At 71.8% G+C, this 56365-nt stretch carries 56 protein-coding genes (1 of these 56 running past the window's edge); 39 read left to right on the top strand and 17 right to left on the bottom strand.

Annotation, left to right across the window (positions count from 1 at the left end; genetic code table 11):
* Window positions 1-60: 60 nt before the first annotated feature.
* Window positions 61-579: an SEFIR domain-containing protein gene (locus BLV96_RS21095; protein ID WP_244180357.1), complete on the top strand. Its 519-nt coding sequence runs from the start codon at window positions 61-63 to the stop codon at window positions 577-579.
* An 8-nt stretch (window positions 580-587) separates the two neighbouring features.
* Here BLV96_RS21095 and BLV96_RS21100 read toward each other — a convergent pair whose 3' ends face one another.
* The gene (locus BLV96_RS21100) at window positions 588-929 is read right to left on the bottom strand and encodes a hypothetical protein (protein WP_086674515.1); all 342 of its coding nucleotides are present in this window, start codon (window positions 927-929) and stop codon (window positions 588-590) included.
* Window positions 930-1235: 306 nt separating this feature from the next.
* Between BLV96_RS21100 and BLV96_RS21105 the strand changes: the two genes are divergently transcribed.
* The 8 genes from BLV96_RS21105 to BLV96_RS21140 all read left to right on the top strand — a co-directional run bounded on the left by BLV96_RS21105 (window position 1236) and on the right by BLV96_RS21140 (window position 8740).
* Window positions 1236-1952, top strand: coding sequence for a hypothetical protein (locus tag BLV96_RS21105; protein ID WP_086674516.1), 717 nt, complete (start codon window positions 1236-1238; stop codon window positions 1950-1952).
* A 64-nt stretch (window positions 1953-2016) separates the two neighbouring features.
* Entirely contained in the window at window positions 2017-2676 is a 660-nt protein-coding gene (locus BLV96_RS21110; protein ID WP_143051004.1) for a hypothetical protein, read from the top strand.
* Between the two features lie 175 nt (window positions 2677-2851).
* The gene (locus BLV96_RS21115; protein ID WP_086674518.1) at window positions 2852-3673 is read left to right on the top strand and encodes a CPBP family intramembrane glutamic endopeptidase; all 822 of its coding nucleotides are present in this window, start codon (window positions 2852-2854) and stop codon (window positions 3671-3673) included.
* Window positions 3670-4833, top strand: coding sequence for a sensor histidine kinase (locus BLV96_RS21120; protein WP_086674519.1), 1164 nt, complete (start codon window positions 3670-3672; stop codon window positions 4831-4833). Before BLV96_RS21115 ends, BLV96_RS21120 begins: the two co-directional genes overlap by 4 nt.
* Window positions 4833-5477: a response regulator gene (locus BLV96_RS21125; protein WP_086674520.1), complete on the top strand. Its 645-nt coding sequence runs from the start codon at window positions 4833-4835 to the stop codon at window positions 5475-5477. The genes BLV96_RS21120 and BLV96_RS21125 overlap by 1 nt, the downstream gene beginning before the upstream one ends.
* Window positions 5478-5749: 272 nt before the next feature.
* Window positions 5750-6601, top strand: coding sequence for an alpha/beta fold hydrolase (locus BLV96_RS21130; RefSeq protein WP_086674521.1), 852 nt, complete (start codon window positions 5750-5752; stop codon window positions 6599-6601).
* A 103-nt stretch (window positions 6602-6704) separates the two neighbouring features.
* The gene (locus BLV96_RS21135; RefSeq protein WP_086674522.1) at window positions 6705-8108 is read left to right on the top strand and encodes an MFS transporter; all 1404 of its coding nucleotides are present in this window, start codon (window positions 6705-6707) and stop codon (window positions 8106-8108) included.
* Window positions 8109-8122: 14 nt separating this feature from the next.
* Window positions 8123-8740 (top strand): TetR/AcrR family transcriptional regulator, encoded by a 618-nt coding sequence (locus BLV96_RS21140; protein ID WP_086674523.1) that lies wholly within the window; start codon window positions 8123-8125, stop codon window positions 8738-8740.
* 2 nt (window positions 8741-8742) lie between these two features.
* On the opposite strand, the gene BLV96_RS49920 is transcribed toward BLV96_RS21140, so the two are convergent.
* Together BLV96_RS49920 and BLV96_RS21145 are read right to left on the bottom strand one after the other, a co-directional pair.
* Window positions 8743-8901 (bottom strand): hypothetical protein, encoded by a 159-nt coding sequence (locus BLV96_RS49920; protein ID WP_158104105.1) that lies wholly within the window; start codon window positions 8899-8901, stop codon window positions 8743-8745.
* Between the two features lie 277 nt (window positions 8902-9178).
* Window positions 9179-11374, bottom strand: a complete 2196-nt coding sequence (locus BLV96_RS21145; protein ID WP_086674524.1) for a helix-turn-helix domain-containing protein — start codon at window positions 11372-11374, stop codon at window positions 9179-9181.
* Between the two features lie 368 nt (window positions 11375-11742).
* Here BLV96_RS21145 and BLV96_RS21150 point away from each other — a divergent pair, with 368 nt between their 5' ends.
* From BLV96_RS21150 to BLV96_RS21160, 3 genes are all read left to right on the top strand, one after another.
* On the top strand, window positions 11743-12723 hold the full coding sequence (locus BLV96_RS21150; RefSeq protein WP_086674525.1) for a hypothetical protein: 981 nt from the start codon (window positions 11743-11745) through the stop codon (window positions 12721-12723).
* A gap of 259 nt (window positions 12724-12982) precedes the next feature.
* Entirely contained in the window at window positions 12983-14368 is a 1386-nt protein-coding gene (locus BLV96_RS21155; RefSeq protein WP_086674526.1) for a tetratricopeptide repeat protein, read from the top strand.
* Window positions 14343-15197, top strand: a complete 855-nt coding sequence (locus BLV96_RS21160; protein ID WP_086674527.1) for an ion transporter — start codon at window positions 14343-14345, stop codon at window positions 15195-15197. The genes BLV96_RS21155 and BLV96_RS21160 overlap by 26 nt, the downstream gene beginning before the upstream one ends.
* Here the strand turns inward: BLV96_RS21160 and BLV96_RS21165 are convergent.
* Window positions 15186-15884 (bottom strand): TioE family transcriptional regulator, encoded by a 699-nt coding sequence (locus tag BLV96_RS21165; RefSeq protein WP_086674528.1) that lies wholly within the window; start codon window positions 15882-15884, stop codon window positions 15186-15188. The two genes, BLV96_RS21160 and BLV96_RS21165, sit on opposite strands and share 12 nt — an antisense overlap.
* 17 nt (window positions 15885-15901) lie before the next feature.
* Between BLV96_RS21165 and BLV96_RS21170 the strand changes: the two genes are divergently transcribed.
* Complete coding sequence (locus BLV96_RS21170) at window positions 15902-16867, top strand: erythromycin esterase family protein (RefSeq protein ID WP_086674529.1); 966 nt, start codon at window positions 15902-15904, stop codon at window positions 16865-16867.
* 54 nt (window positions 16868-16921) lie between these two features.
* On the opposite strand, the gene BLV96_RS21175 is transcribed toward BLV96_RS21170, so the two are convergent.
* Window positions 16922-19246 carry a chitobiase/beta-hexosaminidase C-terminal domain-containing protein gene (locus tag BLV96_RS21175; protein WP_086674530.1) on the bottom strand — a complete coding sequence of 775 codons (2325 nt, stop codon included), beginning with the start codon at window positions 19244-19246 and terminating at the stop codon, window positions 16922-16924.
* 268 nt (window positions 19247-19514) lie between these two features.
* On the opposite strand from BLV96_RS21175, the gene BLV96_RS21180 reads away from it, so the two are divergent.
* Window positions 19515-20744 (top strand): S53 family peptidase, encoded by a 1230-nt coding sequence (locus BLV96_RS21180; RefSeq protein WP_086674531.1) that lies wholly within the window; start codon window positions 19515-19517, stop codon window positions 20742-20744.
* On the opposite strand, the gene BLV96_RS21185 is transcribed toward BLV96_RS21180, so the two are convergent.
* Window positions 20733-21863 (bottom strand): DUF2716 domain-containing protein, encoded by a 1131-nt coding sequence (locus BLV96_RS21185; protein ID WP_244180361.1) that lies wholly within the window; start codon window positions 21861-21863, stop codon window positions 20733-20735. The genes BLV96_RS21180 and BLV96_RS21185 overlap by 12 nt on opposite strands.
* A 77-nt stretch (window positions 21864-21940) precedes the next feature.
* On the opposite strand from BLV96_RS21185, the gene BLV96_RS21190 reads away from it, so the two are divergent.
* Window positions 21941-22564 (top strand): hypothetical protein, encoded by a 624-nt coding sequence (locus BLV96_RS21190; RefSeq protein WP_086674533.1) that lies wholly within the window; start codon window positions 21941-21943, stop codon window positions 22562-22564.
* On the opposite strand, the gene BLV96_RS21195 is transcribed toward BLV96_RS21190, so the two are convergent.
* Window positions 22553-25357 carry an alpha-L-fucosidase gene (locus BLV96_RS21195; protein WP_086674534.1) on the bottom strand — a complete coding sequence of 935 codons (2805 nt, stop codon included), beginning with the start codon at window positions 25355-25357 and terminating at the stop codon, window positions 22553-22555. The genes BLV96_RS21190 and BLV96_RS21195 overlap by 12 nt on opposite strands.
* Before the next feature lie 153 nt (window positions 25358-25510).
* Between BLV96_RS21195 and BLV96_RS21200 the strand changes: the two genes are divergently transcribed.
* The gene (locus BLV96_RS21200; RefSeq protein ID WP_086674535.1) at window positions 25511-26389 is read left to right on the top strand and encodes a sigma-70 family RNA polymerase sigma factor; all 879 of its coding nucleotides are present in this window, start codon (window positions 25511-25513) and stop codon (window positions 26387-26389) included.
* Window positions 26390-26441: 52 nt separating this feature from the next.
* Here the strand turns inward: BLV96_RS21200 and BLV96_RS21205 are convergent, their stop codons facing one another.
* Window positions 26442-29576 carry a SpvB/TcaC N-terminal domain-containing protein gene (locus BLV96_RS21205; protein ID WP_143051005.1) on the bottom strand — a complete coding sequence of 1045 codons (3135 nt, stop codon included), beginning with the start codon at window positions 29574-29576 and terminating at the stop codon, window positions 26442-26444.
* A gap of 182 nt (window positions 29577-29758) precedes the next feature.
* On the opposite strand from BLV96_RS21205, the gene BLV96_RS21210 reads away from it, so the two are divergent.
* The 6 genes from BLV96_RS21210 to BLV96_RS21235 all read left to right on the top strand — a co-directional run bounded on the left by BLV96_RS21210 (window position 29759) and on the right by BLV96_RS21235 (window position 36365).
* Entirely contained in the window at window positions 29759-31381 is a 1623-nt protein-coding gene (locus BLV96_RS21210) for a S8 family serine peptidase (RefSeq protein ID WP_086674536.1), read from the top strand.
* Window positions 31378-31953 carry an RNA polymerase sigma factor gene (locus BLV96_RS21215; RefSeq protein WP_086674537.1) on the top strand — a complete coding sequence of 192 codons (576 nt, stop codon included), beginning with the start codon at window positions 31378-31380 and terminating at the stop codon, window positions 31951-31953. The genes BLV96_RS21210 and BLV96_RS21215 overlap by 4 nt, the downstream gene beginning before the upstream one ends.
* A complete protein-coding gene (locus BLV96_RS21220; protein ID WP_086674538.1) occupies window positions 31950-32435 on the top strand; it encodes a hypothetical protein in 486 nt (161 codons plus the stop codon). The genes BLV96_RS21215 and BLV96_RS21220 overlap by 4 nt, the downstream gene beginning before the upstream one ends.
* Window positions 32436-32608: 173 nt before the next feature.
* Window positions 32609-35125: a CHAT domain-containing protein gene (locus BLV96_RS21225; RefSeq protein ID WP_244180365.1), complete on the top strand. Its 2517-nt coding sequence runs from the start codon at window positions 32609-32611 to the stop codon at window positions 35123-35125.
* A 131-nt stretch (window positions 35126-35256) separates the two neighbouring features.
* Window positions 35257-35748, top strand: coding sequence for a DUF4232 domain-containing protein (locus tag BLV96_RS21230; RefSeq protein WP_086674585.1), 492 nt, complete (start codon window positions 35257-35259; stop codon window positions 35746-35748).
* Window positions 35749-35768: 20 nt separating this feature from the next.
* Window positions 35769-36365: a DUF4232 domain-containing protein gene (locus BLV96_RS21235; protein WP_208608285.1), complete on the top strand. Its 597-nt coding sequence runs from the start codon at window positions 35769-35771 to the stop codon at window positions 36363-36365.
* Window positions 36366-36496: 131 nt separating this feature from the next.
* Here BLV96_RS21235 and BLV96_RS21240 read toward each other — a convergent pair whose 3' ends face one another.
* Together BLV96_RS21240 and BLV96_RS21245 are read right to left on the bottom strand one after the other, a co-directional pair.
* On the bottom strand, window positions 36497-37804 hold the full coding sequence (locus BLV96_RS21240; protein ID WP_086674540.1) for a DUF2079 domain-containing protein: 1308 nt from the start codon (window positions 37802-37804) through the stop codon (window positions 36497-36499).
* 56 nt (window positions 37805-37860) lie between these two features.
* On the bottom strand, window positions 37861-39168 hold the full coding sequence (locus tag BLV96_RS21245) for a sensor histidine kinase (protein ID WP_086674541.1): 1308 nt from the start codon (window positions 39166-39168) through the stop codon (window positions 37861-37863).
* Between the two features lie 65 nt (window positions 39169-39233).
* Between BLV96_RS21245 and BLV96_RS21250 the strand changes: the two genes are divergently transcribed.
* Window positions 39234-40070, top strand: a complete 837-nt coding sequence (locus tag BLV96_RS21250) for a maleylpyruvate isomerase family mycothiol-dependent enzyme (protein WP_086674542.1) — start codon at window positions 39234-39236, stop codon at window positions 40068-40070.
* 12 nt (window positions 40071-40082) lie between these two features.
* On the opposite strand, the gene BLV96_RS21255 is transcribed toward BLV96_RS21250, so the two are convergent.
* Window positions 40083-41057 carry a small ribosomal subunit Rsm22 family protein gene (locus BLV96_RS21255; protein ID WP_086674543.1) on the bottom strand — a complete coding sequence of 325 codons (975 nt, stop codon included), beginning with the start codon at window positions 41055-41057 and terminating at the stop codon, window positions 40083-40085.
* Between the two features lie 147 nt (window positions 41058-41204).
* Here BLV96_RS21255 and BLV96_RS21260 point away from each other — a divergent pair, with 147 nt between their 5' ends.
* From BLV96_RS21260 to BLV96_RS21275, 4 genes are read left to right on the top strand one after another with little or no spacing between them, the layout of a single operon-like run.
* Window positions 41205-41630: a YciI family protein gene (locus BLV96_RS21260; RefSeq protein WP_086674544.1), complete on the top strand. Its 426-nt coding sequence runs from the start codon at window positions 41205-41207 to the stop codon at window positions 41628-41630.
* The gene (locus tag BLV96_RS21265; protein WP_086674545.1) at window positions 41630-41977 is read left to right on the top strand and encodes a YciI family protein; all 348 of its coding nucleotides are present in this window, start codon (window positions 41630-41632) and stop codon (window positions 41975-41977) included. Before BLV96_RS21260 ends, BLV96_RS21265 begins: the two co-directional genes overlap by 1 nt.
* Window positions 41978-42016: 39 nt before the next feature.
* The gene (locus BLV96_RS21270; RefSeq protein ID WP_086674546.1) at window positions 42017-43282 is read left to right on the top strand and encodes an RNA polymerase sigma factor; all 1266 of its coding nucleotides are present in this window, start codon (window positions 42017-42019) and stop codon (window positions 43280-43282) included.
* A gap of 4 nt (window positions 43283-43286) precedes the next feature.
* The gene (locus BLV96_RS21275) at window positions 43287-44057 is read left to right on the top strand and encodes a hypothetical protein (RefSeq protein ID WP_086674547.1); all 771 of its coding nucleotides are present in this window, start codon (window positions 43287-43289) and stop codon (window positions 44055-44057) included.
* On the opposite strand, the gene BLV96_RS21280 is transcribed toward BLV96_RS21275, so the two are convergent.
* Genes BLV96_RS21280 through BLV96_RS21290 form a run of 3 tightly spaced genes read right to left on the bottom strand, consistent with a single transcriptional unit; the run spans window position 44054 to window position 47083 of the window.
* A complete protein-coding gene (locus tag BLV96_RS21280) occupies window positions 44054-44608 on the bottom strand; it encodes an HD domain-containing protein (RefSeq protein ID WP_086674548.1) in 555 nt (184 codons plus the stop codon). The genes BLV96_RS21275 and BLV96_RS21280 overlap by 4 nt on opposite strands.
* Before the next feature lie 10 nt (window positions 44609-44618).
* Window positions 44619-46304 carry an L-lactate permease gene (locus tag BLV96_RS21285; RefSeq protein ID WP_086674549.1) on the bottom strand — a complete coding sequence of 562 codons (1686 nt, stop codon included), beginning with the start codon at window positions 46302-46304 and terminating at the stop codon, window positions 44619-44621.
* Entirely contained in the window at window positions 46301-47083 is a 783-nt protein-coding gene (locus BLV96_RS21290; RefSeq protein ID WP_086674550.1) for an IclR family transcriptional regulator, read from the bottom strand. The genes BLV96_RS21285 and BLV96_RS21290 overlap by 4 nt, the downstream gene beginning before the upstream one ends.
* 429 nt (window positions 47084-47512) lie before the next feature.
* Between BLV96_RS21290 and BLV96_RS21295 the strand changes: the two genes are divergently transcribed.
* From BLV96_RS21295 to BLV96_RS21350, 12 genes are all read left to right on the top strand, one after another.
* Window positions 47513-48706, top strand: coding sequence for a Mur ligase family protein (locus BLV96_RS21295; protein WP_086674588.1), 1194 nt, complete (start codon window positions 47513-47515; stop codon window positions 48704-48706).
* Entirely contained in the window at window positions 48699-49406 is a 708-nt protein-coding gene (locus BLV96_RS21300; RefSeq protein ID WP_086674551.1) for a type 1 glutamine amidotransferase, read from the top strand. The genes BLV96_RS21295 and BLV96_RS21300 overlap by 8 nt, the downstream gene beginning before the upstream one ends.
* A gap of 59 nt (window positions 49407-49465) precedes the next feature.
* Window positions 49466-50854, top strand: a complete 1389-nt coding sequence (locus BLV96_RS21305) for a sensor histidine kinase (protein ID WP_244180367.1) — start codon at window positions 49466-49468, stop codon at window positions 50852-50854.
* Complete coding sequence (locus BLV96_RS21310; RefSeq protein ID WP_086674552.1) at window positions 50855-51535, top strand: response regulator transcription factor; 681 nt, start codon at window positions 50855-50857, stop codon at window positions 51533-51535. It abuts the gene before it with no gap.
* 184 nt (window positions 51536-51719) lie between these two features.
* Window positions 51720-52049, top strand: a complete 330-nt coding sequence (locus tag BLV96_RS21315; RefSeq protein WP_086674553.1) for a gas vesicle protein GvpO — start codon at window positions 51720-51722, stop codon at window positions 52047-52049.
* 8 nt (window positions 52050-52057) lie between these two features.
* Complete coding sequence (locus tag BLV96_RS21320) at window positions 52058-52366, top strand: gas vesicle protein (protein WP_244180369.1); 309 nt, start codon at window positions 52058-52060, stop codon at window positions 52364-52366.
* A complete protein-coding gene (locus BLV96_RS21325; RefSeq protein ID WP_086674555.1) occupies window positions 52363-53094 on the top strand; it encodes a GvpL/GvpF family gas vesicle protein in 732 nt (243 codons plus the stop codon). The genes BLV96_RS21320 and BLV96_RS21325 overlap by 4 nt, the downstream gene beginning before the upstream one ends.
* The gene (gene gvpJ, locus BLV96_RS21330; protein WP_086674556.1) at window positions 53087-53239 is read left to right on the top strand and encodes a gas vesicle protein GvpJ; all 153 of its coding nucleotides are present in this window, start codon (window positions 53087-53089) and stop codon (window positions 53237-53239) included. The genes BLV96_RS21325 and gvpJ (BLV96_RS21330) overlap by 8 nt, the downstream gene beginning before the upstream one ends.
* Window positions 53236-53451, top strand: coding sequence for a gas vesicle protein GvpK (gene gvpK, locus BLV96_RS21335; protein ID WP_167379666.1), 216 nt, complete (start codon window positions 53236-53238; stop codon window positions 53449-53451). The genes gvpJ (BLV96_RS21330) and gvpK overlap by 4 nt, the downstream gene beginning before the upstream one ends.
* Window positions 53452-53769 carry a gas vesicle protein GvpJ gene (gene gvpJ / locus BLV96_RS21340; protein WP_086674557.1) on the top strand — a complete coding sequence of 106 codons (318 nt, stop codon included), beginning with the start codon at window positions 53452-53454 and terminating at the stop codon, window positions 53767-53769.
* Window positions 53766-54326: a GvpL/GvpF family gas vesicle protein gene (locus BLV96_RS21345; RefSeq protein ID WP_086674558.1), complete on the top strand. Its 561-nt coding sequence runs from the start codon at window positions 53766-53768 to the stop codon at window positions 54324-54326. The genes gvpJ (BLV96_RS21340) and BLV96_RS21345 overlap by 4 nt, the downstream gene beginning before the upstream one ends.
* A gap of 74 nt (window positions 54327-54400) precedes the next feature.
* Complete coding sequence (locus BLV96_RS21350) at window positions 54401-54928, top strand: NHL repeat-containing protein (RefSeq protein ID WP_086674559.1); 528 nt, start codon at window positions 54401-54403, stop codon at window positions 54926-54928.
* On the opposite strand, the gene BLV96_RS21355 is transcribed toward BLV96_RS21350, so the two are convergent.
* The 3 genes in view from BLV96_RS21355 to BLV96_RS21365 are tightly spaced (at most 37 nt apart) and all read right to left on the bottom strand, a layout consistent with a single transcriptional unit that may run on beyond the window.
* Window positions 54925-55656 (bottom strand): dienelactone hydrolase family protein, encoded by a 732-nt coding sequence (locus tag BLV96_RS21355; protein ID WP_086674560.1) that lies wholly within the window; start codon window positions 55654-55656, stop codon window positions 54925-54927. The genes BLV96_RS21350 and BLV96_RS21355 overlap by 4 nt on opposite strands.
* A 37-nt stretch (window positions 55657-55693) precedes the next feature.
* Entirely contained in the window at window positions 55694-56095 is a 402-nt protein-coding gene (locus BLV96_RS21360) for a CoA-binding protein (RefSeq protein ID WP_086674561.1), read from the bottom strand.
* A 24-nt stretch (window positions 56096-56119) separates the two neighbouring features.
* Window positions 56120-56365 carry the final stretch of a hypothetical protein gene (locus BLV96_RS21365; protein ID WP_086674562.1) on the bottom strand. 327 nt of this gene lie beyond the right edge of the window, so 246 of the gene's 573 nt are visible here — the last part of the coding sequence; the start codon falls outside the window, past its right edge; the stop codon is at window positions 56120-56122.

Here is a 56365-nt window from a genome sequence, read left to right on the forward strand (position 1 = left end):
GTCGGGCGAGCGGCCGCTCCGCCGAGGGAATCGCGTCCCGCGTCTCCCAGCGTGCCGGTCGTGGGAAAGCCGCCCCGGGTGTTCATCACCTATTCCCACGACAACGAGCGGCACTATGACCTCGTGCGTGAGTTCGCAACGTTCTTGCGCGCCGACGTGGGCCTCGACGTCCGGCTGGACCAATGGGCCGACGACGGTCGCCGCGATTGGTCGCTGTGGGCGATCGAGCAGCTCGCCGAAGCGGATTTCGTGCTCGTGATCGCGTCGCCCGACTACAAACGGCGGGCGGAGGGCGCCGAGGTACCGCACCTGGGGCGTGGTGCGCAGTTCGAGGCCGCGATGATCCGGGACAACCTCACCCAGGACCTGCCCGGGGCCACCCGGCGGATCCTGCCCGTCGTGCTGCCGGGCCGTCGCGTGGAAGAGATTCCGTCGTTCCTCAACGCCTATTCCACCACGCGGTACGAAATCACGGAGTTCACGCCGGCCGGCGTCGAGGAACTGCTCGTCGCGATCACCGGCGTGGCCCGCTTCGCGATGCCCGAAATCGGGGGCGGGCCGGGGCCCGCCCCCAACTGATTCGAACCTCAGTTGCCCTGGCTGGTGCCGCCGTCGGTGATGGCTCCCGCCGCGCAGTTGTCCGGGTTGTCGCCGTCCGCCTCGTGCTCTCCCGGGGACAGGATCGGCACGCCGATGCCGTTGAGCGAGTCCTGGATCGGGACCTGGACGCCCAGGACGTTGACGTTGTTGCCGCAGACGCCCGGCGTCACGTTGGTGTTGTGCAGGACCTCGGTGTTGTCGAGGTTGACCAGGCCCGCCTGGCCGAAGTCGTCGTCGTAGCCGCCGGGGGTGTCGGCGGAGGCGATCCCGCCGGAGAGGAACGCGCCGGCGGCGAGGGCGGCGGTGATCAGGCCGATCTTCTTGATCATGGGGATCTCCTCGGACTCGGATGAGAGTGAAACGCGGAACGACGGCGTGGGGGAAAGCGCCGTCGGTGGGGAGGGTGCACGCCGGGGTCGCGATTCATGCGCGGGACCCTCGATCGTGTTCCGGGAAAAGGTCGAAATTCCATGGCGTTGTAGCTGAATCGGGTGAGTAATCACTGGTCGGCGCGGTGCTAATCCGGGGGTAACGCGGGAGTGGTGAATGGCGTGTGGTTATGGTTGGGCGGTATTCGATGGCCGAAGTGAACGGGCGGGATCGTGACGAGTGCGACGCGGCGGGGAGGCGACCCGGTGAATGCCGGTCGGATCCTCTTGCGCGCGCTGGTCGTGCTCGGGGGCGCCGTCGCGGCTTGCGCGATCGCGTGGCTGACGGCCACGGCGTCGGCCAGCACCGTCACCGAGGTCGCGGACGGGCCGATCGCGTCGGCCGCCGCGGGTGTCGTGCCGTCCGCCGGCGAGGTTCCCTTGGTGCGGCAGGCCCGCGACACCGCTGTCGACCGCGTGCGCGTGCTGTCTGGAGCGGCCGCGCACACCGCCCGCCTCGCAACCCGCGTGGTGGCCTCGGTTCCGGCCACCGTCGTCGAGGTCGGGCGCACCGCCGTGGCGGCGCTGGTTCCGCCGGTCGCCGGCCCGCGCGAGCACGTCGAAAAGTCCGCCGGTCCCGTTGTCGCCGTGGCGGACGACGTCACGAGCGCACCGGCTCCCGGCGGCCAGCGGGAACGATCCACCTTCCGTTCCCCGGCAATTCCGGTTCGCGCGGCGGCCGTCAGCCGGTCGCACGCCGATGACCGGTCCGAGCCGGGTGCACGTGGAAACAGCGGGCAATCGTGGCCGCCGTCTTGCGTGGGGCCGGCCAGCGCCGGTTTCACCGCCGGCCACGACCGCAATTGCGGTGACGCGATTCAGGAAGCGGCCGCGGTGCACCCGCGGCCGTCGCACCGCCGGAACGGCGTGCGGAGCCGAGCCGTGGCAGCGGCGGAAATCCAGCCCGGCGTCACGCCGGACTGACTGATCCGCGCTCCGGCCTGCTCATTTCCCTGAATCCATTTTCTTTTTCCGAGGAGTATTTGCCATGCGTATCCAGATGAAGCGAACCCTGCAGGTGGCCCTCGTCAGCGGCGGCCTGCTGCTGGTCGGCACCGGAGCCGCCACCGCGGCCGTCACCGACGCGCCGAGCCAGCAGCTTGCGGCCCCGGCCACCAACGCTCCCGCGGCTCCCGCGCCGCTGCTGCACACGGTGCCCCTGCACCTGTTCCAGCAGGAGGTCGCGCCGAGCACCGAGGTCAGCGGCGACCTGCCGGAGCACGACCTCAACGCGCCGCTGGGCAGCGAGCTGACGGCGACCAAGGTGCCGTCCCTGCCGATCGCGGTCCCGCTGACGGCGACGGCGGACACGGCGTCCGACCAGGCGACGATCACCCCGGTCGGCGGCGGGCTGCCGCTGCACGGAACCGTCTCGACCCAGCCCCTCGACCCGGCGTCGGGCACCCACGTGCACGGGTTGACCACGTCCGAGCGCGCGGACACGGGGCTCCCGCTGCTGGGCAGCCTGCTCCCGACGCAGCAGCTGGGTGGGGTGACCCAGCTGGCATCGCTCACCGGGCTGACCAAGCTGGCGGGGAGCACCCCGCTCAACCAGGGCGGCCGCTACAGCACGAGCGCGGTAACGGCCCCGGTCACCCAGCACGGCCCGGCGACCCTCGAGTCGGTCACCAAGATGCTGGGCAAGTAGTTCCCCATCCCCAGGTTCAGGGCCGGAAGCGTGCGCGCTTCCGGCCCTGAAGTTTTTGTCCCCCGCGCGAGCTACTCACAACTGTCCACTCCGCGGTGACGTTCCGCGGCTCCGAAATCCCTAGCGTTCTCCACGTCCCCAGCACCCCGCCGGGGGTTCTCGCTAAGGAGTCGTCGTGCGACTGTTCTCGCAGCTCGTGACCGTCGCGGTCGTTGCCCTCGCCGGCAGCCTCGCCGTCAGCGCCGTGCAGTGGAACACCCCGCTCACCCTCGTTCTCGGGCTCGGCAGCGCCGCCCTCGCCGTGGTCGCCTACCGGTGGATCGTCCGCAAGACCGAACACCGCGTGCCGGCGGAAATCGCCAAGGACAACGGCGCTCTCGGGCGGGGGCTCGTCATCGGGTTCGGGCTCTTCGCCTGCGTCATCGGGAACATCGCGCTCGTCGGCGGCTACGACGTGCTCGGTTGGGGGTCGATCGGCGGGGCCCTCGCGTTGTTCGGGTTCAGCGCGGCCGCCGCCGTCACCGAAGAGCTCCTCTTCCGCGGCATCCTCTTCCGGTTCGTCGAACGGTGGACCGGCACCTGGCTCGCGTTGACGCTCACCGGCGTGCTGTTCGGGCTTTCGCACCTCTTCAACGCCCACGCCACGATCTGGGGCGCCCTCGCGATCGCCGTCGAGGCCGGCGGCATGCTCGCCGCCGCCTACGCCGCCACCCGGACCCTCTGGCTGCCGATCGGGCTGCACTTCGCGTGGAACTTCGCCGAGGGCGGGATCTTCGGCACCGGGGTCTCGGGCACCGACGCTCCCCAGGGCCTGCTCGACGCCGTCACGTCCGGCCCGGCCGCGCTCACCGGCGGCGAGTTCGGGCCCGAGGCGAGCATCTACTCGGTGGTCGCCGGCGTCATCACGACGGCCGTCTTCATGGTCCTCGCCCGGCGACGCGGGAACATCGTTCCCCTTCGCGGGCGCACCACCGACGCCGCTACTGTCGTCGCGTGATCGACCTCTGGCGGCGGCTCGACGTCACGGTCCGGGATCTCGCGTTCGGCCTGCTGCTCGCCGGCCTGGCGCTGATCCCGGCCCTCGGCGGTTACGGCACCCAGGTCGGCAACCTGCCGACGCGGCCCATGGACGCCTTCGCGCTCCTGGTGGTCGCCGTCGAGTGCCTGCCGCTGGCCCTGCGCCGGCGGTGGCCGGCCGGCTGCCTCGCGCTCGTGTCGGCCGGCTTCGCCGTCGACCAGCTTTGGGGCTACCACACGGTTTCCGGCTCCGCGCTGCCGATCGCGCTGCTGAGCGCGGCGGCTTACCTGCCGCGGTACCGGTGGACGACCGTGGCCAGCGCTTCGGCGGCGTACGCGGCACTCGCCGTCGCTCTCGCCTCGCGCGGGTCGTCCGAGGGTTGGACCGGGTTCGTGACGTTCTACTTCGCGCTCGCCCTCGCGTGGGGAATCGGGGCGTGGCTGCGGCAGTCGCGCGCCGCGGAGGCGGAGCACCGCCGCCACGTCGCCGAGACGACCCGGACCGCCGAACGCACCCGCATCGCGCGCGAGCTCCACGACGTCGTGACCCACCACGTGACGGCGATGGTCGTGCAGACGGAAGCAGCGCGTTATCTGACGGCGGCGCCGGAGCGGCTCGACCAGGCGCTGAGCGCGATCACCGACACCGGACGCCTGGCGATCACCGACCTGCGGCACCTGCTGGACCTGCTCAACCCCGGCTACGGCACCGAGCCGCGGACGTCCGGCTCGTTGGAGACGCTCATCGAGCAGACGCGGCGGGCGGGCCAGCCGGTGGAGTTCACCGAGGTCGGTTCGCCCGCGGCGGCGGGGAGTGCGGAGGCGGTGGCGTACCGCGTGGTCCAGGAGGCGTTGACGAACGCGCTCAAGCACGCGCACGGCAGCCGCACCGAGGTCCGCGTGGAGCACGGCGCTCGCGAGATCGTCGTGGAGGTGACTTCCGGGACGCCGAAATTGTCGGTGCCGTCCGGTAGCGTGGAAAACGGGGGCGCCCCCGCGGGCCCGGTGGTGCTGCCGGGGAGCGGGCGGGGCCTGGTGGGGCTGCGCGAACGCGTCGACGTGCTCGGCGGAGAATTCACCGCTGAGCGTCGTGAGGGAGAATTCGTCGTGACAGCCCGAATTCCGGCGGGGAGGGCCTAGTGATCCGAGTGCTGGTCTGCGACGACCAGGCGCTGATCCGCACGGGCTTCGCGACGATCATCGACGCCCAGCCCGACCTCGAGGTGGTCGGCGAATGCGGCGACGGGCGCACGGCGATCGACCTGGCCGGCTCGTTGCGGCCCGACGTCGTGGTGATGGACGTCCGGATGCCGGTCCTGGACGGCATCGAGGCGACCCGCCTGCTCGCCGGCGCGGGGGTCGCGCAGCCGGTGAAGGTGCTGGTGGTGACGACGTTCAACCTCGACGAGTACGTGTACGAGGCGTTGCGCGCGGGCGCCAGCGGATTCCTGCTGAAAGATGCCCCGCCGGCGCAGCTGCTGCACGGGATCCGCACGGTCGCCACCGGCGCGGCGCTGCTGGACCCGGAGGTGACGCGCCGGCTGGTGGGCAAGTACGCGGCGCGGATCCGGCCGGCTTCCTCCGGTGAGGTCGCGTTGGCGCCCCGGGAACTGGAAGTGCTGCGGTTGATCGCCGACGGGTTGTCCAACAGCGAGATCGCGGCCGCGTTGGTGATCAGCCAGGAGACCGTGAAGACGTATGTGTCGCGGATCCTGACGAAGCTGGACCTGCGGGATCGGGTGCAGGCCGTGGTGTACGCGTACCGGACCGGGCTGGTCAGTTAATGCGTTGACGTCGTTCGGCCGAGTGGGTGATGATGTTTTTCGTGCGGGAACGCAATTCTTTTTCTTGAGCTTTTTTCTGCGCTCGTCTTCGTCGCCATTGTTGCGGTGGACGCGAGTGCGCCCAGGCGCGTTGGCGCGCCCCGCGCGCGGTTCGGCAACCAGCGGGGTCTCATACGCCCCGCCCACGTGGATCGACACCACGGCGCGCGACCACCCGAAACTGTCGGTACCCCCGTTTACGCTCCCCCCAACGTCCGAATTGGGGAGGCACCATGACCACGCACACACTGGAAACACCCGAGGCCGACATCGTCTACGACGTCCACGGCCCGGCTGATGGGCCACCGTTGCTCATGGTCGGGCAACCCATGGAAGCCACCGGTTTCCGCACCCTGGCGTCCTACTTCCCCGACCGGACCGTCGTCACCTACGACCCGCGCGGGCTCGGGCGCAGCGTCCGCAAGGACGGCCGGGAAGACCACGATCCCGTCACCCAGGCGGGCGATCTTCACCGGGTCATCCAAGCTCTCGGCGTCGGCGCCGTCGAGGTGTTCGGGAGCAGCGGGGGCGCTGTCGCCGCGCTCGCGCTCGTCACCGCTCACCCCGAAGACGTCCGCACGCTCGTCGCGCACGAGCCGCCGCTCGTCGGGGTGCTGTCCGACGCCGACGCGGCCGAACGGGCCGGCAAGGCCTTCCGGGACGCCTACCAGGCGCGCGGCTTCGGCGCCGGCATGGCGGCCTTCATCGCCATGACCTCGTGGAAGGGCGAGTTCACCGACGACTACTTCGCCCAGCCCGCGCCGGACCCGGCCCAGTTCGGCATGCCCACCGAAGACGACGGCCGCCGCGACGATCCGCTGATGAGCGACCGCTCGCTGGCCGTCTCCGCCTACCAGCTCGACGTCGACGCCCTGAAAGCGGCGCCGACGCGGATCGTGATCGCCGTCGGCGAGGAGTCCGTCGACGTCATGACCGGGCGCGCCGCCATCGGGACCGCTGCCCGCCTCGGCCAGGAGGCGACGGTCTTCCCCAGTCACCACGGCGGTTTCCTCGGTGGCGAGTTCGGCTACGCCGGGCAGCCCGAGGCGTTCGCCCGCAAGCTGCGGGAGGTGCTCGAAGGCTGATAATCATCCCGCTGACGAACTGAATCAAACAACTGGTTGACAGAGTACGTCGACTGGTTGATGCTTGCTGCGTCGAGTTCGCTCGTGGAGCAAGGGGGACGTCGTGGGGAAGCACGCGCTCAGGTGGTGGGCACTGGCGGTCGCGGTACTGGCCGTCCTGGTGGACATGATCGACAACCAGATCGTGGCGGTGGCGCTGCCGACCGTCCGGCGGGAGCTCGGCACCGGGGACGCCGCGCTGCAGTGGATTTCGGCCGGCTACGCGCTCGGGTTCGCGCTGACGCTGATCACCGGCGGCCGCCTGGGCGACCGCCACGGCACGAAGAAGCTGTTCGTGGCGGGCATGCTCGTGTTCACCGGGGCGTCGCTGGCCGCCGGTCTCGCCGGGCACGTCGGCGTGCTGATCGCCGCGCGCGTGGTGCAGGGCGTCGGGTCCGGGCTGATGGTGCCGCAGGTGCTTTCGTTCATCCACGCGGAGTTCGACGAGCGTGAGCGGCCGAAGGCGATGGCCTGGTACGCGGGCGCGTTCCCGGTCGGCGGGCTCGCCGGCCCGCTGCTCGGCGGCGCGCTGACCCAGGCCGACGTCTTCGGCACCGGCTGGCGCGCGATCTTCCTGGTGAACGTGCCGATCGGCGTGCTCGCGCTGGCCGGTGCGGCGGTGACCATGCCGAGCCGGCCCGGGTTCCTCCGGCACCGCCTGGACCTCGGCGGCCTCGCGCTGCTGACCGCCGGGTTGTTCGCGGTGTTCTACCCGCTGGTGCAAGGCCGCGAGCTGGGCTGGCCCGGGTGGTCGGTCGTGCTGCCGGCGGCGGCCGTCCCGCTGCTCGGGGTTTTCGCGCTGTACCAACGGTTTCAGGCCCGTCGCGGCGGCGAACCGCTGGTGCCGCCGGACCTGGTGCGGCGGCTCGCGAGCGGTCAGACGGTGCTGTTCTGCGTCAACACCGGGGTCGGCGTGTTCTTCGTCCTGACGCTGCACCTGCAGCTGGGCCTGGGGTTCACGCCGTGGGAAGCGGCGGTGACGTTCGCGCCGTCGACGCTCGGGATCGTCGCGGGCAACGTCCTGGCCATGCGGCTCGCGCCGGCGCTCGGGCGGTCGTTCGCCGCGGGCGCCGTCGGGGTGCTGCTGGCGAGCCTGGCCGGGGTTGCCGTTTTGGTGCTATCGCAGGGCGCGGCGCTGAGCGGGTGGGCGCTGGCGGGGCCGGTGATCGGCGTCGGGCTGGGGATGGGCGCGGTGCTGAACGCGCTGTTCGGCTCGGCGATGGCGGCGATCCGGCCGGACCAGGCGGGCGTGGTGTCCGGCGTCGTGAACACCACCGTCCAGCTCGGTACGGCGACCGGGATCGCGCTGTTCGGCACGGTGTTCTTCACGAGGCTCGACACCGGGTACGCGTCCGCGACGGCCGGCGCGCTCGCGGTGAGCGCGAGCGTGCTGGTGCTGGCTCTCGCGCTGACGGCGGCGCTGCCGGTCCGTCACCCGTCTGTTCCGCAGAGTCAAGCGGTTGGTTGACGTATAGTCGCGGCGTGACCGCCTCGAAGCCCCGCCGTTCGCCGAAACCCCAGGAGCGGCAACGGGATCCGGAACGCACCCGCCGGCTGATCCTGGACGCGGCGGGCGCGGAGTTCGCGGCGAAGGGCTACGCGGGCGCGCGGATCGCGTCGATCGCGGGCCGCGCGGGCGTGAACCAGCAGCTGATTTCGTACTACTTCGACGGCAAAGAGGGCCTGTACCGGGCGTTGTCGGACCAGTGGACCGAGCAGCAACGCGAGCTGGTCGCGCCGGACACGCCGCTGGCGGAACAGGTGCGGCGCCACGCGCTGTCGAGCCGCGACGGGATGCGGCTGGTGGCGTGGTCGGGCCTGGAGTACGAGGGCGCCGAGTCGGATCCCGACCACGCGCCGAGGACGCAGCGCCTGGCCGGGACGGTGGAGCGCATCGCGGCGATGAAGGCCGAGGGCCGGCTGCCCGCGTGGGTCGACCCGGAGTGCTTGACGGTGCTGCTGATGGCGGCGGCGATGGCCCCGGTGACGTTGCCGCACGTGGCCGAGGGGCTGACGCGGACCGCGCCGGACTCGCCGGAGTTCGTGGAGCGGTACGCCGACCAGCTGGCCAAGCTGGTGGAGCACTTGTCCGCCACCTGAGGTCAGTGCTCGACGGGTTCGGAGGTGGCCACGGCGGGCCCCTGGCCGGGCGTGCCGGAGGGGGTGCTGGGGCCGGCGAGCGAAACCCCGGCGACGAGCGCCACGGCGACGATGAAAAGCGCGGCGCGGACGAGGGCGGAAAACGAACAGACGACCATCATGACTCGCTCCTGGAGGATTTCCCGGATCAACGGGATTTCGGCGATTCCGCGCGGTGGCCGCGGAATTTCGGGACTGTATTGATGGTGCGCTTCCGCGGGCTCGGGGGGAAGGTGTTTCCGTTGCCGGAAACGGGCTTGCGCGGGGAAACCCGGGGTGGCACGAAAGAGGGCCCGCGGAAACCCGCGGGCCCTCGGGGGTGAAGTTGTTCGGACGGGCGGGCAGGTGGCCGGCGGGCGAACCGCCGGCCAACCGGCAGCGCCGGCCCTCACCTCACCCTCAAGCGACCGCCGCTCGATCCCGGTACTCCGCCTCCCCGAGCACCCTCGGATCCAGTGTGACCCGGTAAGCCGCCGCTTCCGTCCACCGGCGAGCCGCCCCCTGGCGATCCCCTCGGGCGGCCGCCGTGTTGCCCAACCCCGTCAACGCCCGGGCCCGCTCGTACTCGCTCCCCGCGTCGTCCGCCAGCTCCGCCGCGCGGCGATACCCGCTCTCCGCGTCCGCCCACTGTGCCGCGCGGAACCGCACCCAGGCCTCGCAATTGACCGACATCGCCCGATCCACCGGTAACTGAGCGAGCTGGACGGCCTCCTGCGCACTCGCCAATGCCGCCGGAAACCGCCCCAGCACCGTCGAAGCGAGCGCGATTCCCCGCAATGCGATGACCACATTGCGCGTCCGCCCGGTCCGGCGATAAACGGCCAGCACCGTCGTCAAATCCGTCAACGTCGCTTCCGCCTCGCCGCGGTACAAACGCGCCCACGCCAAGCTGGACAGCGCGTCGATCGCGCCGCGGTCGTCGCGCGCCTGGGCGAAACACTCCTGGGCCCGCTCGTGGAAGCCGATCGCCTCGTCGACGCGTCCCGACTCCACGTGGGCCATGCCCAGGTTGTTGAGGATCATACCGGTCGCGCTCAGGTCGCCGATCGCGCGCGTCGCCTCGAGGGCGCGCTCGTGCGTGCGGATCCACGGCTCGAACAGCTTCTCGCGGAAGAAGAACGCGCGGAGCACGAACGCGAGCTGCCAGCAGCGGTCGTGAAACCCGTGGCGGAACGCGGAATCGACGATCTCCACCAACGTCGGCCACTGCGCGGCCAGCCAGGTGAGCGCGCCGTCCGCGTCGGTGAACGGGACGCCGGAAGCTGCCGGGAGGCCGGTGGGTGGGCGGAAGCGGTACGGCTCCGCCAGCTCGTCGGCCGCCACCGTCGTCGCCAGGGCGTGGTCGACCAGCCGGCCCATCGCCGACGAGCGATCCTCTGGCTCGACACCGGGCAGCGCGTGCGTCGACGCGAACATCCGCATCAGGTCGTGGAGCTCGACGTACCCGCGCTCGTCGCGGACGACCAGGTGGGCGTCGTGCAGCCGGTCGACCAGCCGGTCCGCTTCGCCGGGACCGAGGCCCGCCAGCGCCTCGACCGCCGCGATCTCCGCCGCGGTCGCGGGGTGCAGGGCGAGCAAACCCAGCAACCGCCGCTGGTCGCCGGGCAGGGATTCGTAGGAAACCGTGAACGCCGTCGCGACGCTGCGCTCGCCGTCGTCGAGCGTGCCGAGGCGGGTCGTTTCGTCGGCGAGGCGGTCGCGCAGCCGCGCCGCCGTCCAGCCGCCCGCGACGAACCGGGCGGCGACGATGCGCACGGCGAGCGGCAGCTGCCCGCAGTGCCGGACGATCTCGGTCGCGACACCCTCGTCGTCCGGTGCGTGCGAACCCGCGACCGAACGCAGGAGCCGCACGGCGTCGGGCAGCGGCAGCACGTCGACCGGGAAGTGCCAGGCGTCGTCGAGCGCGGGGAGCCGGCCCCGGCTGGTCACCAGGATCCGCGACGACGTCTCGCCCGGCACGATCGCGCGGATCTGCTCGGCCGAGCGCACGTTGTCCAGCACGAGGATCATCCGGCGGCCGCGCAGCTGGTCGCGGACCAGGTTGGCGAGGCCGTCCTCGTCGGCGGGCAGCTGGTCGGCCGAGACGTCCAGCAGCCGCAGCAGCCGGCCCAGCGCCTCACCGGCGGACAGCTCGGCCGCGCCGGGCGTGTGCCCGCGAAGGTCGAAGAAGAGGCAGCCGTCCGGGAAGGACCTCTCGACGCGCCGGGCCGCGGCGACGGCCAGCGCCGTCTTGCCCGCACCCGCCATGCCGTGCACCACGCCGACCCGGGCGTCGTCCGGGTCGAGCAGCCGCGCGGACAGCGCGTCGAGTTCCGTTTCCCGGCCGACGAAGTACCGGCCCGCGTGCGGCAGCCCGGCGATCCCGCCGGCACTGCGCCGCGCGGGCGTTCCGGCTTCCGTGACGAGCGAGAGCAGCGCGCCGTCGGCGCCGAGCGCCACGTCGCAGGCCTTGGCCAGCTCGCGGTTCACCCGCGCCTTGCCGTTCTCCACCTTGCTCAAGTAGCCCTTGGTGAAATGCACAGCCGCCGCGAGTCCGGTCAGGGACATGCCGACCGACGTCCGTCGACGTTTCAATTCCGCTCCAAAGTCCGGCATCGGGTAATCATCCTGTATTCGGCGAACGGGGGGAAGGTGTGACCGGCGGCCCGGGCCCGCCGGCCGGTTCCTGGTCAGCCGAGCAGCGAGACCAGCTGGCCCAGCACGATGACGATGTGCGTGTGCATCGCTTTCCCCTTTCGCGTCGGATTCCTGGTTTTGCCGAAACGATTTCGGCGGAACCAGCATCACCCGGTGAATCCGGCGCGAACAGGAGTTTCCCGTTGCCGGCCAAGGGGAAACCGCGGCTACCGCATCGGCCTGCGCTGTTTCCCGGTTCCGGAAACCGGCTGGAAACGGGTGACGGCGCGGCCGCGGCGGCGCACCATGAGTACACTTCGCCGCAGCGACCAGGACGGAGGTGCGGCTTGGCTCAGGAGTCGGCCGAAGCGAAGATCAACGCTCTCTCAACGGAGCTGAAACTGCTTCGCAAAGGCCTGGGCGTCCAAGCGAAGAACCTGCCGGGGAACGTCGGCGAAGCACTGCGCGAGGTGTGCGGGGTCCACGATGACGACGCGCCGGGAACGGTCCGCGCGAAAGTCGTCGCCACGCTGGTGTCCTTGATCGAAAAGCTGCCCGCGCCGCAGCGGGAAACGGCGCGGATCGTGCTCGGCTTCGGCACCGGCGCGAACGAGCGCTACACCGCGCGCCTCGAACTGCTGGGCAGCGGCGCCGACCGCAACGTCCGCACGATGCAGCGCCGGGCCGACGACGTCCTCTACCTGATCGCCGAGACCGCGTACCAGTCGCCGGCGGAGTTCGGCGGTGCGCCGCCGGACAGCCGGGACCCGTGGCACACGAAGACGCTGGCGGTCCGGCTGACCCTCACCGGGGCCGCGGCCGAGGTCTTCGAAACCCGGCGCATCGTCAGCCACGTCGCCGGGCTCGAGGAGATCGAGCACGGCGTCTCCCTCGCGCGGCCCGCCAGCACGACCGCCCCGCCGGACCTCTCCCGGCTCGGCATCGACGTCGTCGCGGGCGGCGAGGTGCATTCCGTGCGGCTGGCGTCCTCGACGCGGGTGGCGTTCCGGCTGCGGCCGCCGCGCCCGCTGGACGCCGGTGACCAGCACGAATTCTTCTTCCGCATCCGGCTCGACGAGCTGCCGGTGCCGTTCTACTGCTGCACGCCGGAATTCCCGTGCGACAGTTTCGACCTCAACGTCCGGTTCGACCGGACCGAGCCGCCGCAGCGGATCTGGCGCATCGACGGCGACCTCTCCAAGGACGCGGGCGATCCGGTGCCGCCCCGCAAGCCCCTGTTCCTCGACAGCGCGGGCGAAGTGCGCACCGAGTTCCACGGCCTCCAGCCCGCCCGGTCCTACGGGGTGGGCTGGCAGCCGGCCGGCTGACCGCGTCATACTTCTCCTCGCGTGCGTCTTCTTTCAGAATGCCGTATCCGGCGCCCGAAATCCGCACCGGACACACGACAAAACCACGACACTTCCCACTCCGGCCGGCTGACGTCTTTTCCGGCGAATTTCACCGGTCGCTTTTGAACCGGTGACGATCCGGTCAAGAGGCGTGGCGCCGGTAACGTGTCGCGCTAATGCGGCGACGTCCGCGGAAAGAATCCTTTCGGCGAGGCGCCGTAAACCGCGAGGAGGTTCGATGCGCCCCCATGACGTCTTCCTCAGTTTCACCTGGTCGGACACCGCCGAGGTGAACGCGCTCGAGAGCGCTCTGCGCGCCGCCGGGCTGCGGGTATTCCGGGATCGGGGAATCGACAGGTTCGACGGCGTCACCGAGAAGCTCGTCTCCGCGCTCGCCGAGTCGAAGGTGCTGCTCGCCTACTATTCACGCCGGTTCCCGACCCGGTACGCGTGCCAATGGGAACTGACTTCCGCCTTTCTCGCGGCGCAGCGCTTCGGCGATCCCCGGCGCCGGGTGCTCGTGGTCAACCCCGAGCCCGACGGCAACCACATCGCCCCGGTCGAACTCGCCGACGCCGCGTACTTCGGTCGGCCGCGCACCGAGCGGGACCTGACCCGCATCGCCGAGCGGGTCGCCGAGATGAGCCGGGAAGCGGACACCCCGCTGGGCGCGGTGCCCAGCACGGCGCCACTGTTGCCCCGGCTGCTGCGGCCCCGGCGGTTCGTGGGCCGGTACCGCGAGCTCTGGGCGGTGCACAGCGCTCTGCACGCGCGCGACCTGCCGGCCACCACGCCGCGGACGTCGGCCGCGCTCGCCGTCGTGCGCGGCCCCGCCGGCCTCGGGAAGACCAGCCTGGCCGAGCAGTACGCGTTCCTCTTCCGGGACGCTTTCCCCGGCGGCGTGCGGTGGCTCGACCTGGCCGGCGCGGACGACCCCGCCGGCGCGCTCGCGCGGTTCCACGCGCACATCCGCATGATCGCGGCGGACCTCGGCGCCGACGTCGGCGACCGGTCCCCGGAGGAGGTTCGCGACCTGGTCGCGCGGCACCTCGAAGCCGCGCGGAAGCCGCAGCTGTGGGTCATCGACGACGTCCCGCCGGACCTGCCGGCCGCCGTGCTCGACGAGCTGGTGATGCCGACGTCGTACGTCCGGACGGTGCTCACCACCCGCTCCGGCCACCCCGCCTGGCCGGCTCCGGTCGTCGACCTCGGCGGCCTGACCGAGGACGAGGGAACCGAGCTGTACACCGAGATCGCCGGGTCGGCGGACCCCGTCGAGCTCGCGGCCGTGCGCCGGCTCGTCGGGCGGTGCGGCGGGCACCCGATGGTGTTGACGAGCGTCTGCACGGCGTTGCGCGACCGCCGCAGCGCCACCGGGATCGCCGGCGCGCTCGACGCCGTGACGGGCACCGCCGCCGACGTCCTGCGCGAGGTCGCGATCGCCCGGACGCCCGTGCCGCGGCGGGTCCGGCGCGCGGAGCCGGTGGGGGAGCTCGTCCGGCACGCCCTGCTGACCCACTTCGGCGTGGACGGGCAGCTCCTGGTCCGCGACACGACGGCGAACCGGCTGATCAAGGCCGTGCGTGCCATCATCGGGCATGGTCACCCTTCGCGATACCCGTGAGCCGGAGCTCAACAGCGGGGTCCTGCCCGGGAACGTGCGGGCCGACGACTGGGTCATGCTCGTCCTCGCCGCCGGTTCGGTCGGGTTGCTCGGGTTCATGCTGCTGAGCCCGCCCGGGCGGGACGCCGGCCTGGTGATCTTCTACGTCGACTGCGGGATCTGCGGGGTGTTCCTCCTCGAGTTCCTCTGGCGGTGGCGGAAACGGCGGTGGGCCAAGAAGTTCCTCGTGCGCAACTGGTACGAGCTGTTCGCCATGATCCCGTTCGCGCACCCCGTGGCGGCCGCGCACAAGTTCGTCGGGGTCGTGCTGCTGCTGATCCGGATCGGACGGGCCGCGGACCGGGCCGTCGGCGAGCAGTTCACCTACCGGCTCGTCGACAAGCTGTCCGAGCCGATCGTCAAGGCGATCAAGAAGCCGGTGACCATCGCCGTGCTCGACGAGGTCGTCAAGGTGCTGGAAACCGGGAACTACCCGGAAAACCTCGCGAAGTCCCTCAACGCCAACAAGGACGAGCTGCGCACGATCATCGCCGAGAAGATCGCCGAAGACCCGCAGCTCGGGAAGCTCAAGCGGTTGCCGTTCCACGACGAGATCGTGCGGACGGTCGTCGACACGTCGTTCCGCGTGCTGCTCGAAGTGCTCGTCGACCCGCGGATCGACGACTTCTTCTCGGCCGTCGTGCGCGACAACCGCGAGCAGATCCGCCAAGCCGTGCAGCTCGGCCTGCACGAGACCGAGGACGACGAGAAGGAGCAGTCCCTGCCCGTGCGCACCCAGCACTCGGCCGCGCTCGAGTACGACCGGCTGCACCCGAGGTCACGGCCGTGACCGCAGGTACGCGCCGAGCAGGCCCGCCGCGTCGAGCATGGCCACCCCCCGTGCGGTGAGCTTCTCCCGCCAGGTTTCCAGGGCGTCCACGAGGGACTCCGTGCCGCCGGCGGTGCGGACCTGGCCGATCACCGTCGCGATGTGTTCCAGTGGGTAGCCGCCGCGCCGCAGCAGGTGCGTCAGCTCCGCGTCCCGGATGTCGGCCGCGGTGAAAACCCGGTAGCCGGTGGCGGGGTTGCGGCGCGGCACGAGGATGCCCGCGCGTTCCCACGCCCGGATGGTCGCCGCCGTGACGGCGAGGCGGTGGGCGAGTTCGCCGATCGAAAAGTCGGTCGCGGCCGGCTCGGGTGCCGCGGTCGTCAGATGGCTGATGGCTGTCCGCACCGCGTTGAGGGTTTCGCGGTCGCGGAGGAGCTGCTCGTGGCCGCGGTCGACGAGCGTCAGGGCGCGGCCGAGGTCGTCGTCGTGGACGGCGTGCATGATCCCGCCGGCCGTCGCGTGGCCGTACGCGGGGACCAGCGCCAGGAACGCACGCAGGGCGGACGCGTGGGCGTCGGTGTAGATCCGGTATCCACTGGCTGTGCGGTCGGCAGGCGGGAGGAAGCCGTCCTGCTCGTAGTTGCGGACCGCCTGCGTGGAGATGCCGTGCTCACGGGCGAGGTCCGCAGGTCTCAATGGAGTGTTCAAGGATACGATTCGACCACATGGACATCACGGACTTCACCGCCGAACTGCTCGCGTTCGGCGAGCCGACGCACTTCGAACCGGCCTTCGCGCGGGTCCGCAACGAGCTGTTCGCCCGGCTCGCCGAGCACGGCTTCCGGGCGATCGCGCTGGAGACCGACCGCGTCGCCGCGCTCGACGGCGGGTTCTCGCACGGCTTCGGCGAGCTGGCCGGCAACCAGCAGCTGCTCGCCTGGCTGCGTGAGTACAACGAGACCGCCGCCGAACCGCTGACCTTCCACGGCTTCGACGCCCCGACGGAGATGTTCAGCGCGCCCAGCCCGCGCGCCTACCTCGAACACGCCCGCGACCACCTTGGCGTGAGCGTCGACATCGCGGCCCTGACCGGGGACGACGAACGCTGGAGCCGGTCCGAGGCGATCCTCGACCCGGCCGCGTCGCCCGGCGCGTCACCCGAGGCCCGTGAACTGCGGGTCATCGCGGACGACCTCCTCATGGCCCTCGACGCCCGCGTCGAGCCGGCCGCACGCGTCGCGCGGATCCACGCGACCGCCGGGCTCGACCTGCTGCGCTACCACGCCGCGTCCGCGCTGCCCGGCGACCGGGACACGAGGATCGCGCGGCTCGCGGGCGCCCGCGCGGTCATCATGGCCCGGAACCTCCTGGACATCCACGCTTCGCACCCGGGCCGGACGTTCGTGTTCGCGCACAATGCCCACCTGGGATCCGGCGCGGGGGCGATCGTCGCGTCGCGGCTCGGCGGCCGGTCCGCGTTCATCGCCGGCAGCCTCGGCCACAGCGAAGCGCTCGGCCTCGGCGAGCCGGACCCCGATACTTACGAAGGCTCGCTGCAACGCGAAACGAAGACCTGGCGGCTGACCACCGACATCCCGGCCGGCCGCACCCGGGAAGACGCCGACCACCGGTACGCACCGCTCACCCAGGACCTGCTCGACGCCGCCGGCGCCGTCCTGCACATCGCGTGAAAAAAGCGGCCCCGCACCGGGTCGGGACCGGTGCGAGGCCGCTGTTCACCCGGGTTACGGGTAGTTCACCACGTTGACCGGCACGGTGCCCGAAGGCGTGACCCCGCCCGTGTCGTTGATGACGTGGGTGATCGTGCCGCGGTAGTTGAGCGACACCGTCAGCAGGCTGTGGAACCGGACGCCGCTGTTGTTCGGCACCTCGAACGCGTGGTAGCTGGACACCGCCGGGTCCGTGTCGAAGAAGCAGTAGCTCCCGAGACCCCACGCCTCATGCGACGTCACGTTCGCGCCGACCTTGTAGGCGGCATACCCCGCGACTCCCGATGGGGCGTTCCACGATGCCTGGTTCGGGACGTCGTAGGGCATTTCGTTCTGGAAGAAGATCGTCTTCCCGCCCTGGCCGTTCCAGATCACCTGGTACTTCTGGTAGTGCTCGACGAACAGGCCGGTGGCCGTCACGTTCGCGCCGTTCACCACGAGCCCGGTGTCGGCGGTGTTCGTGTTCCAGCCGTAGGTGCCCGCGTTGCCGTGGTCGGCCCGCCAAGCCCAGATGTGGTCGATGATCGTGTTGGCGCTGTTGACGATCAGGCTGTTCGTCGCCTTGCCGGCGATCGCGCCGCCGATCCGGAAGAACACGTCCTGGACCGTCGTCGGGTTCGAGGCGTGCGACGCCGACGAGCCGGACTGGCCGACCGTGAGCAGAGCTTGCGAGTTCGTCGTGCCCGCGTCGAAGAGCAGGCCCTTGAGCCGCACGCCGTCCACATCGGACACCTGCATCGCGTTGACGCCGTTGTCCGGCACCAGGGTCGGGTAGCCGATACCGAGGATGGTGGTACCGGCCTTGGTCACGTTGAGCGTCTGGTTGAGGTGGTAGACGCCCGGCGTGAAGAACAGGTTGCAGCCCGCGGCCAGCGCGTTGTTGATCGACGAGGCCGTGTCACCGGACTTGACGACGTAGAACTGGCTCATCGGCGCCGAGGTGCCCGGGGTGCTGCCGTTCGCCCAGCTCGGGCCGGAAGCGTTGGTGCGCAGAGAAGGCAGGAACACGCGGTACTTGCCGGTGCCGTCGACGTAGAGGTAGGGCACGTCGCGGGAAACCGGGGTGGTGGAGAGGGTCGTCTCCGGCGGGTTCGGGAACGTGTTGGCCGGCGCGCCGCTGGTGCCGGAGAAGACCATGTTCCAGACGCCGCCGTTCCAGCTGCCGAGCTGCGAGTCGCGGGTGTACCACTGCTGCTGCGACACCGATGCGGCCTGGCCGGCGACCTTCGTGTCGGCGATGTAGCCGCCGCTGGCGAAGCCGTAGCTCGCCGGGTAGAGCTGCAGCCCGCCGCGGACGTCCATCCGGCGGAACGGCGCGGCCTGCGCGACGGCCCACCGCTCGTTGCCGCCGGAGGGGTTGACGGCCATGTTCTCCGCCGAGCGCCAGAAGTTCTGCAGCGCGACGCCGTTGTCGGAGGCGTTGAAGGCGTCGACCGTGACGTCGCCGTTGATCAGGACGTCGCCCGGGTTCTGGCCGAGGCCCGCGACCGAGGTGTAGAAGCCGACGTTGTCGTGCACGTTGTTGTAAGTGCCCGGCTTGAACAGGTGCGCGACGCGCCGGTCCGCCATCTGCGCGGTCAGCGTGTCCTTCTGGTTGTTGAAGTCGGTGTCCAGCTGCGCCTGGATCGTCGCCGCGGACATGCCCGGGTCGAAGATCCGCACGTTCGGCCCGAAGTTCGGGGTGTCGGACTGCGTCGGGCAGCCGGCCTGGGTGCCGATCGTGTAGGTCGCGCTCGACACGGGCGAGTTCGTCGAACCGGACTTGAGCGCGATCGCGTTGACCGTGCGGGAGTTCGGGACGCTGATCGGTCCACTGTAGAGCGTCGAGGACGCGGTCGGCGTCGAGCCGTCCACTGTGTACCGGATGGTCGCGCCCGAGGTGGCGCTGCTGATCGTCACCGTCTGGGCGGCCGAGTAGGTGCCGCCGGGCGGGCTGAACGTCGGTGCTGCCACCGTCGTCGTGCCGCCGCCGACGGTGTAGCTGAAGTGCGGGGTGTCGTACTGCGGGCCGCTCTTCTCGTAGGTGAACCAGTAGTCGAGGACGTTCCCGCTGCTCAGGCCGCTGACGGTGGACCGCCAGGTGCCGGAGCCGTTGGTCATCCGGACGTTCTGCTGGCCGACGCCCGGGACGCCGGTGTAGTGGACGTCCACGTACAGCGCCGGGGTGGTCGGGGTGAAGTTGAGCTGCACCTGCGTCGAGCTCAGCTGGCTGACGCTCTGGGTGTAGTCGTCGGCCGCGAGGGCGGCGGGGGCGCTCAGCCCGGCCGCCACCAGCAACGCCGACGCGACGAGCGCCAGCCTTGGGCTGTGCCGTCGAAGCTTGTCCAAGGTCCGGTTCACGCCGTGACACCTCCGCCGTTGGGGATCCACGAGCCATTTGTTGCGAGTCACAACAAAGTAGCTCCCGCTCAGCGGGCTTTTAGTTACTTTTTGATAACACTTGTCTGGACCAATGCGCGAACGGGTGAAGCGGTTCGTCACTCTTCGTCGGATTGTGGTCACGGTGGGCGAATGACTGAACCGAGAAACCTTCTTCTGTCGGGTGACCCCGATGCGGTGACATGCGACGATCCCGTGCCACACCTCGTCCCCTACCGAGGAGTAGGCAATGGCGCCTCCACGGCTGTTCCGGTCCCTCGTCGTCCTCTCCCTCGTCGCGGCCCCGCTGACGGTGGCCACCTCGACCGCCGAAGCCACGCCGCTGCAGAGCGGCGGCGTCGTGAACTTCGGCTGTGCCACCTCCGGCAAGATGCACTGCCTCGGCAAGGCGATCCGCTCGCCGAAGGGCAACGGGCCGCTGGTCGTCTCGACGCCGGTCGGCTACGGCCCGGCCGAGATCCAGGCCGCCTACAACCTCGGCGGGCTGCACGCCAACGGCCGCACGGTGGCCATTGTGGACGCTCAGGACGCCCCGACGGCGGAGGCGGATCTCGCGAAGTTCCGCTTCGCGCGGGGACTTTCGCCGTGCACCACGGCCAACGGCTGCTTCAAGAAGGTCAACCAGAACGGCGCGGCGAGCCCGCTGCCCGCGCCCGACTACGGCTGGGCGGAAGAGATCAGCCTCGACCTCGACGCGGTGTCCGCGACCTGCCCGGACTGCAAGATCCTGTTGGTGGAAGCCGACTCCCCGGACATCGACCCGCTGATGACGGCGGTCGACACGGCCGCGGCGACGCCGGGCGTGGTGGCCATCTCCAACAGCTACGGCGGCGCCGAGGACTCGACGATCCTGGCCGCGGACGCCCACCTGAACCACCCGGGCATCGCCGTCACGGCGTCCTCGGGCGACTCCGGCTACGGCGTGAGCTGGCCGGCGTCCTCGCCGTACGTCACGGCGGTCGGCGGTACGACGCTGAAGAAGTCGACGACCGCCGCGCGCGGCTGGACCGAGACGACGTGGAGCGGCAGCGGCTCCGGATGTTCCGCGCTGGAGGCGAAACCGGTGTGGCAGCACGACACCGGGTGTGCCAAGAGGACGGTCGCGGACGTCTCGGCGGTCGCGGACCCGGCCACCGGGCTCGGCGTCTACGACACCTACAACAGTTGCGGCAGCTCGTCGTTCTGCGACTTCCTGCTGGCGCTGGGCCTGGCCCAGGGCGCGGACGGCTGGGTGCAGGTCGGCGGCACGAGCCTGTCGTCGCCGGTGATCGCGAGCGTGTACGCGCTGGCGGGCAACTCGGTGACGTCCGGGTCGTACCCGTACGCGCACACCGGCGGGCTGTACGACGTGACGTCCGGCTCGAACGGCAGCTGCGGCGGGACGTACCTGTGCACGGCGGGTGCCGGGTACGACGGGCCCACCGGCCTGGGCACGCCGAACGGCACCTCAGGGTTCTGAGCGCCGGATCGGCTCGCCCAGCGCGGCGGTCAGGTCGTCGTCGATCCGCGTGAGCAGGTCGCCGAAGACGCAGATCGTTTCCTCCCAGGGGTGCCCGAAGGTGCCCAGGCGGAGGTCGCGCGTCAGGTAGATGTGGTAGTCCCCGTCCGGGAAGGTGAAACCGGGCCAGCGCGGTCCGGCGCCGTCGACCCGGGCGGGGTCGAAGCGGTAGCCGGCGTGGTGCCAGTCGAGCCAGTACAGCTCTTCACCGTCCACAACGGACTCGCGGAGTCCTTCGTGGATGGTGGCGAGGAAGCTGTCGAGGGCGGTGTCCTCGGCGTCGCCGACGTACCAGGTCGCGGAGTTCGCCGGTTCGGTGATGCCGGGGAACTCGCGCGTGTCGGGGCGGAAGGCGAACCTCTCGTAGAACCGCGCCCAGATGTCGTCGTGTTCGGGCTCGGAGAACAACCGGCGGACCGGACGGGCGCGGGCGGGTTCGCCGGGCGACGGCAGGTGGTAGCGGGTGACGGTGGTGACCTCGCGCATTCCGGCGGCTTCGAACGCGTCACGCAGGGGACCACCCACCTCGGCGCGCAGGAACCGCACCTCGGACCGGCCCCAGGCGTGGTCGACGAGCGTGGCGGCCAAGCCGGGGTCGGTCACGCCGCCGACGACCATGGCGTCGCCGATCTCCTCGAGCCAAGCCGCCCGATCGCCGTCGAGGACGACTTCGGAAGACTGGCTCAGGTGGGCCGCGTCGGCGAGGAACTCGGCGTACGGACGGCGGTGCGGACCCGTCGCCGCGGCCAGCGCTGCCACCCGCTGATGGCCGGCCCAGTCGTGCCCGATCCCGGGGAGCGGGGTGGTGTCCGTCCCGGTCGGACAGGCGAGCACCGCCCGAGCCGGCTCCGCTTCGAAACCGGCGGCGAGCAGAGCCTCGCCGAGCCGGGCGTCGCCGTACACCGGCCAGACGATCGGCTCGTTGCGCCGCGCGAAGGCCTCGACCTGGCGTGCGACCAGCGCGTCGAGATCGCGCTCGGGCAGCGGCCCGTGGCTCACCTCGCCGTGCGTGCCGTAGTGGGTCCGGACGACCGGACCGTCGTGGTCGACGACCGCGCCGACCGGGGGGAGCTTGTTCACGGGACCGATCTTGCACGGACGGGTGACGTTCGTGCAGCGCATTTTCGCGTGTCCCCGCGCGGGGTAAGGATGTCTGCATGCTGGACACCGAAGTCCTCTCGCAAGCGCCTTCGCGGGCGCTCGACGTCGTCACGCCGCTCGGGGACGTGCGGTTCGCCGTCCGCGCCGGGGGCTGGGACGTGCCCGCGAGACCCGAGCTGACCTGGGGACTCGGCTCCGGCGCGCGGCTGTGCCGGTGGCGGCACCGGTCCGTGCGGCTCGACGTGCTTTCCGGGGCCACCGCCTCCGGGGAGCCCGGCGTGACCCGCGAGACCACGATCTTCCGCGTGCTCGCCCGCGAGACGGTCGGCGAGTTCGTCGTCCAGGCCGAGCTGACCGGCGCGCCGGTCGAGGCGCGCGTCTGGGAAAGCGCCTTCACCGCCGAGACCGCCGACGCGGTGGTGAGCGTCGGCGGCCCCAGCGCCGACGTGCTGCGACGGTGCTCGCGAGCCGGGCAGCACGTGCCGCCGTACTGGTCGCGGCTGCTGGGCGGCGACGCCGTCGAGCGGACCGGCGGCCGGCTCACCTGGCAGCTGCCGGCCGTCGAACGCGGCGACTACGCCGAGCTCTGGGTGACCGTCGCCTGGAGCGCGGCGGGTGGCGACCCGGGCCGGGCGCTCGACATCGATCCGGCCCGGGTCCTGCGCGAGCTAACCCAATGAGATCCGGTCCAGATCCGGAGCCCCCGCGCGGTCGTTGCCGATCCGGATCGCGTTGGCGCCCGCGGTCAGCGTCACCGGGACCGAAGTGGTGTACGGCGTGCTGTTGCCGGCGCCGCTCACCTTGACCTCCACCGGCGCGCCGCCGTTGACCGACACGAAGTACGACCGGTCGCCGTTGACGGTGAAGTCGAGGTACAGGGTGTACTGACCGGCCGCGCCGGCGACGACGTCCGGGAACGTCACCGCGGCACCCGCGCTGCCACCGATGTTGCGCACCTTCTGCCCGCCCGAGCACGGGGAGCAGCTCGTGACGCCGGCGTCGCCGATGTCGTTGGCCGAGTCCTCCGCCTCCCGCATGAACACGCGGCCGGCCGGGCGCGGCTTCACCTGCACCGGCTTGCTGACCGACTTCGCGCGCCCGAGCGTGGTGAAGTTCGCCGTCACCGGGATGGTGACGTCCTGGGCGGCCGGGGCGGTCACCGTCCACGATCCACTGAGGACCTGGCCGAGCCGCAGGTTCGCCGCGGTCACGGGGGCACCCTCGAGCGTCCAGCCCGCCGGGACGACCGGGGCCAGCGACACCTGGCCGACCGGGTCGTCGACGTCGAGCCGCAGCGACGCGGCGACCTTTATGGACTGCCGGCCGGGCGAAACCCATTGCACGCCGGCGGGTTCCACGGTCAACGTCGTCTTCGGCGTGTACGACTCGGGTGGCAGCGGTGCCACCGCGATCCGGTCGAGGGCGGTCGTGCCGGACACCTTGATCGTGTTGCCGCCGGGGTTCAGCGGCACGGGGATCGCGGCCGGAGCGTTCACGGTGATCGGTGCGGCGCCGTTCACGCTCACCGACAGCGTTCCGGGCCCGGCCGTGTCCAGCTGCAGCTGGGACGGACCCGCGGCCTGGACGTTCCGGAAGACGACGGCACCGCGGTCGAGGCCGCTGACCGCGGCCGTGCCCGAGCACGCCTCGCACCACACCGGGGATGCCTTGCCCTCGAAGCCGTTGCGCCACGACTCCGCCTCCAGGGGCACCTCGCCGCGGGGGTCGGGGTAGCCATAGGCGACGTCGATCTCGTCGAGCGCGAGCTGGTGGAAGAACGGCTTGGCCTGCGGGCCCGACCACGTGTTCAGCACCTCGAGCTTGAGGTAGCGCGCGTGCACCTCGCCGACGTCGACGAACTGGACGCCGCGGGTGCTCGGCAGGGCACCGGTGCGCACAGAGCGCCAGTTCTTGCCGTCGTCGCCGGCGTAGACGCGGTAGTCCTTGATCCGCGCGGAATCTTCGGCGCGACCGAAAGATTCGCGTGCGGCCGTCGGCGACGACTCTCGCTCGTGCACCGCCAGGTACGCCGTGGACCGCTTCTTGCCGAGGTCGAGCGTCACCGACACCGGCTGCTGCCCGCCCGCGTCCCAGTAGTTCAGGTAGCTGCCGTCGGTGAGGTTCGACGCGGGGTGGCCCGGTGCCGACGCCGACGCGGTCGCCTTGATCGTGCTCTTGTCGTAGAAGTACTGCTGTCCGGCGGTGTCCACTTCGAACACGGTGTCGTAGGTGTCCCAGTCCTTGATGTCCAGAATAGACAGGTAGCCGCCGGACTGGGCGAACCGCATCGGCTCGCCGGTGCGCACATCGGACACTCGGGTGACGCGATAGCCGTTGTCACGCAAGCGGACCAGGTTCGTCGACGGCCGCGTCACGACGTGCACGTACTGCGTCTGTCCTTTCAGGGTGATGACGCCGTGGGCGCCGTCGTTCCAGAAGCCGGGCTGCATGCCGCCGTACATGTAGCCGCCGCCTTCGGTGCCTTCCAGGGTCTTCTTGATCGGCTGCGTCCAGGACGCCATGAAGTTGTTGAACGCCTCCTGCTGCGGCGGGAACTTCCCGTTCAGCATGGCGGTTTCGGCCATCAGCGACTTGATCGACGAGCCCGCGTTCGTGATGTAGCGGCCGGTGGAGAGGCGGAAGTCGACGGCCTGGTCGCCGCCGCTGTACCACCAGTCGCCGTTGGTCGGCAGCTTGTAGTCGGCTTCGGTGAGCCGCGGCATCGGCGTGTAGATCGCTTGGGGGTAGTCGTAGGACGGGGTCATGCCGGTCTTTTGTTCGTTGCTGACCGTGTCCATGATCGGCGTGTCCTCGTTGTTGTTGCTCAGCAACATCGACGGCCGCTTCTCGCGGATGTGCTCGTAGAGCCCGTGCTGCTCCCAGTACTCGTTGTCGTTGTCGATCCAGAACCCGGCGAGGTCGGCGTAACGGTCCATGACCTCGTCGAACAGGTCGTAGCTGTACTCGCCGAAGCCCGGCCGGGTGGTCAGGTCGACGGGGTGGCCCTTGTACGCCGAGTAGGCGGCCGAATCGAGCGACTCGTGGCCGGTTTCGTTGTGCCACTGGGGATCGTCGGTCATGTAGAGCATCACTCGGACGCCCTTGGCCTTGCCCGCGGCGATCAGTTCGCCGAGGAAGTCGCGCTGGGTCGAGCAGCTGCCCGGGATCTTCGACGGCCACGGCCGCGCGTAGCCCAGCCGGCTGTGGAAGGTGGTGAGGACGACGTAGGACGCGCCGAGCTTCGTCGCCTCGTCGATCCAGTAGTCCGGCGTCCAGCCGCCGGCGGTGACGTCGTGCTCCCAGGCGGCGCAGTCGGTGTGCCGCGGCGCGGTGAACATGCCCCAGTGCAGGAACAGGCCGGCCGTCGACGCGCGCAGCCAGTCCTGGCGCGGGTGGTACAGCTCGGCGTGCGCGGGGGTGACCAGGGTCGCCAGCAGCACGATGACCGCGGCGAGGCAGGCTCGGACTCTCATGGGCCGCTCCTTCGTCGGAGAGGTCCGATGATTATGTGGTCATATATCAGACGTCAAGGGAAGATGCCGCTCATCGGGACTTAGTCGTCAGACCTGTCACATACTCGGCGCGGGATACGTCAAGGTGGTGACGACCCGCGAAAGGACCGACTCGTGAACGACGATCTGCTGGCCCGCAGCTTCGAGACCCACCGCAGCCACCTGCGGTCCGTCGCCTACCGGATGCTGGGCTCGCTGAGCGAGGCCGAGGACGCCGTGCAGGAGTCGTGGCTGCGGCTGAGCCGGAGCGACTCGGCCGCGGTCGAGAACCTCGGCGGCTGGCTGACGACGGTCGTCGGGCGCGTCTGCCTCGACATGCTGCGCTCGCGCAAGGCTCGGCGTGAGGAGCCGTGGGACGTCGTGGTGCCCGACCCGATCGTCAGCCGCGAGGACGCCGGGCCCGAGCACGAGGCGCTGATGGCGGACTCGGTCGGCCTCGCGCTGCTGGTCGTGCTCGACACGCTCACCCCGGGCGAGCGGCTGGCGTTCGTGCTGCGGGACATGTTCGCGATGCCGTTCGAGGAGATCGCGCCGATCGTCGGCCGGTCGGAGGCGGCGACCCGCCAGCTGGCGAGCCGCGCCCGGCGCCGCGTCCAGGGCGCGCCGGTGGCCCCGGACCCGGACCTCGCCCGGCAGCGCGAAGTGGTCGAGGCCTTCCTGGCGGCGGCCCGCGGCGGCGACTTCGACGCGCTGGTGTCGGTCCTCGACCCGGAGGTCGTGCTGCGCGCGGACCGCGGTGCCGCCGGCGATTCGGTGGAGGTCCACGGCCCGGCGGCGGTGGCCGACCAGGCGCTGACATTCTCCCGGCTGGGAGCGGGCGGCGGCACGGTCCGCCGGGCGCTGGTCAACGGCGCGGCGGGCGTGGTCGGCATCCGCGAGGGGCGGCCGTTCTCGGTGCTGGGCTTCACGGTGGCGGGCGGGCGGATCGTGGAGATCGACATCCTGGCCGACCCCGAGCGCCTCAGCCGCCTGGACCTGGCCGTTCTCGACTGACCCGAGGACATGAACGACTCTTTCAGCGCGTCCGACGTCATGAAAGAGTCGTTCATGGCGTTTCGGCGACCACCGTGCCGGAGTCGTCGGTGATCAGGGCTATCTCGTCGCGCTCGTCGAAGTGCACGTACTCGCGGTGGCCGTCCGCGTGCTGGCGGACCGTTCCCGCCACCACGACCACCAGTTCGCCGTCCTCGATCGCGTACAGGTCGTCCGGGGTCAGGACCTCGTGGATGTGCGTGCCGTTCGTCGTCAGCGTGCGGACGCGGCGGCCCGTGTGGTCGTAGCCGTACAGCGCGTTGACGCCGTCGTCGCCGTGCACCCCGCGCAGCCGGCCGAACGCGTCGTGGATCTCGCTGCCCGGCCGTGGCTCCGCCGGTGTCCCGGGCGTGATCGGGCGCAACCAGCCCGGGCCCCGGACGACGTGCTCCGGGGTGAAGTGCTCGCTCACCCCGTTCGCGTAGTGCACCGCCGTCCGTCGGCCGCGCAGGTCGTACTGGACCGCGTCGACGAACCCCGGCACGCTCACCAGCCGGCCGACCTCGTCGTACTGGTGGCGGACGGTCAACCGCCCGTCGCCCGCGTCGGGGTAGACCACTTCGGACAGTCGGCCGTCCGCCCGGCGCGTGACGTTCAGCCGGTACTCGACGGCGATGTGCGCCGGCCGCCAGCGCCGCTCCGCCGGGTGGCCGAGCGGGTCGTAGCCGAACAGCGTCACGCCGGATTCGTCGGCGACGCGCACCAGCCGCCCGCAGCTGTGCGGGCCCGCTTCGAGCGGGACCGGGAGCCCGCCGTCGTGGTAGGTGTACGTCGTGACCGGCGTGCCGCCCGGGTCGTCGACCAGCACCGCGACCACCCGGTCGGCCGCGTCGTGCACGCGGTACACCGTGTGCCCGCTCGCGGTCCGAGTCTCGACCGCGTTGCCGGCGGCGTCCCGCGCGTGCACGACGCCGTCCGCGTCACGCAGTTCACGGCCCAGCAGGTCCCGGACGATCCCAGCCGGAGAGTCCGATGTGGACGTACCAAGTGGACGGCCGAGGGCGTCGTAGTGGAACGACTCGAAGGCCACCGGGGGCTGGGAAGCGGGAAACGCCCGGCTCGTCCGGCTCAGCAGCCCGCGCGCGCAGTACTCGTGGTGCTCGTCGACGACGTCGCCGAGCAGCTCCGCGTGCCGGCGCTGCAGCAGCCGGCCGGCGCCATCGCGCAGCTCCGCCGTCACGAGCACCTCGGCCTCGCCGGACACCGCCCGCCGCTCGGTCGTCACCCGGGCCCCTTCGTAGCGGTACCGGACGGTCGGCAGCTCCGCCGAATCACCCGGCCGCACCACGGTTTCCGGACGCCCCAGCGGATCCAGGGTCATCGTGGTCACCGCGCCCGCCGGATCGGTCACCTCGCACACGCGGGCCGTGCGGACGTCGTACCGCGTCGCCGTCACGTTCCCGAGCGGGTCCGAGAACACCTCCGGGAAGCACCGGTCGGCCGAGTACCGCACCTCGTGGGTGTGGCCGTGCGGCCCGGTCGTCGTGGTGCGCAGCCCGGCGACGGTGTCGAGCCGTCCGTGGAACGTCGTCACCCACCAGCCGTCCTCGCCGGGGCGGCGGTGGTAGCCGTGGTGCCGGAAGTCGGGCACGACCGGGCCGTACACGCCGGCGACGAGCGCGTCGGTCAGTGCCAGCTCCTCCCGCGCGGTGAGCAGGCCGTGGGTGCCGGCGGTGCCGTCGGGCCGCTCGTCGTACCGGAACACCGTGTCCGACATGACTTTCCCGTCGCCGTCCACCGCGCGGACGCGGGCGGGCAGCGAGGTGAACCGGCGCTCGGGCGAGGTCGCGTACGTCGTGCGGGTGTCGCGGACGACCGGCTCGCGGCCGGGCCGCTTGACCGTCTCCACCTCCCGGACCGGGTTGCCGGCGGGGTCGAAGTCCGTCTCCGTCGTGGTGACCGAGACCGGACGCTCGCGGCGCTCGAAGTCGGTCGCCACCGAACGAGTCCACTTCGGACGGCGGGCGTGCTCCACCCGGATGTACGGCCGATCCTCCTGGGTGGACCCGTCGAGGCCGTAGACCTCTTCCTTGTCGACGAAACCGCCGTCGCCGAACCAGCGCACGGTTCGCAGCGTCGGCGCGTACTCGTCGCCGAGCTCGTCCTGGACGACGCGGCCGAAGCCGGGGAACCGGCCGTCGTGGTAGGAGAACTCCGTCACGCCGGTCTGTCCCGTGACCGCCTCGTGCCGCGTGACGCGCCGGACCACCGGGACCGTCTCGACGGTCGCGTACTCGACCGAGGTGAGCAGCCCGAGCCCGTTGTCGATCTCGCTCAGCCGCCCGGTGCGCGGGAGGTCGGGAGGATCGAGCGGGTAGCAGGGCACGGAGTCGTCGAGAAGCAGCACCCCGCCACCCCCACCACCGGCCCGGGCTGGAGCGGCGACGTGGACCCGGTGCGCGACCGGCGGTTCGGCGCGGGCGTAGGCCAGCCGCAGCACCGGCGCGGCCGCCTCGGCGCCGTGCGCGTCGAACCCGGTGAGCGCGACCGACGTCAGCAGCGAAGCGCCGGTGACCTCGTCCTCGTCGTAGCCGAGGTGCCACCGGCGGACGAGCGGCCGCGCGTCCGCCGGCACCCGCAGGTCGACGCGGGTGCACCGCAGCGCCGTCGTGACGAGCGTGCCGTTGCGGCCCCAGCGCAGCACGTCCGGACGCTCCTCGTAGGTGAAGTCCACTTCGTACGGGCCGTAGGACACGCGCGCGAGGTACGCCTGCCCGCTGTGGTGCGCCCAGCCGAAGTCCACGGCGTTCCCGAACGGGTCCTCGGTCCGTTCGAGGTACCAGGCCGTGCCGGCGGACCGGCCGCCGTCGGTCGTGCCGAGCAGGTGCCGGACCCCCGACCGGGTGGTGAGCACGAACCCGCCGCCGCGGCGGACGAGCTTGCCGCCGTCGCCGGAGTGCGCGCGGCCGTCGGCCAGCCGGACGTGCGGCAGCGGCAGCGCGAACCCGCCGCCGAAGACGCCGTTCGGCGCGCCGGTCGTGTAGCGCAGCGCCAGCGCGGGCGCGACGCCGCCGGGACCCGGGGGCAGGTCGAGCGGCACGGCGAAGCTGCCGCCCCCGGTCGCCGGGTCCGGCGCGAACGCGCCGCCCAGCCCCCGGACCGGCGCGGGCCGCTCCGCCTCCTGAGCGCTCGACCGGAGCACAACCATGCTGATCTCCCCGAATGCATCCGTGACTTCCGGGGGCCAAGTGGGTGAGCCGGACCCGTCAGATACGTCTTCACCCGTTTGCCGTCGTCGTTACCCATTCGTGATGTTGGTGTCGTATCCCGGTGGCGGCCCACGGGTCTTTCCCGGGTGCCATCAGTGATCAATGGCGGAGGGTGGACCCGATGGTCGTCAAGTTCGTGCGGGACGAGACCGCGGAAGCGGCGGAGGACGCGAGCACGCTCAACGAGCTCCCGACCCCGCCCAGACAGTTGCTCGACCGCCACGGCGCGCGGGTGCTCGACCCGGCCACGGCGGTCGTCGCCGCCGGTCAGCCGGTCCCGCGCACGACCGTGTACCGGCCGGGCACCTTCCTGCTCCCCAACCGGTACCTGCGCGACCAGGAGACCCTGGCCGCGATCAACCGGGTGCTCGCCCGCCTCGGCATCTACGCCGAACCGGCCGACCGGGGCGGCGACTCGAAGGAGTACGCCCGCGCCCGGCAGCTCGACGACCTGCCCGCCCGCGCGCTGCTGAACGTCCGCGAGGACTCCGACCCCGTCGTCGTCGACTGCTGGAAGGCGCTGCAGCTGCTGCGCTCGGCCGCGTCCGGGGAGAAGCCCGAGATCGACCCGGAGATCGTCCGGAACGTCTCCGTCGAGCACCTGCTCTTCACCTCGCCCGTGTTCGGCGGGGTCCCGTGGGAGACCAGCGGCCTCGGCGGCACGCCCTGGGAGACCAGCGGGTTCGGCGCGGGCAGCTCGTACGGGCGCACGCACGGCGCCAACCGGATCCCGGTGACGCTGGCCGCGGACCCGCCCTACCGCAGCAAGAAGCCCGCCCACCGGCGGCCGGTCATCGCCGTGCTCGACACCGGCATCGGCCCGCACCGCTGGTTCGGGGTGCCCGACCGCAGCGGCCCGCCGCCCGCCGGCTCCGGCCTCCGCGTCGCCCCCGGCATCCAGACGGCGATCCTGCAGGCCGAACTCGCGTCGAGCACCCTGCCGACCCAGCTGCTCGACGACTACTGGGACGCGCCGACGACCGGCCAGCCGCTGATCGGCGACATCGACACCGACACCGGGCACGGCCTGTTCATCGCCGGCATCATCCGGCAGGCCTGCCCCGAGGCCGACACGCTCGCCATCCGCGTCGTGCACAGCGACGGCGTCGCGTACGAGGCCGACGTGCTGCTGGCGCTGCACCTGCTGGCCGACCGCGTCCGGGACGCGCAGGCGAACCAGCGGCCCGAGGACATGGTCGACATCGTGTCGCTCTCGATGGGCTACTACGTCGAAGACCCGGCGGACGTCGCGTTCACCGGCCTCTTCGGCGCGGCGATCGCGGACCTGCTCTCCCTCGGCGTGCTGGTCGTCGCGGCCGCGGGCAACGACGCCACCACCCGCCGGTTCTACCCGGCGGCCTTCGCCGACCAGCCGCTCGGCAGCGGCTGCGGCCCGCAGGTGATCAGCGTCGGCGCGCTCAACCCCGACGTCGGCGCGAGCCGGGCGCTGTTCTCGAACGAAGGCCCGTGGGTGAAGTGCTGGGCGACCGGCGCCGGCATCGTCAGCACGTACCCGGACGACGTCCGCGGCAGCGCGGCCGCCGACCACGAGCTGCCCGGGCGCGGTTCGTTCGACCCGGACGACTACAGCGCCGGGTTCGCGGTCTGGGACGGGACGTCGTTCGCGGCGCCGCTCGCCGCCGCCGAGATCGCCAAGGCCCTGGTCCAGCACTCGGGCGACCTGGCGACGGTCGACCGCGACACCGTCGTCAAGCGCGCCTGGGCCGCGCTGGGCTCGCTGTGAACGTGGCCAAGACCGACCACAGCCGGGTAGCGGCCCTGTTCGACGCCGCGCGGTCGGGTGACCGCGCGGCGCTGGACGAACTGGTTTCCCTGCTCACGCCGCTGCTCTGGCAGGTCGCGCGCGATCAGGGGCTGGACGCCGACCAGGCGGCCGACGTCGTGCAGACGACGTGGCTGCGCCTGCTCGGCTCGTTCGCGGAGATCCGCTCGCCGGTCGCGCTGACCGGCTGGCTGATCACCGTGACCAAACGGGAGGCCTGGCGGGCTGGGGAAAAACGCCAGGTCGAAAGGCCGCTGCCGGAGCTTCCGGAGCGGCTGACCGAAGCGTCACCGGCACCCGAGGAGGGGGTGCTGCGCGACGACCAGCGCGCGCGACTTTGGCGCGCGGTCGACACGTTGCCCGAACGCTGCCGCAGCCTGCTGCGGATCGTGGCGTTCGTGCACCGGCCGGACTACGCCGAAGTGGGCGCCCGGCTGGGAATGCCGAGGGGGAGTATCGGCCCGACCAGGGGACGTTGCCTCGCGCGCCTGCGCGAGCAGCTACTCGCCAACGGCGAAGGAGATTGGCTGTGACCACCGTCGAACCACCCGGCGCGAACGAGCCCTTGGACGAGCTCGACTTCCGGCTGCTGACCGGATTGCGCGAGCTGTGGGAAGACGCCGACCCGATGCCCGCCACGCTCGTGGAGCAGATCCGCTTCGCGATCCAGCTGGAGGACGTCGACCTCGAAGTGATGCGGATCCGGGAACAGGAGGGACTGGCGGGCGCGCGCAGCGCCGCGGAGCAGGGCCGGCTGATCACGTTCGACAGCGAAAGCCTGACGATCATGGTGAACGTGAGTCCCGAGCCCGGGGGGACGATCCGGCTCGACGGGTGGCTGACGCCCCCGGCGGAACACCCGATCGAGGTACGGACGGCGACCGGACCGCTGACGACCACTTCGGACGCCGAGGGGCGGTTCGCGGTGAGCGGCGTGCCGCACGGGATGGTGCAGGTGCTGGTGCGGACCCTGGGCCGGTCGAGGACGGTGAGCACCCCGGCGGTCGAACTGTGACGGGGTCGCGGCTGCCCGGATGCCGCGCCCTGAAGTGAAAATCTGCCCACCCGGCGAGAACTCCCGCACGGCCGCGACCCGGAGGTACGATCCGGGACGTCCTTCTCGGCCGAGGGGGACGGCCCCGGCCGGAAGGGCAGCCTGTGGTCGCGTCGCCGAGGGCGGAAGACCGGGTGCGCGACCTGCATCGGCGTGCGGTCGCGGCGACCAACAACGGCCAGCCGGTCGTCGGTGGGCGCCTCATCCGTTCCGCCGCACGGCTTCTCGGCCTGCCCGCGACGCAGCCGCCGCCGGAATGGCCCGCTTGGCCCGACCTCGCCACGCGCGTCCTCGGCACGTACGCCGCCGTCGAAACCGCGCTCGGCAACAGCACCCGCGGCCTGGCCCTGCTCGACGAAGCCGACGTCCTGGTCTCCGACGCCGGGCGCGGGATCCTGCGCCAGCAACGGGGTCTCGTCTTCATCCTGATCGGCCGGATGGACGAAGCGCTGGTCTGCTTCGACGAAGCGATCCCGCTGCTGCGCCAGGCCGGCGAGTTCGTCGTGCTCGCGCGGACGCTGCTCAACCGCGCCATGCTGCACCAGTACGCCGGCCGCGTCCGGCTCGCGCTCGCCGACCTCGACCAGTGCGAGCAGATCGGCGCCGGGCAACCCGAAGAAGAGGGCCTGGCCCGGATCTTCGCCAAAGCCGCGCACGGCCGCGGCCAAGCGCGGGTCCTCACCGGAGACATCCCGGGCGCGCTGCGGGACTTCGACGCGGCCAGCGGGTTCTACGCCGAACAGAGCGTCGGGATGCTGCCGGTGCTGGCCGTCGACAAGGCCCGCGCGCTGCTCGCCGCCGGGCTGCCCCAGGAAGCCGCCGCCGAACTGGACGCGGCCCTCGAACAGTTCCCGCGGTCGCGGATGAACCAGGAGCACGCCGAAGCCGAGCTGACCCGCGCGCTGGCCGCGCTGGCGAGCGGCGAGCCGTCGACCGCGCGCAGCTGGGCCGGGCGCGCCGAACGGCGATTCCGCCGTCGTGGCAACGAAACCTGGGCCGCGGTCGCCCAGCTGACCGTGCTGCGCGCGGACTTCGCGGCCGGCCGGCGGATCGCCCGCGTCGCCGCCGAAGCGACCGCGCTGGCCGACCGGCTCACCGGGCTGGGCCTGCGCAACGACGCCGAAATCGCCGCCCTCCTGGCCGCCCGCGCCCGCATCGCCCTCGGTGACCTCGACGGCGCCCGCGCCGGCATCGCTCCGCGCGACCGCCGGGCCGCGCCGCTGGAAAACCGCCTGGTGCGGCGGCTCGCGCTCGCCGAACTCGGCGCGGCGAGCGGCGACCGGCGCGTCACCTTCGCGAACGCGCGCGCCGGGCTGACGCAGCTGGAGCGTCACCGCGGCCGGTTCGGCAGCATCGACCTGCAGACCGGCACGACGTCGCTGGGCAAGGAACTCGCCGACGCCGGCCTCGCCGCCGCGCTCGCCCAGCGGTCGCCCGGCGTCGTGTTCCGGTGGCTCGACCGCTCGCGCGCGCAGGCGTTCCGGTTCCGGCCGGTGCGCCCGCCCGCGCACCCCGAGACCGTCGACGCCGTCGCCGAGCTGCGGTACCTCTCGATGCAGATCCGCGCGGGCGAGCTGTCCGGCAAGCCGGACGCCCAGGCCGTGAAGCGCTGCGCCGCATTGGAACGCGAGATCCGCGCCAAGGGCTGGCAGGCCGAGGGCACCGACGTCGACCACCCCGAGGCGAAGCTGCGCGAGGTCGGCGACGAGCTCGCCGAAGCCGGCAGCGCGATGGTCTGCTTCCTCGCCGACCACGGCGCGCTGTGCGCGCAGGTGATCGCGAACCACCGGGTCGCGCTGATCGAGCTGGGCCCGGCGTCGGCCGTCGCCGAGCCGGTCGCGCGGCTGCACAGCGACCTCGACGCGTTGTGCGGGCGCCAGCTGCCGTCGAAGCTCGACCAGGTCATCCGTCGCTCGGTGCGGACGCAGGTCACGGCGCTGGACTCGATCCTGCTGGCGCCGCTGGCTTCCCGGCTGGGCGACCTCGACGTCGTCGTCGTGCCGACCGGCGCGCTTTCGGCCATTCCGTGGGGCCTGCTGCCGACGTTGCACGGCCGGCCGGTGACGGTCACGCCGTCGTCGTCGGCCTGGCTCGACGCGGGCCGCCGGCCGCGCCGGGCCGCCGGGGCGCCGCTGCTGGTCGCGGGCTCGGACCTGACCCACGCGGAGACCGAGGTTTCGTCGCTGGCGCCGCTCTACCCGGAGGCCGAGGTGCTGACGGGCGCGGACGCGACGGTTTCGGCGACGCTCAAGGCGTTCGACGGCTGCCGGCTCGCGCACTTCGCCGCGCACGGCCACCACGAACAGGAGAACGTGCTGTTCTCCCGGCTCAACCTGGCCGACGGGCCGCTGATGGCCTACGACGTCCAGCAGCTTTCGACGGCACCGGAGCAGGTGGTGCTGTCGTCGTGCGACGTCGGCCAGACGGTGGTCCGCGCCGGCGACGAGGTTCTCGGGTTCACGGCGGCGCTGCTCTACGGCGGCAGCCGGACGGTCGTCTCGAGCGTGGCGCGGGTCGACGACCGGACGGCGGGCGGGGTCATGCTGGCCTACCACCGCGCGCTGTCGGCGGGCACGCCCCCTGCGCGTGCCCTGGCCGACGCGGCCCAGGCCGAGCCGCTGATGCCGTTCGTCTGCTTCGGCCGCAGCTGACATTCCTTTTGACGTACGGGGTTCGCCGAGGTTGCTTTCCGGTGATCGACCCCATTCCGGCGCATCCCCGGGCGGCCTCTGGGCATCTCCTCCAGTGAGTCCAGTTGATCACGGAACGAGGGAGGATGACCATGAAGCGCACTGCGATCACGGTGCTCACCGGGGGTCTGGTGGCCGGCGGGCTGGTGCTGGCGGCCGGGGCCGCGAACGCCATGCCGAGCGACCACCCGTGCGGGGCTTCGGACGTCCGCGTGTCGGTGGCGCCGGACCCGTCGAACGCCGCCGGGCACGAGGCCTACGTGCTGACCTACACCGCGGCGTCGCCGACGACGAACTGCAAGCTGGAAGGCGCGCCGACGGCGGTGTCGTTCCTGGCCGGCGGGCAGCCGCTGTCGGTCTCCGCGACGCCGGACGGCAGTGAGTCCGTGCCGGTGAACCTGCGGGCCGGCCACCCGGCCGAGTCGCGGATCATCCAGCGTTCGGCGGCGACGCCGTCGGGGGCGCCGGAGTTCGTGACGTTCGACCTGCCGACCGGGCCGTTCGGCCAGCCGGTGAGCGTCGCGTGGCCCGCGGGAGCGGCCGTCAAGGGCGACTCCGTCCAGGTCACGCCGGTCAGCAACTGAATCCGGGGAGGGGAATCCACATGAAGCGCGTTCTGATGGGGATCGGCACGGCGGCGGGCGCGTTCGCGCTGACGGCGTGCGGGACGTCGACGGCGGCCCAGACACCGGTCGCTCCGGCCGCTGTTCAGGCACCGGCGGCGGGCGGGGCCGGGGGTGGGGTCGCCGCGGCGTCGACCGCGACACCGCGCTGCACCACGGCCGACCTGGAGGTCCTGCTGGGCAAGCCGGCCGAGAAGAACGACGCGCCGGGCCAGTACGACATCCCGCTGACCTACCGCAACACGACGGACCACACGTGCGGCCTGTACGGCGTGCCGGGCGTCGACCTGGTCGGCCCGGACGACGCCACGTTCGGCCCGGTGTACCACTTGCCGCGCATCGACAACGGCGTGAAGTACAACGAGGTGACGGCGGGAACGACGGCTTCGGCGACGATCACGGTGCTCAAGCCGGCGGCGGGCGAGCCGACGTGGACGCCGGCGAAGCTGAACACGATCCCGCCGGGTTCGACTTCCGCGCTCACCGCGCAGTGGCCGGCGGACCTCCCGGTGCTGCGCCAGGACGCGGCCACGCACCCGGGTTCGTACGTGAACGGCATCCTGGCCGACCCGGCCTGATCCGTCTTTCGTCACTCGATCGGGTGAAGCGGGGGGCCGCGCGTCATTCTTGGCGTGTGGCCCCCTCTTTCTTCGTGCGGCGGTAACCGGCCGGCACGCCCCCCGACTGGCCGGTTACCGCTGCGGCCTCTCTACTCACGGTGCAGCAGTACGACGGAGTCCGTCTCCTCGACGCGCAGGTACCCCGTGTCCTCCAGTTCGTTCAAGGCGAGTGCCTTCGTCGCGAGCGTCGTCGGCCACGACTGCTCCGGGCGGGCCACCACCACCCACTCCGGCCGCTCCCGCGTCACGCCGTCGAAGAACAGCACCGTGCAGCGGGACGTCAGCCGCGGGGCCAGCCGGTTCGACGCCAGCACCGTGGACCCGGACGGGATGCGGGCCAGGACCGCGTCGATACCGGCCCGCTGCGACGGCGTCCAGACTCCGTCGGTCAGGTGCGCGGCCTGCAACCCCAGCGAAACCAGCCCGGTGACCAACGCGCACGCGGGCAGCAGCCGGGCCGCTCGGCGGGCGCCGTGCAGGCCCGCGAGGAACACGATCGGCATCAGGACCGCGCTGTAGTGGTAGCCCATGCCCCAGTAGCGGTCGTTCGCCGAGACCAGGCGCCACAGCAACGTCGGCACCGCCAGCAGCAGCAACGGCGACCGCAGCGCCGCGAACGCCGTCGGTACCAGCAGCGCCAGCAGCAGCGAGACCTTGACGATCGCGCCACCGAACGGGTTGACGCCGCCGCCGTGCGCGTACACCGCGGCCGGGTTCAACGCGGGCAGGACGACCAGGAACAACAGCGCCGAACTGGCCACCCCGAAGACGATCACCGCCCAGCCGAGCCGGCGTTGCCGGTTGAGCACCAGCACGACCCCGACCGCGGCGAGCGTCAGCGGCAGGTCCTCCTTGACCAGCACCAGCGGCAACGCGCACCAGACCGCGGCCCGCCACCGTTCGCGCAGCAGGTGCTCCGCGGCGAACGCCATCATCGGGACGGCGAAGCAGACTTCGTGGAAATCGAAGTTCACCGCGGACAGCAGCCCCCACGACAGGACGTACCCGACGCCGACGACCGCGCCCCGGCGACTGTCCAGCACCCGCATCGCGCACCGCGTCACGGGCACTGCCGACAACGCGAACAGGAACGCCTGGGCGACCAGCAGGCACGCCGGCGACGGCCAGAGCAGGTAGAACGGCGCCAGCAGCGCCAAAATCGGGTGGAAGTGGTCGCCGAGCGCCGGCACGCCGGGGCCGAGCAGGTCCGCCACCGGCCAGTGCCCGTGCGCGTACGACCGGACGACCTGTTCGAAGATCCCCAGGTCGAACCCGCTCGCGTCGAACGTCCGCAGCCGCTGCAGCGACCAGAGCGAGTAACCGGCGAAGGCGACCGCGGCAACGACGTGGGGGACCGCGCGCGTACGCACCTGGACCGGTGCGAAGTCGATCAGCATGGCGGGATGCTGTTGGGGCCACGCTGAACCGGAGCTTAAGCGAGCTGAAGACGTCTTCAGGCAAGCGGGAGGCGCAGCTCCAAGAGCGCGCCTGACGTGCTGTCGGCGACGCGCAGCGAGCCGCCGTGCGAGCGGGCGATCTCCGTGGCGATCGCCAGGCCCAGCCCGGCCCCGCCGTCGTCCTCGCGGGCGCGGTCGGCGTCGAGGCGCACGAACCGGTCGAAGACGCGCTCGCGTTCATCGGCCGGGATACCGGGTCCGTCGTCCTGGACCGCCAGCACGGCTTGGCCGTCGTTCGCGGTGAGCGTGATCGTGACGCGGCTCTTCGCGTGACGCTCGGCGTTGTCGACGAGGTTGCGCAAGACGCGCTCCAGCCGTCCCGCGTGGCCGCGCACCACCGGCAGTGCCTCGATGTTCACCTCGACGGCGTCCCGTGCTTCGCCGAGCGCGGTCACCAGGTCGGCCAGTGCCACCGGTTCGGCGCCGGCCGGCTGGTCGGCGTCCAGCTTGCTGAGCAGCAGCAGGTCCGCGGCGAGGGTCTCCATCCGCGTCACGTCGAGCACGGCGTTTTCGCAGCTGCGCCGCCAGTCGAGCCGGTCGGGGTGGGCGAGCTGCACCTCCAGCTGGGTGCGCAGGGACGCCAGCGGCGTGCGCAGTTCGTGCGACGCGTCCGCGGTGAACTGGCTCTGCCGCCGGACCGACCGGTCGAGCCGGCCGAGCATCTCGTTCATCGTCACGGCCAGTTCGGTGATCTCGTCGCCGGAGTCCGGCACGGGGACGCGCCGGCCGAGGTCGCCCGCGCGCACGCCGTCGACCTCCGCGCGGATGGCGCCGACCGCGCGCAGCGACCGCCGGACGGCGAACCAGGCGACGCCGCCGACGAGCAGCGCGGCCGCGGGCACCCCACCCCAGAGGATCCGCTGGGCGGTGGCGACGGTTTCGAGGCCGAGCGGGTCGATCGGCACCGTCGCACGGACGAAGTGCCGCTGGTCGCGCGTGCCGGACTGCGAAAGGACGGTGTTCTCCCCGCCGAACGGCCAGCCCAGCACGCAGTCCGGGCCGTAGACGATGGCGTGCCCGACGGTGGCGGGCGACTCGCGCGGGCAGTCGTCGGTCTTGTCGGGGCTGATCCAGTAGCCGGTGTAGTCGACCTGCCGGGCGACGTCGGCGGGCTTGAGCCCGGCGTCGAGCAGGGAGGCGATCGCTTCGGCCTTCTCGCTGGCGAGCTGGCCGGCCGAGCTGTCCAGCCCGCCGCGCAGCGCCTGCACGAACCAGTACGACCCGAGGCCGAGGACGAGCGCCGACGCGAGCGCGGCGAAGAGGGCGACCCGCCACCGGGTCGACCGGGGCAGGAGCCGGATCATGGCCCCGAAGATAACCGCACCTTCGGAGATCCAGGATCGGTGTCCGGGCTCCTACCGTCGAAGCCGTGACGTTCGAGAAGTGGCAGGCGGTGCGCGCGGCACTGCCGGAGACCGGCGCCCGGTTCGCGGACCTGGTGGCCGGCGTGCGCCACGGGCACGTGACCGCGCTCGGCGAGTGGACGATCGCCGAAACGGCGTCGCACGTCGGGATGATCGCGCTGATGTACACGGCGATGATCCGCGGCGACGGCGGTCCGCTGCCGCTGCCGGGCCTGGCGGAGCCGATCGACGCGGCGAGCGTCGACACGATCTCGCGGATGAACGCGCTGGCGCTGGAGCTCTACCCGGAACGCGACCCCGTCCGGCTGACCGAGCGGCTGCGCGCGGACATCGCGGAGGTGCTGCTGGTCAGCGCGGACCTGGACCCGGAGAAGCCGGTGTGGTGGCTGGGTGGTTCGCGCGTGCCGGTGGCCGGGGTGCTCGCGCACCTGGTCAACGAGATGCTGATCCACGGCCTGGACATCGCCCGCGCGGTCCGCCGCCCGTGGCCGATCCCGGCGGCGCACGAGGCGCTGTTCCTGGAGCTGTTCCTGTTCGGCATGGTGCGCAACGACATGGGCCACCTGCTCGACGACGCGACCCCGTCCCCGCGCCGGATCGCGGTCGAGTTCCGGTCCGCGCTGACACCGCCGTCGGTACTGGCGTTGCAGCACGGGCGGTTGCGGTACGAGGAACCGGACGGGACCGCTGATGTCCGGCTGACGTTCGACCCGGCCGTGCTGGTGCCGATGATGTTCGGCCGGATTTCCCGCGTGCGCGCGGTGTTGGGTGGCGGGGTGCGGATCGGCGGGCCGCGGCCGTGGTTGCTGCCGGCGTTCCTGCGGACCGTCCGGATGCCCTAGTTCAGCCGGCCGTCACCAGCCGTCCCCCCACTCCGCGTCGCGGGCGGCGCGGTACTGGGCGCCCTGCTTCTTCGAGACTGCCACGCCGGGGGTGAGCCCGTCCGAGGAAGTGCACAAGTCGAGCGCGACCCAGCCCTTGTGCTTCTTGGGGTGCCGGATGATCCGCGCGGCCGGCCGCTCCGGCTCCGACCGCGACGCGACGACGTACGCGAACTTCTCGTCCTCGAAGCCCAGCGTGGCCGCCTTGAGCCGCCGGTGCAGGCCCGACCGCGGGAGCCGCGCGGCGAAGTGGCACCAGTCTTCGCCCGGCACGATCGGGCATGCCGCGTCGTGCGGGCACGGCGCGACGACGTGCCGGCCCAGCTCGATCAGCTGCGCGCGGGCGGCGCGGATCCGTTCGTAGCCCGCCGGCGTCCCCGGCTCGATCAGGGCGACCGTCCCCGCCGAGCCGGCCAGCCAGCGCACGACGTCCGCGCGGGTGGCGTCCGGCAGTTCGCCGAGCACGTAGGACAGCGTCACGAGGTCGGCGTCCGGCGCCGGCGCGGCCGGGTCGACGAGCCCGCGCCGCCACTGCGCGTCCCGCACCGCCGGCAGCGACGCGCCCGCCGCGAGCCGCTTGCCCAGCCCGATGGCCCCGGCGACCTGCTCCAGGACCGTGCACTTCGCCAGCGAAGGCCAGACGGCGGCGGCCGCCCAGACCGCGGCGCCGGTACCGCCGCCGACGTCGATCTGCGTCCGCGGCTCGAACCCGGGCGCGCGCGAAGCGGCTTCGGCGAGCACAGCGTGTACGGCCGCGTAGGTGGCCGGCATTCGGTAACCGGCGTACGCGGCGACGTCGACGTCGGAGGTGAGGATCGGTGAGGTCGCCGCGTCACCTTGGCGGTAGCGCGTGCTCAGGCGGTCGACGGACTGCGTCAGCCGCGGCAGCGGGTGCCGGGCCAGCTCGTCGTCGAGCGCGGAGGAGAGGTCGTCGGGGAGTACCGCCACGGCTGACGATTCTCCCCTGTCCGAATTGCCCGCCCGGACCGGCCCTGAGCTGCTAGTTTTCCGCCGAGAAAGTTTTTGGGCGGACGCTGTCGATCCGGGGCGTGGCCGTTCGACGCGTAGGCAGCAAACGAGCGAAGGGAGACCGCGGTGCGGTTCATGGTGATCGTCAAGGCGAACGAGGAGTCCGAGGCCGGGCACGGCCCGAGCGCCGAGCTGCTGGCCGAGATGGGGAAGTTCAACGAAGAGCTGGTCAAGGCCGGCGTCCTGCTCGCCGGCGAGGGCCTCACACCGAGCTCGCAGGGCGCGCGCGTCGTGTTCTCCGGCAGCGAGGACCCGAAGGTCGTCGACGGCCCGTTCGCCGAGACCAAGGAGCTCGTCGGCGGCTTCTGGATCCTCCAGTGCCGCGACCGCGACGAGTGCGTCGAGTGGATCAAGCGGATGCCGAACCCGGACGGCCAGGCCGGTGTCGTCGAGATCCGGCGCGTCGCCGAGGCGTCCGACTTCGAGAACATGACGCCCGAGGTCGAGGAGCTGGAAGGACGGCTTCGCGCGCAGAGCGCCGGGGAGGCGTGATGCGGTTCCTGGTGATGGTCAAGGCCAGTCCGGAGTCCGAAGCCGGCGCCGGACCCAGCCGTGAAGAGCTGGAGACGATGTCGAAGTTCAACGAAGAGCTGCTGAACGACGGCCGGATCGTCTTGGCCGAAGGCCTCACCCCGAGTTCCGAAGGCGTGCGCGTCCTCTTCGAGGGCGACGCCGAACCGAAGGTCATCGACGGCCCCTTCGCCGAGACGAAGGAGCTCGTCGCCGGGATCTGGGTGCTCAACGGGGAGTCGCTCGAGGACGTCGTCGCGCTGATGCGGCGCGCGCCGAACCCCGAGGCGAAGGGCGGTGTCATCGAGATCCGCGCGATCAGCGAGTAGCGGGTTGCACCGCGACCGATCACCCTGTCGAATGGCCGGGTGACGGTTGCGGACACCCGGAGCACGGTCGAGACGGTCTGGCGCATCGAATCGCCGCGGCTCATCGCGGGCCTCGCCCGCATGGCGCGTGGCGATGTCGGGCTCGCCGAAGAGCTGGCGCAGGACGCGCTCGTCGCCGCGCTGGAGCAGTGGCCCGGGTCCGGCGTGCCGCGCAACCCCGGCGCGTGGCTGATGACGATCGCCAAGCGCCGGGCGATCGACCAGTTCCGCCGCAACGAGCGGTACGCGGAGAAGCTCGAGGAGGTCGGCCGCGGCGAGCGGGTCGGCGACGGCGTCCTGCCCGACTTCGACGCGGGCCTGGACGACCACATCGAGGACGACCTGCTGCGCCTGCTGTTCGTCGCGTGCCACCCGGTGCTGAACACGCAGGCCCGCGTCGCGCTGACGCTGCGGATGCTCGGCGGCTTGACCACCGACGAGATCGCGCGCGCGTTCCTGGTCCGCGAGTCGACGATCGCGCAGCGGATCGTGCGCGCGAAGAAGGCCCTGGCCGCGGCGAAGGTGCCGTTCGAGGTACCGGAGGGCGACGAGCGCGTCGCCCGGCTGTCGTCCGTCCTCGAGGTCATCTACCTGGTGTTCAACGAGGGCTATTCGGCCACCCGCGGCGACGACTGGATGCGCCCGGCGCTGTGCGAGGAGGCGATGCGCCTCGGCCGCGTCCTCGCCGGGCTGATGCCGGGCGAGTCCGAGGTGCACGGCCTGGTCGCGCTGATGGAGCTGCAGTCGTCCCGGTCGAAGGCCCGCACCGGCCCGAACGGCGAGCCGGTGCTCCTGCTCGACCAGGACCGCGGCCGCTGGGACCGGTTCCTGATCCAGCACGGCCTGGCGGCGCTGACGCTGTCGGAGCAGATAGCCGACGGCGCGTACGGCCCGTATTCGGCCCAGGCGGCGATCGCGGCGTGCCACGCGCGCGCCCGCACGGCTTCGGAAACGGACTGGGCGCGCATCGCCGCGTTGTACGAGGGGCTGGGGAAGCTCCAGCCGTCGCCGGTGATCGAGCTGAACCGCGGGGTCGCGGTGGCGATGGCGGACGGGCCCGAGGCGGGCTTGGCGGTAGTTGACGCGGTGGCCGCGGACCCGGCGTTGAAGGACTACCACCTGCTCCCGAGCGTCCGGGGGGATCTGCTGCAGAAACTGGGCCGGCTGGCGGAGGCGGAGCAGGAGTTCAGACGCGCGGCGGAGATGACGGAGAACGCGCGAGAGCGGGCGTTGCTGCTGGACCGCGCGACGGCGGTGGGCGGCTGACGCCGTGCTGGCCTCGCTGCTGCCGGGCTTCCGGGACGTCCGCAGTGCGCTGGTGGCGGGCTACATGTGGTTCTGCGCCGGCTGGCTGCTGATCGGCCACTACCACCCGCCGCCGGCCGGGCTGCTGGCCCAGCCGGCGCTGGAGCTGCTGGAACTGTTCGGAACGGGTGGTCGGCTCGCGGCGATCAGCGTGCTGTGTCTGCTGATCGGCGAGGTGACGAGCAGGCTTGTCCAGGCATTCTTCTACCGGGTGTGCCTCGGATACCTCCGCCGCCTGACCGCTGATGATCTCGACCACCGACCCCGAGGGTTACTGTCGGTGTTCCGGCCGGTCAGCGGCCGTGCGGTCGCCCGGGTTCGTAGCCGGGCAAGGAAGGAGTACCGGAAGCAGCAGGAAGCCACGGTGTCCGATGCGTCGCCTCGGGGCGAGGACCGCCTGGAGGTCGACCGGCGTGCCATCGAAGCGCTGGGCGAGGTGCTGCACATGTCCCCGAGACTGATCGTCGCGAAACCCGAGTTGCATGCCGAATTCGGGCGGATCAAGGCCGAAAGTGAGTTCCGGGACGCGATCCTGCTGCCCTTGCCGATACTCACGGTGGCGGTCTGCGCAAATCTGGCCGCCCCGACGTGGCTCGAAGCGGCCATAGTGGTGGCGATTTGCGTCGCCGACCTCTACCTCTTTTTCGAAGCACGCAGACTGTTTCGCGAGGCCCACAGCATGATCGCGCACAGCCTCGCGGACGGGACGATCAGCTCCGCGGCGATGAGCGACTAGCGGTCCCGCCAAGCCATCGGCGACAGCGTCAACGCAGCCTCCGCGAGCCGCTTCGCGGTCTCCGTCGTCAACCCCTTCCGCGCGGACTCGATCCACTCGTCGACCCGCTGCACCCCGACGTCCCGGTACTCCAGCGCCTGCAGCAGCATCTCCAGCTTGTCGGCGTCCTTGGCGCACAACGCTTCCGCCGACTCGCGGGTCTCGTACTCGTCCACCGCCTCGCGCACGAGCGAGCGGGACCGCGAAGGCAGCCCGGCCGTCTGGTCGGCCGTGATCGCCCGCGGTTCCGGCTTCCGCAAGTACTCGACCGCCGTCAGCGGCAAGTCACCCGTCCGGGTCTCCTGCGTGTCGTGCCACAGGGCCAGGAACGCCGCCCGCTCCGGGGACGCTCCCTCCTCCGCCGCGAGCAGCGCCGCCAGCTGGGCCGCCCGCAGGCTGTGCTCGCCGACCGACTCCGGGTCGCGGACCCCCGCGTGCCACCAGCCCGACCGCCGGACGCGCTTCAGCAGGCCCAGCTCGTAGCCGAACGCGGCCAGCCCCTCGACACTCATGCCGCCCAGCCTAGGGCGCCGGGATCATCGCCGTCAGGATCGTCGCCTGCAGCAGCGAAATGACGCCGACGACCGCGGTCAGCAGCAGCGACCACAGGAAGGTCTGCCGCAGCAGCGATCCCTCCTTGCCGCTCTGCCCGATCGCCGTCGCGCCGATCGAAAGGTTCTGCGGCGAGATCATCTTGCCCATCACACCGCCGGACGTGTTCGTCGCGCCGGCCAGGATCGGGTTCAGGTTCAGCTGCTGGGCCGAAATCACCTGCATCGGGCCGAACAGGCTGTTCGTCGACGCGTCCGAGCCGGTCAGGAACACGCCCAGCCAGCCGATGTAGGCCGAGAACAGCGGGAAGACCGCGCCCGTCGTCGCCAGGGCCAGGCCCAGCGTCTGCGTCGCGCCCGAGTAGTTCATCACGAACGCGATCGCGAGGATCATGAAGATCGTCGCGAGCGCCCAGCGCATCTGGAACAGCGTCTCGCGGTACGTCTTGAGCAGCAGCTTCGCCCGGCCGCCCATCGCGAACCCGGCGATGACCGCCGCGATCAGCGCGACCGTGCCCGGCGAGAACAGGAAGTCCACGGTGAACGTCGCCGCGTAAGGCGCGTTCTTCGCGGTGATCGGCGGGTGCTGGACGACGTGGTTGTGCAGCCCCGGCCAGGCGAAGATCCAGTCGGCCCTGTGCAGCAGCTTCGTCAGGTCGAGCCAGGTCGGGAGGTTCTTGAAGATCGTGCCGATCCGGGACAGGAAGATCGCCAGGATCAGGATGATGTAGGGCATCCACGCGTAGAGCGCGCCACGCTCGGACCGCGCCGCACCGAGGTTCTTGACAGCGCTTTCTTCACCCTCGAAACGCCAGACCGACGCCGGCTGCCAGAACCGCGTCAGGACCCACAGCGCGGCCATCGCGGTGAGCGCGGCGAGGACGTCGACGAGGCTCGCGCTGATGTAGTTGGACGCGACGAACTGCATGGCCGCGAACGCGAGCCCGGCGGTCAGCACCGCGGGCCACACCTCGAGCATGCGCTTCCAGCCGGCCAGGACGACGACCAGGAACGCGGGGATGATCAGCGCCAGCACCGGAACCTGCCGGCCGACGGCCGCCGAGAACAGCTCGGTGGCCTGGTCCTGCTTGAGGTGCATGATCGGCGCGGTCAGCCGGCCGAGCACGATCAGCGGGTTGCCGAGCCCGCCGAACGCGACCGGCGCGGTGTTCGCCAGCAGCGCCAGCACGACGGCCTTCACCGGCGGGAACCCGAGCGCGGCCATCATCGCGGCGGTGATCGCGATCGGCGACCCGCCGCCCGCGACGCCTTCGAGCAGCGCGCCGAAGCCGAACGCGATGAGCAGCGCCTGCAGCCGCCGGTCCTCGCTGAAGCCGGCGAGGACGCGCTTGATGGCGTCGAACCGGCCGGTGGCGACGGTGACGTTGTGGAAGTAGACGGCGTGGAAGGCGATCCACGCGACCGACCACACGCCGAAGAGCACGCCCATGGCCGCGGAGTCGAACGCGAGCGCGGCCGGCATCCGGTAGAGCAGCAGGGCGACGCCGAGCGCGGTGACGAGCGCGAGCGCGGCCGAAAGGTGCGCGGAGAGCCGGACGACGCCGAGCGCGACGAGCAGCACGACGATCGGGAGCGCGGCGAGCAGCGCGGAGATCCACAGGCCGCCCGCCGGCTGGTAGTCCTGGAGCCAGGTCATGCGCGTTGCCCCCGGACGTACCCGAGCCGCAGCGAAAGGGCGGCGGCGGTCCCGGCGACGGAGGCGCCGAGCTCGTCGAGCCGGCGCAGCACGCGCGGCGCGGGCCCGGCGATGCTGATGGCGGCGATCGGACGCCCCGAGTGGTCCCGCACGGCGGCGGCGACGCACCCGACGTCCGGCTCGTTCTCGACCTCGTCGATCGCCCACCCGCGGCGGCTGGTCCGGGCCAGGTCGTCGAGCAGGCGCAGGGGATCGTTGATCGTCTTGAGCGTGAGGGAGTCCAGTTTCATGCGCCGCACGCGCTCGGCCCGATCGGCTTCGGGCAGCGCGGCGAGCCAGGCTTTCCCGAGCGAGGTGGCGTGCTGCGGGCGTCGCGTGCCCAGCCGGCAGGCGAGGGTGACGGCGCTGGCGCTGCGTTCGGTGGCGACGTAGACCATGGTGTCGTTGTCGGGAACGGCGAGGTAGGTGGTCTCGCCGGACCGTTCGGCGAGCGAGGCGAGGTACCGCGGCGCACAGCGGTGCAGATCGGTGGCGGCCATGGCCCGCGCGCCGAGCTCGACCAGTCTCGTGCCGAGCCGCACCCGCCCGGTGACCTGGTCGGCCTCGAGGTATTCGAGGCTCTTCAGGGTGCCGACGATGCGGTAGGCGGCACTGCGGGAAAGCCCCAGTTGCCGCGCGATCGCATTGGTGGAAATCTCCTGGTGCCGACCCACGTGCTCGAGCACCGCGAGTCCGCGTTCGAGAGTTCCGCTGTTCTCCAGCCCGCGCTCCGGTCCCACGCTGCCCTCCGTTGGACGTTCCCGGTTTCCGCTCAGCGGTACGCATTTCCGCTGGGTGGGGTTGGACGGTAACACCTCCGATGTATGGGCGGAAGATCTTGAAACGCTTCAGGAAGAATGCGGTTACTTGCGGGTGCTAATTGGTACAACCTCCGATGGTTAAGTTTCCTACCTATGGCGGTTGCGGAGGGGTTGACGGGCTCGTTCGACGAGTTCGACAGGTGCTGGTTCAGATTCGTGAATGGGCTGTGAAGGAAGTAGAGACCGTCTTGAATGACTCATTCAGGACCTCAGGAGACCTGAATGACTCATTCAAGACGTTTCGCCGAGACCCGGCGCCGCCCGGTGGCCCGGGTCACGGACTCAGCGAACTCACAGCGCCCACCGAGCACCATCCAGCCGGTGACCCCCTTCCGTACCCGCGCGTCCGTGTCCGCCGGGCGCCTCACCGCCTGGCTCTCGCGCAGCGCCGGCCTCGGCAAAGGTGCCGTCATCGGGGGCCGCATCACCCTCGCCCTCGATCCGAAGGCCCTGCGGCGGGTCGGGCGGGACCGGACCGTCGTGCTCGTCACCGGCACCAACGGCAAGACGACCACCGCGCTCATGATCACCAAGGCCCTCGAAGCCCTCGCCGAGGTCGCCGCCAACAGCGACGGCGCCAACATGCCCGACGGCGTCCTCGCTGCCCTGGCCGCGCGCCCCGAAGCGCCCTACGCCGTTCTCGAAGTCGACGAAACCTACGTCCCCTGGGTCGCCGACCAGCTGAACCCCGCCGTCCTCGTCCTGCTCAACCTCAGCCGTGACCAGCTCGACCGCGTCGGCGAAGTCCGCTCCACCGAAAGGGAACTCCGCAAAGCGATCGGAAACCATCCCGAAACCACGATCGTCGCCAATTCCGACGACATCCTCGTCGCCTCCGCGGCGACCGAAGCCGGCAAGCGGATCTGGGTCGGCACCGGCCGCCGCTGGACCGGCGACTCCACCGCCTGCCCCCGCTGCGACGGCCTGATCGACCACGTCAAAGACCACTGGAGCTGTGCCTGCGGCCTCGCCCGCCCAGAACCCGCCTGGACCCTCGACGGCGACCTCGTCCGCACCCCCGGCGGCCGCCACGTCGACCTGGACCTCCGGCTCCCCGGCGACGCCAACCGCGCGAACGCCGCCTTCGCGCTCGCCGCCGCGCACCGGCTCGGGGTGCCGCCGCACACCGCCGCCGCGCGGCTGCGGACCATCACCGACATCGGCGGCCGCTACCGGACCATCCGGCGGTCGCGGCACTCCGTGCGGCTGATGCTCGCCAAGAACCCCGCCGGCTGGGTGGAAACGCTGCGCGTGCTCGACGAGGACACGCCCGTCGTCGTCGCCGTCAACGCCCAGGAAGCCGACGGCCGCGACCTGTCCTGGCTCTGGGACGTCCACTTCGAACGGCTCCGCGGCCGCCAGGTCGTCGTCACCGGCGAGCGCTGCGCCGACCTCGCCGTCCGGCTCTGCTACGCCGAGGTCGCGCACTGGGCCGAACCCGATCCGGTCGCCGCGATCGACGCGCTGCCGCCCGGTGGTGTCGAGCTCGTCGCCAACTACACCGCCTTCCGCGACCTCGTCGGCAGGCTGCCCGGTGCCTGAGTCGACCGTCCACATCGGACTTCTGCTGCCCGAGGTGCTCGGCACCTACGGCGACAGCGGCAACGCGCAGGTCCTCTGCCGGCGGCTGCGCTGGCGCGGGTTCGACGCCGAGGTCGTGCCGGTCGGGCTGGGCGAACCGGTACCGTCCACTTTGGACATGTACCTGCTCGGCGGCGGCGAGGACGGCGCGCAGGCGCTCGCCGCGGCCCACCTGCGCAAGCACCGGCGGGCCCTGACCCCCGACGCGGTGGTCTTCGGCGTCTGCGCGGGCCTGCAGGTGCTCGGCACCCGCTTCCGCGGCCTCGACGGCGTCGACCACGACGGCCTCGGCCTGCTCGACGTCACCACCGAGCCCGGCGAGCGGCGGGCCGTCGCGGAGCTGGTCGCGACGTCGCCGGAACCCTTGGGGCCGCTCACCGGCTTCGAGAACCACCTCGGCATCAGCAAGCTCGGCGCCGACAGCGAGCCGCTCGGGCACGTCGTGCGCGGCACCGGCAACGGCGACGGCACCGAAGGCGCGGTGACCGGCCACGTCGCCGGCACGTACCTGCACGGCCCGGCGCTCGCCCGCAACCCCGCGCTGGCGGACCTGCTGCTGGCCTGGGCGGCCGGCCACCCGTTGCCGCCACTGGAGCTGCCCGAGGTGGACCGCCTGCGCGTGGAGCGGCTCACCGCCACCCGCCGCCGGCGGACTTCGTGACCGGGTGGCCTTCCGCCGCCTCCGCGGTCGGGGCCACCGCTCGTGGTTACGCTGAGTTGGTGAAACTGGGCAAGGTGATCGCCGCGACCGGCGTGCGGATGCGGACCACCGCCGTGGCCGTCTTCGCGCTCGCGCTGGCCATCGCCGCCGCGCTCGCGGTGGTCGTCGTGCTGCTCGAAGAGTCGCTCGACCGCAGCGTCACCGAGAGTGCCCGCAGCACCGGCCGGCAGGTCGCCATCCAGCTCGTCCGCGAGGGCGCGCGCGACCTCAGCGCCTCCGACGTCGCCAGCACCGGCGACACCGAGGCCGTCACCCAGGTCCTCAACGCCCGGGGCGTGCCGATCGCGAGCGACCCGGCCATCGTCGGGCACCCGCCGCTGACCGCCGCGCGCCCGGCCGTCGGGCAGGAAGCCATCGAGACCCTCCCGCTCGGGCTCAACGGCGACAGCGACGACTACCGCGTCGTGTCGCAGCAGGTCAACGGTCCCGGCGGGCCGTACACGGTGATCTCCGCGCGGTCGCTGGAGCCGGTGACCGAAGCCTCGACGCGGCTGACGCTGCTGCTCGGCCTGATCGCGATCCCGCTGCTGGCGATCTCCGGCCTCGCCGTCTACCGCGCGGTCGGCTCGGCGCTGCGGCCGGTCGAGCGGATGCGCCGGACCGTCGCCGAGATCTCGACGCGCGACCTCGCCGCCCGCGTCCCGCTGCCGCCCGGCGGTGACGAGGTGCACCGGCTGGCCGTGACGCTCAACGAGATGCTCGGCCGGCTCGCGTCGGCCCAGGCCGCGCAACGCCGGTTCGTCGCGGACGCCAGCCACGAACTGCGCTCGCCGCTGTCCACCATCAGCACCGCGCTCGACGTCTCCGGGCGGCACCCGGAGAGCACCGAGGACCTGGTGCCGGTGATCGCCCGCGAGACCGCGCGGCTGCGCGAGCTCGTCGACGACCTGCTCATGCTCGCCCGCACCGACGACGCGACCGACCGGCCGTCGCGCGTCGAGGTCGACCTCGACGACATCGTGCGCGCCGAGGCCGAGCGGGTCCGCGGCGAGTGCGCGCTGGACGTCGAAGTTCGCGCCGGGCCGGCGAAGGTCCGCGGCAGCGAGGCCCAGCTGCGCCGGGCGGTGCGGAACCTGGTCGACAACGCCCGCGGCCACGCGCGCACGCGCATCCGGGTGGCCAGCTCGGTGCGCGGCGACCTCGCCGTCGTCGAGGTGAGCGACGACGGCCCCGGCGTCGCCGAAGCCGACCGCGACCGGATCTTCGAACGGTTCGTCCGGCTCGACGCGTCGCGGCAGCGCGAACACGGCGGCACCGGCCTGGGCCTGCCGATCGTGGCGGGCATCGCGGCACGCCACGGCGGGAGCGCGCGCTACGCCGCGTCGGACGAGCCGGGCGCGCGGTTCGTGCTCGAACTGCCGGTGCTCGAACTGCCCGAGGAGGAGTAAGTGCGGCTGCTGATCGTGGAGGACGAGCGCGAGTTCGCGGAGACGCTGCGGCGCGGCCTGGTCGCCGAGGGGTTCACCGTCGACGTCGCGCACACCGGCCGTGAGGGGCTCTGGCGGGCCACCGAGCAGGAGTACGACGTCGTCGTGCTCGACATCATGCTGCCCGAGCTGTCCGGCTACGAGGTGCTGAAACGCTTGCGCGCGGCCGAAAACTGGACGCCGGTGCTGATGCTCACCGCGAAGGACGGCGAGTACGACGAAGCCGACGCGTTCGACCTCGGCGCCGACGACTACCTGTCCAAGCCGTTCTCCTTCGTCGTGCTGATCGCCCGGCTGCGCGCGCTGCTGCGCCGGGGCGCGCCGGCCCGGCCCGCCGTGCTCGAGGCGGCCGACCTGCGGCTCGACCCGTCGGCCCGCACCGTCCACAGGGGACAGACGCGGATCGAGCTGACCGCGCGGGAGTTCGGGTTGCTGGAGTTCCTGCTGCGGCGACCGGGCACGGCGCTGACGAAGAACGAGATCCTGAGCCACGTCTGGGACGCGCACTACGACGGCGACGAGAACGTCGTCGAGGTCTACGTCGGGTACCTGCGGCGCAAGATCGACGTCCCGTTCGGCACCCGGACCATCGAGACGGTCCGCGGTGTCGGCTACCGGCTGGTAGACGTTACTCGATCGTGATCTTCCGGGGGAAATCCCGGAATTGGTGCCGCTGGGCGTGCCGGTGCTCCGCCGTTTGACGCCGCCGGTTGCCGCAGATCGCCCAGCCGTTCCCGCGAACCGGTGAAAAATGCCGTGGTGCGGCTCACCTGCGCGTGGTTGTGCCCGTTGCTACGGTGGGCACCCACCCGAGACCAGGAAAGCGATGACGGAATCGCCGCAGCCGTTCCTTGCCCAAAACAACAATATACCGGAAAGCTCCGGGAAATCCGTTTCCCGGCTTCGTGCCGTCGACGCCATTCGCGAAGCGACGGCCCAGTTCGGCGTGGTCACGGGGATGACCCCGCACGCCGTGACCGGGGTCCGGACCCGCGCCGACGGCGGCTGGTCCGTGCTCGTCGACGTCGTCGAGCTGGCCCGGATCCCGGACTCCACCAGTGTGCTGGCGACCTACCGGGTCGACGTCGACGTCGCCGGTGAGCTGACCGCGTGCGAGCGCCTGCGGCGGTTCACGCGGGGCACCACCGATTCCTGAAAGGAAGGGTGACACGATTGGCCGCTTCGTCCGATTCATTGGCGGACATTCTGGAACGCGTGCTCGACAAGGGCGTCGTGATAGCCGGTGACATCGGCGTCAGCGTCGTCGACGTCGAATTGCTGACGCTGCGGATCCGGCTGTTCATCGCGTCCGCGCAGACCGCGCGGGAAATGGGCATGGACTGGTGGACGAACGACCCGTTCTTCGCACCGAACGCGCCGCGGGAGGAACTGGCGAGAACCGACTTGGCGGCGCGCGTCGCCGAACTCGAAGCCCGGCTGCCCGTGCCGAGCGGAAGGGAAGAACCCCGGTGAGCACCCGCGAATGGCTCTGCGCCTACGCGATCACCCGCAACCGCGACGGGCTGGACCTCGGCCCGGCGCCCCGGCTCGTCGGCTTCCGCGACCTGGGCGTCGTCGTCTCGGAGGTGAGCCCGGCGCGCTTCGACCGCATCGACACGCTCGACCCGGTCGACGGCGCGCTCGCCGAGCTGGCCCGCGAACACGACGCCGTCGTGCGCGCGGTGTTCCGCCACGAACCGGTGCTGCCGCTGCGGTTCGGCACGGTCCTCGACGGCGAAGCCTCGGTGAAACGGCTCCTGGAAGTGGCCTACGACCAGGCGCGGGACTGCCTCGACGAGGTCGAGGGGCACCGCGAGTGGGGCGTGCGGGTCCGGCACGCCGAGCCCGCCGCGACCACCCGGCCGGACGCCGCGGGCCTGACCGGCACGCAGTACCTCGTCCGGCGCCGCGAACGGCTGAAGGCGCTGCAGCAGGCGCGCGAGGACGTCGTCGCCGCGGCCGGGCGCCTGGAGGACGCGCTGCGCCGGCACGCCGCCGACCGCATGGAGCGGGCGCGCCCGCACGGCGTGCTGGTCAACACCGCGTACCTCGTCGAAACCGGGCGCGAGGCCGCGTTCCACGCGGAGTTCGAGTGGTTCGCCCGCGAGCTGCGCGCGGCGGGCGCGACGGTGGAGACGTCGGGACCGTGGCCGCCGTACTCGTTCACCGACGTCGAGCTCGGGGTGCCGGCCGATGGCTGACGCCGCCGTGGAGTCCGTCGCCGACCTGCTCGACCGGGTCGTGCACCGCGGCGCCGTCGTGACCGGGGACGTGATCATCTCGCTCGCCGGCATCGACCTGGTCCGGCTCGACCTGCGGCTGCTGCTGCTCGGGCTCGAAGGGTGAGCGAGCCGATCCGGATCCCCGCCGACGCCGGCCGGGGGCTCGGCCACCTGGTCGTCACCGTGCTCGACATCCTCCGCGAAGTGCTGGAACGGCAGGCGTTGCGGCGCCTGGAAACCCTCACCCCCGCCCAGGTCGAAGACCTCGGCCAGGCCCTGATCGCACTGGACGCCCGGTTCGCCGAGCTGCGCGCGGTCCTCGAAGAAAGGTTCTAGGTGACCAGACCGGGACAGACCGGCGGCGGGCTCGCCGACACGCTCGACATCCTGCTGGACAAGGGACTCGTCATCGACGCCTCGGTGCGGGTGTCGGTGATCGGGATCGAGCTGCTGGCGATCGAGGCGCGGATCGTGATCGCCAGCGTCGACACCTACATCCGCTACCTCGAAGCGATGCAACGGCTGCAGAACACGCCCGTGCCCGGGCAGATCTCCCAGGGCCTCGGGCAGACGACCGGGCTCATCCCGCCGCCCGCCCCGACGCCGGCGGTGGCCGTGCCGGTCGAGCCGGCGATCCCGGTCGAACAGCCGTGACGCTGCAGCTCTACGGCGTCGTGCGCGCCGGGCACCCGCGGGCGCCGCGGACGGTGCGCTGGGAGGACCTGGCGATGGTCGTCGGCGAACCCGAACCGGACCCCGCCAAGCACCTGGCGGTGGTGTCCGCGCTGGTCGAGGGCGGTCCGGTGCTGCCGGTCCGGTTCGGCACGGTGGCCGACGACGAGGACGCCGTCCGCGCCGACGTGCTGATGCCGGCGGCCGACACCTACCGATCCGACCTCGACCGACTCGACGGCTTGGCCGAGGTGCACGTCTGCCTGCGGTTCACCGAGCCCGGCTCGGCGTGGCGGTCCGCCCGCTCCGACGTGCTGCTCTCCGAGGTCGCCGAGCGGGCGCGGGATTCGGTGGCGCTGCCGGCGGGCGAGTCCGCCGACGAGCGCTGGGCGTTCCTCGTCGGGATGGGCGACCTGCTCGTGGTGCGCGACGCGGTCACCGGGCTCACCCGCGGCGGCGGCGTCCAGGCCGACTGGATCGGGCCGCTGCCCGCGTACAGCTTCCTGGACCGGCGAACGTGCTCGCGGTGGACGTGGTGAGCGACGGCCGAACAGTCGCTGAACACTCTTTTCGGTACTGGCCGCCGTGGCTCGCGGTCGGCGATCCTGGTGCCGTGGCCACCAGTGAAGTCGCGTCGCTCCCGCGCGCGTTCGGCGGGCCCGGCGCCGGGCCGGGCCAGTTCCGCGCGCCGTCCGGGATAGCGGTCGACGTCCGCGGCCGGGTGTGGGTGGCGGACACGGGCAACGACCGCGTCCAGGCGTTCACCCACGACGGCGCGCTCGTGCGCGTCCTCGCCGGACGGTTGAAGGCGCCCGAAGGGGTCGCGGTCGACGCGGCGGGCCACGTGTACGTCGCCGACACGGGCAACCGCCGGGTGGTCCAGTTCTCGTGGTGGGGCGGGTTCGTGCGCGAGTTCGGCGGGTTGGACCGGCCGCGCGGGCTGGCGTTGGACCACGCGGGGCGGCTGCTGGTCGACGACACCGGACGGGTGGCGCGTTTCGACACGCGGACGGGTGCGGCCCTGTCCGACACGACGGAGCCGATCAGCTCCCCGAGGGACATGGCCGACGACGGTCTGGGCGGGGTTTGGGTCGCGGAGACCGGGAACCACCGGATCGTCCACTTCGGAGCGTCGGCCTAGGCCAGCAGCGGCAGCAGGCGGTCCCAGTGCAGCCGCAGTGCGGCGGGGTCGAAGGCGTCGGTGTCGGACATCGTGAAGCCGTGCACGGTTCCGGGGTAGATCTCGGACGTGTAGTCGATGCCCGCGGCGTCGAGGGTCCGGTTGAGCTCGACGAGCGCGTCGGGCGTCAGGTCGGTTGCGGCGTGGCCGAAGTGGACTCGGGCGGTGATCCGGTGCAGGTCGTCCGGCCCGGCGGCGCCCACCGGGGCGTGGAACGCGGCGAGGGCGGCCACCTGCTCGGGGTGGGCCGCCGCGGTGCGCGTCGCGAGGAGGCCACCGATGCAGTAGCCGGTCACCGCGACCGGGCCGGCGCCGACTTCAGGTCGCGTGGTGAGGAACCGGAGGTAGGCGCCGGCGTCCCGCAGGACGCGTTCGGTGGTGTGCGCCTCGATCATGGGCATCAGCCGCGCGAAGATCGCGGGCCGGGCTTCTTCGCCGATGTGCTCGGGAAGGTCGAGCACCGGGGCGGGTCCGGTTCGGTAGAAGATGTTGGGCACGAGCACGTAGTACCCGTGACCGGCCAGTTCGCGGGCCAGGTCCCGCAGCACCGGCCGGATGCCGAAGCCGTCCGGGTACATCAGCACCCCCGGGTGCCGCCCGTGGCCCGGGAACGCGGCGAAGGCATCGGCCTCGCCGTCGGGGGTGGGGATTCGCAGTGTCTCGGTGCGCGGGTTCGTCTCGGTGGTCATCGCTTCGGAGCATAGGCCGCCGAACGAGGAGCGCCGCCTAGTTTTTCGAGATCGCCGCCGTCGCGCGGACCACCGCCGTGCAGCGGTTCTCGACGTACTCGAGGCCGCCCTCCTCGGCGATCCGCCGCGCCTCGGCCGACATGATCCCCTGCTGCAGCCACAACGCCTTCGCGCCGATCTCCACCGCTTCGCGCGCGATGCCCGGCGCCTCCGGGGACGGCCGGAACACGTCGACCAGGTCGACCGGCTCCGGGATGTCCTTCAGCGACCGGTAGACCTTCTCGCCGAGCAGCTCGGTGGCCGTCGGGTGGACCGGGATGATCCGAAACCCGTGCGCCTGCAGGACCGCCGGGACGCCGTGCGCGGCCTTGGCCGGGTCGCGGCTCAGGCCCACCACGGCGATCGTCTTCGCGCCTTCGAGGATTTCCTCTGCCTTCATGCCAGTCAGAACGCCGAGCGGGCGTCAAAGCTTCCAGAGCCGCAGGCCACGCACCCGGTAGACGGGCCAGATCACATGCCACGGCTTGCGGCGGGCGAAGGTCGCCGCGCACGTCAGGATGTTGCGGGCGGACGTCACCGCGACTTCGTGCTGGTCGGGCCACGCCGCGCCCTTCGCGCCGACGGCGATGCGGAACACCGTCAGCAGCCCGCGGCCCTGGAGGTCGTACTTCGCGCCGGTGTCGCCGGAATCCGGGGCGAGCTCGGCGAT

The sequence above is a fragment of the Amycolatopsis pretoriensis genome, from assembly GCF_900107925.1.
GTDB classification, from domain to species: Bacteria; Actinomycetota; Actinomycetes; order Mycobacteriales; family Pseudonocardiaceae; genus Amycolatopsis; species Amycolatopsis pretoriensis.

What these genes read in the sequence shown, in the direction of transcription:
- BLV96_RS21245 (WP_086674541.1), bottom strand. Translation starts at nt 39,168, where the DNA reads ATGATCCGGCTCCTGCCCCGGTCGACCCGGTGGCGGGTCGCCCTCTTC.
- BLV96_RS21315 (WP_086674553.1), top strand. Translation starts at nt 51,720, where the DNA reads ATGACGGAATCGCCGCAGCCGTTCCTTGCCCAAAACAACAATATACCG.
- BLV96_RS21155 (WP_086674526.1), top strand. Translation starts at nt 12,983, where the DNA reads ATGCGCCCCCATGACGTCTTCCTCAGTTTCACCTGGTCGGACACCGCC.
- BLV96_RS21210 (WP_086674536.1), top strand. Translation starts at nt 29,759, where the DNA reads ATGGTCGTCAAGTTCGTGCGGGACGAGACCGCGGAAGCGGCGGAGGAC.
- BLV96_RS21195 (WP_086674534.1), bottom strand. Translation starts at nt 25,357, where the DNA reads ATGAGAGTCCGAGCCTGCCTCGCCGCGGTCATCGTGCTGCTGGCGACC.
- BLV96_RS21240 (WP_086674540.1), bottom strand. Translation starts at nt 37,804, where the DNA reads ATGCTGATCGACTTCGCACCGGTCCAGGTGCGTACGCGCGCGGTCCCC.
- BLV96_RS21355 (WP_086674560.1), bottom strand. Translation starts at nt 55,656, where the DNA reads ATGACCACCGAGACGAACCCGCGCACCGAGACACTGCGAATCCCCACC.
- BLV96_RS21190 (WP_086674533.1), top strand. Translation starts at nt 21,941, where the DNA reads ATGCTGGACACCGAAGTCCTCTCGCAAGCGCCTTCGCGGGCGCTCGAC.
- BLV96_RS21230 (WP_086674585.1), top strand. Translation starts at nt 35,257, where the DNA reads ATGAAGCGCACTGCGATCACGGTGCTCACCGGGGGTCTGGTGGCCGGC.
- BLV96_RS21180 (WP_086674531.1), top strand. Translation starts at nt 19,515, where the DNA reads ATGGCGCCTCCACGGCTGTTCCGGTCCCTCGTCGTCCTCTCCCTCGTC.
- BLV96_RS21205 (WP_143051005.1), bottom strand. Translation starts at nt 29,576, where the DNA reads ATGGTTGTGCTCCGGTCGAGCGCTCAGGAGGCGGAGCGGCCCGCGCCG.
- BLV96_RS21130 (WP_086674521.1), top strand. Translation starts at nt 5,750, where the DNA reads ATGACCACGCACACACTGGAAACACCCGAGGCCGACATCGTCTACGAC.
- BLV96_RS21265 (WP_086674545.1), top strand. Translation starts at nt 41,630, where the DNA reads ATGCGGTTCCTGGTGATGGTCAAGGCCAGTCCGGAGTCCGAAGCCGGC.
- BLV96_RS21360 (WP_086674561.1), bottom strand. Translation starts at nt 56,095, where the DNA reads ATGAAGGCAGAGGAAATCCTCGAAGGCGCGAAGACGATCGCCGTGGTG.
- BLV96_RS21170 (WP_086674529.1), top strand. Translation starts at nt 15,902, where the DNA reads ATGGACATCACGGACTTCACCGCCGAACTGCTCGCGTTCGGCGAGCCG.
- gvpJ (WP_086674556.1), top strand. Translation starts at nt 53,087, where the DNA reads ATGGCTGACGCCGCCGTGGAGTCCGTCGCCGACCTGCTCGACCGGGTC.
- BLV96_RS21235 (WP_208608285.1), top strand. Translation starts at nt 35,769, where the DNA reads ATGAAGCGCGTTCTGATGGGGATCGGCACGGCGGCGGGCGCGTTCGCG.
- BLV96_RS49920 (WP_158104105.1), bottom strand. Translation starts at nt 8,901, where the DNA reads ATGATGGTCGTCTGTTCGTTTTCCGCCCTCGTCCGCGCCGCGCTTTTC.
- BLV96_RS21160 (WP_086674527.1), top strand. Translation starts at nt 14,343, where the DNA reads ATGGTCACCCTTCGCGATACCCGTGAGCCGGAGCTCAACAGCGGGGTC.
- BLV96_RS21100 (WP_086674515.1), bottom strand. Translation starts at nt 929, where the DNA reads ATGATCAAGAAGATCGGCCTGATCACCGCCGCCCTCGCCGCCGGCGCG.
- BLV96_RS21285 (WP_086674549.1), bottom strand. Translation starts at nt 46,304, where the DNA reads ATGACCTGGCTCCAGGACTACCAGCCGGCGGGCGGCCTGTGGATCTCC.
- BLV96_RS21145 (WP_086674524.1), bottom strand. Translation starts at nt 11,374, where the DNA reads ATGCCGGACTTTGGAGCGGAATTGAAACGTCGACGGACGTCGGTCGGC.
- BLV96_RS21280 (WP_086674548.1), bottom strand. Translation starts at nt 44,608, where the DNA reads ATGAGTGTCGAGGGGCTGGCCGCGTTCGGCTACGAGCTGGGCCTGCTG.
- BLV96_RS21110 (WP_143051004.1), top strand. Translation starts at nt 2,017, where the DNA reads ATGCGTATCCAGATGAAGCGAACCCTGCAGGTGGCCCTCGTCAGCGGC.